The organism is Flexivirga sp. B27 (genome assembly GCF_052905685.1).
This window is the reverse complement of record NZ_JBPYUM010000002.1, coordinates 1-54657: the sequence shown is the minus strand read 5'-3', so window position 1 is coordinate 54657 and position 54657 is coordinate 1. Positions and strand designations below refer to the sequence as shown.

Sequence of the window (54657 nt, the reverse complement as noted above, 5' to 3'; positions counted from 1 at the left end):
GCCGCGCACGCCGAGCCCGGTCGCGATGCCCTGCGTCAGCGTCGTCTTGCCCGCACCGAGCCCGCCGGTCAACACCAGCAGGTCGCCGCGGCGCAACAGCGCGCCCAGTCGGGCACCCCAGCTCCGCGTCGCGTCGGCGTCGTCCAGCCGCACCTGCGCGTTCACCGGTCCGCCGCCGATCGTTCGGCCCGCTCCAGGAAGGCCAGCAGCTCGCGGCTGACCAGCTCCGGGTCCTCCATGGGCAGCACGTGTCCGGCCCGCTTGACGACCACGAGCTCCGCACCCTGCAGCAACTCGGCGAGACGCTGCCCGTGCGTGATGGGTGTCAACCGGTCACGGGTGCCGTGCAGGATCAGCGTCTCGATGCCGTCGAACGCCGCGAGGGTGCCTTCCCGTTCGTGCTCCATCAGCGTGGGCATGAACGCGCCGATCACGTGCATCCGAGTGGCAAAGATCATCTCGGCAAGCTCCCGCAGGACCGACCTGGGGACTGGTCCGCCGAACGAAAGTCGTTGCACGAGAGCGGATTCGACATTGCGTCCGACGGTCCGGGCAGTGTTGAACAGGTCCGGTCGCCGGTCGGCACGCTCGATCGCCGAGGGCCCGAGCCGGTGCACCACCGTGCCGAGCTTGCGGCCCAGTCCGAAGTTGACGTCGGACAGCCCGCCGGCGCTGGTGCTGATCAGCGCGACGCCGATGACGCGTGTGCGGACGAGGTCGGGTCGTTGCTCGGCGAGTGCCATCAGCGCCATACCGCCCATCGAGTGACCGACCAGAGCGACCGGCCCCTCCGGGGTCGTCTGCTCGATCACCGTCGCGAGGTCCCTGCCCAACTGCGCGATCGTGTATGACGCGTCGTCGCCCTCCCCTGATCGCCCGTGTCCGCGCAGATCCACGCACACCACGCGGTAGCCGGCGCTCCTGATGGCACCGCGCTGCCGGGACCACACGGCATGCGTGTGCGTGTAGCCGTGCACCAGGAGCACCGTCGTGCCGCCCCGGGTGCCGGCAACCGCGTCGTCCGGTTCGTCGATCTCGACATACAGCGGCACGCCGTCGTCGGCGACGACCACCTGGCCGTCCTGCTCCAACTGGGGATCAACGGGTGGCTCCGGCTTTCGCCGCCGGGCACGCACGATCCGGTCGGTCGCGATGCCCGCCGCGGTCGCCGCACCTGCTGCTGCGACTCCGATGCCCAGGCCGACCAGTCCACGCCGCGAACTCATCGGACTCCCCGGAGACTGCGGCCCGCCGAGCTGTTCACTGCTCGCCCCGATAAATGCGCGGCAGCCGCGAACTCGTGCGGGCCACGATCTCGTAGCTGATGGTGTCGGTGACCTCCGCCCAGTCCTGAGCGGTGGGTCCGCCATCGGCGCCGCTGCCGAAGAGCACCACTTCGTCGCCCGCCTGGACCGGCAGGTCCCCGACGTCGACGACGAACTGGTCCATGCACACTCGGCCGGCGATGGTGAACCGCTTGCCGCCGATCAGCACCGGGCCCTTGGAGGAGGCGGCACGGGGGACGCCGTCGGCATACCCGCACGGCACGTCGACCAGTGTCGTCTCCCGCGATGTGACATAGGTGTGGCAGTAGCTCACGCCCTGCCCCGGCGGAACCCGTTTGGTCACAGTGGCATTCGCGCTCATCGTCATTGCGGGGATGAGGTCGAAGCGGGACGACCCGCCGATGTCCGGGGCGGGCGAGAGCCCGTAGACCGCCAGACCGGGGCGCACCATGTCCCACGCCGCCTGTGGCGTCATGAGGGTGGCCGCGGAGTTGGACATGTGCCGCACCTCGAGGTCGAAGCCGGCGCGTTCGCAGTCGCGCACCGCGTCGGCGAAGCGCAGCTGTTGCGCCTGCACGGTCGGGTGGTGCGGCAAGTCGGCGAACGCGAAGTGGGTGAAAACCCCTGTCACCTTGAGGGTTCCGTCAGCTGTATGCCGCTGGGCGGCCTCAACCAACAGCGGCCAGTCGGGACCGAACGCGCCGTTGCGGGCGAGGCCGGTGTCCACCTTGAGCTGGACCCGCGCGGTCCGACCGGTCCGGCGAGCGGCGGCAGCGACTGCGTCGATCTCCCACACCGCCGGGACACCGATGTCGATGCCCGCCTCGATCGCCTTGCCGAAGTCGACACCCGGCGCGTGCAGCCAGCTCAGCACCGGAGCGGTGATCCCTGCGGCTCGCAGGTCCAGCGCCTCCTGGAGCTGCGCGACACCGAGCCAGTGAGCGCCACCACGCAACGCAGCACGGGCACTGGGCACCAGGCCGTGGCCGTAGGCGTCGCCCTTGACGACGGCCATCACCATCGCGTCACCGGCGTGCCGTTGCAGCACCCCGATGTTGTGCGCGATCGCATCGAGATCGATCACCAACCGCGCGGGTGCACCGCCGAGCAAGCTCTGAACTTGGTCCCTCACGGGCGCAAGTCTGGCACTTGCAGCAGGTGCGCGACCGTGCGGCCGACCTCGTGCGCGACATCCATGGCACGCACCGGCCCTCCCGGGTTCGCCCGATCCCCGGCGACGCCGTGCACCAGCGCGCCGAGCGCCCCTGCCCGCAGCGGGTCGAGCCCGGCAGCCAGCAGTGCGCCGCAGACACCGCCGAGCACGTCACCGCTGCCGGCGGTCGCCAGCCAGGCCGGGCCGTCGGCCTGGGTGTGCACCGGTAGGCCACTGGACGTCGGCGGCACCACCGCGGTCACCGCACCCTTGACGAGCACCGTGCACTGCAATCGGTCCGCAACCTGCTGTGCCACGACCGTCGGCGCCCGCTGCACGTCGGCTGCGGACACCACCCCCGCTTGCCCTTGTATGTCGAGACGGCTTGCCAGTCGGAGCAATTCGCCCAGGTGCGGTGTCAACAGGGTCGGCGCCGATCTGGGTCGCTCGAGCAGGTCCAGTCCGCCCGCGTCGAGCAGGATCGGCAGGTCCGACGCGAGCGCCTCCCGTGCAGTCGACAACTGCTGCGGCGAGGCATCGTCGACATCCAGGCCCGAGCCGATCAGCCATGCCTGCACCCTACCCGGACCGAAGAGGGCCTCCGGCACGGCCCGCCGCAGCAGGTCCGTCGGCGCCTCCGGCCCGACGTAGCGGACCATCCCGACGCCGGCCGTCACGGCGGCGGTCACCGACATCAGCGCAGCGCCGGTGTAGTGCTCGCCTCCGGTGATCACGCCGAGGACACCACGTGAGTATTTGTCGTCACCCGGCGCCGGCACCGGCCAGGCACCGGCCACGTCGAGGTGCGAATATCGTTGCACCCGAGCTGTTTCCGGCTCGGGCACGCCGATGTCGACGACGGTGAGCAACCCGACTGCCTGCTCCGTCGCGGGCATCAGGTGCACCGGCTTCGCCAGGCTGAACGTCACGGTCTCGTCGGCGTAGATCGCGTCACTGCGGACTTCGCCGGCCGGGTCGGCTCCGGACGGCAGGTCCACGGCCAGCACCATCGCATCTTCCGCGATCAGGTCCGGCAGGTCACGCAGGTGCTCCGGCAGCCCCGGGCGCCCGCCGATCCCGAGAATGCCGTCGACCACCAACTCGGCCTCAGCGAGCACCTCCCGCACGTCGGAAGACACTGTGCCCGAACGCCATTCGAGGACTTCGACTTCGGCTTCCTCCGCTGCGGCGAGTGCCGCCTCGTGAGTGCGCGAGCCGACCAGCAGCGCGGTGACCTCCGCGCCGCCCGGGTCGCCCGGGTCTCCGGTGAGCCGTGCGGCGGCATACAGCGCGTCACCGCCGTTGTCGCCACTGCCGGCGAGGACCACCACCCGGCCGCCGCCCTCCTCGTCCAGCCGCGCGGCCGCGACGTCGGCCAATCCGGCAGCGGCCCGTTGCATGAGTTCACCGTCCGGCAGGTCGGCCCGCACCGCATCCTCGGCAGCACGCACCTCCGGGACGCCATAGGCACGGATCATGGTCGACTCCTTGCTGTAGCCGGTCGGCAGGTTGCTGCTGACAGTCTGCCGGTCGACCGCGACCGACGGGGCCGGAGTCACTCATCCAGGACGATCTGCAGGCCCACTCCCGGGCCACCGTGCCGTCGTCGTCGGCCGAGCAGCATGACGAGCTCGAAGAATCGGAACTTGATGCCGTACTTCGCCCGTAGCACCCGTCGCGCCGTCGACGCCTGCGCGCCGCGCAACACCAGCGCCCGTCCGGGCACCCACTCGCCGCGAGGCGCACCGTGGAAGTCCGACGGGGCGACCTCGACCCGCGCCGTGTGCTCGATGCGGCTCGCCTTGCCGGTGCGAGCGGGAGTGTAGGCATACCAGCGACCGCCTGCCGGAGCGAGCCAGATCGGAGTCGCCACCGGCTCACCGTTCTTACGGAACGTCTTGAGCGCATAGAACTGATCTCCCCGCGGGTCAGCGTGGAATGCCAGATCCATTTCGCCACCTCCGATCACGTTGAAACGTGAGCATTTTCGCTCGACTGCAGCCGATAGAGCGCTGACCTCCGGTCATAGACGCCCGCGGCGCGGTAATGGACGTTGGTGACGACGACGAGCACCACGCAGGTGAGGCCGTAGAGCACCGAGTTGAGGGCTGGGACGAGATCGACCGGCAGCGCGTAGGCCATCACCACCCGCGCAACGGAGTCCGCCAGTGTGCCGACTCCCCACAGCACCGTCGAGATGCGCCACATCCGGCGGAAAGCGCGGCTGCGACGCCACAGGTCGTCCCAACCACCGGGCCAGCCGAGGCGCCCCTCCAGCATGGGACGGGAGATCTGGAACGCGAGCGGGCGCCGGGTCCACAGCGTGCCGAGGAACCACAGCCCGGCGAAGGCGGTCAGCCAGGCTTCCTTGGCCAGCAGGAAGCGCGGGCTGCCGGCCAGTAGCGACACCGCGACGCTGAGCAGCATCGTGCTGAGCACGAAGGCCGCGATGCCGTCGAGCCGGCGCTGGGTCGCCAGGACAACCACTGCGGTGACACCGGAGGCCAGCGCCCCGGCCAGGAGGGCGACATACATGCTGACGCCCGAAGCCCGAAGGCCGTAGAACAGCGCAAGCGGGACCACCAGGTCGAACACCATCCGCGCGGCCGCACCGCCGGACGACTGCTTCTGCACTCGCTCAGCGGCGGCTCCCGTCACGGCCGACTCCTGGTGCCGAGCTCGAACAGCGTGACCAGTTCGTGGGCATAGTGCTCGCAGTCCAGGTCCGGCGTCGACGCCAGCAGGAAGGGCAGTGCATCGATCGCACGTTGTATGGCGGTCGCCGTCACGACCGGATCGAAATCGCGGAACTCACCGGACGCCTGCCCGTCGCGCAGGATCTGCTCCAGGGGCGAGACGACGCGGCGATCCGTGTGGGCGTCGTAGTCCAAGGCGCCCGCCAGCAGAATCTCCGTCAGTGCCTTCATCTGCGGCTGGTGGGAGTCGACGAAGGCGACGACGCCTTCGATGTAGGCACGCAACTGCGCTGCCGCGCCGTGCTGCTCGCCCTGCTCAAGCTGCTGCCGCCGCTCGGCCATGAACGCCCCGACGGACGCCATCACCTCGCCGGCCACCGCGGCGATGAGCTCACCCTTGCCGGCGAAGTGGTAGGAGATCAGCCGAGTGCTGGACAGCCCCGCGTGCTCGGCGATCCGGGCGAACGACGCCTGCCCGTAACCGGATTCGGCGATGACCTCGATCGTCGAGCTGACGATCTGCGCACGTCGCGCAGTTGCCGCAGCTGACCGTTCCGCTGAAGTTACTTGCACAAGTAAGACATTACCTACGCAAGTAACCAGAAGACAAGCCCTTTGTTCCGAGTTAGCCCTCGGCGACGACGACCGCCGACGCGATGCCGCCGTCGTGGGAGATCGACAGGTGCAACGACCGCACACCGAGTTCGTCCACGCGCGCCTGCACCGAGCCGTGCAACTGCCACGACGGCTTGCCGACCGCGTCCTTGACGACGACCGCGTCGGTCCAGTGCAGTCCCACCGGCGCACCGAGCGCCTTTGCGAGTGCTTCCTTCGCGGCGAACCGGCCGGCCAGTGAATTCGGCGGGAGTTCCTGCTCGGCCGGGACGAAGAGCCGATCGGCGAGTCGCGGCGTTGCGTCCAGCTTGGCGACGAACCGCTGCACGTCGACCACGTCGATCCCGACCCCGATGATCACTGCTATTCCACCGTCACCGACTTGGCCAGGTTGCGCGGTTGGTCCACGTCCAGGCCCTTGGCGTTGGCCAGCTCCATGGCGAAGACCTGCAGCGGCACCGCAGTCAGCAACGGCTGCAGCATCGGTGACGTGCGCGGCACGCGGATCACCTCGTCGGCGAACGGCTCGACCGCCGTGTCGCCGTCCTGCGCGATGACGATGGTCCGCGCGCCACGGGCACGGATCTCCTGGATGTTCGAGACGACCTTGCCGTGCAGTCCGTGGGGCGTGTCCGGCCCGGGCACCACGATGAAGACCGGCTGGCCGGGCTCGATCAGCGCGATCGGGCCGTGCTTCAGCTCACCCGCGGCGAAGCCCTCGGCGTGGATGTAGGCGAGCTCCTTGAGCTTCAGCGCACCCTCGAGAGCGATCGGGAAGCCGACGTGCCGGCCCAGGAACAGCACCGAGCGGGTGTCCGCCATGAAGTAGGCGACCTCCCGCACGCGGTCCAGCCTGTCGAGCACCTCGGCGATCCGGTCCGGGGTCTCCTGCAGCTCGGTGAGCACGACCTTGGTGTCGTCGGCATACGACTCGCCACGCAGTTGAGCGAAGTAGAGGCCGAGCAGATAGCACGCGGTGATCTGCGCGAGGAAGCCCTTGGTCGACGCGACACCGATCTCCGGTCCCGCGTGTGTGTAGAGCACGCCGTCGGACTCGCGCGGGATCGTCGAGCCGTGTGTGTTGCAGATCGACAGCGTGAGCGCGCCCAGTTCACGGGCGTGCTTGACGGCCATCAGGGTGTCCATGGTCTCGCCGGACTGGCTGATCGACACGACCAAAGTGCGCCGGTCGGCGATCGGGTCGCAGTAGCGGAACTCGTGGGCGAGCGCCACCTCGACCGGGATGCGCGTCCAGCGCTCGATCGCGTATTTGGCCACCATCGCGGCATACGCGGATGTCCCGCACGCGACGAAGGTGATGCGATCGACGTCGCGCAACTGTTGCTCGGAGATGCGCAACTCGTCGAGCACGAGCGCACCGGTCTCGTCGGTGCGGCCCAGCAGCGTGTCGGCGACGGCTTGCGGCTGCTCGTTGATCTCCTTCTCCATGAACCACTCGAAACCGCCCTTCTCGGCGGCGGCCGCGTCCCAGTCGACGTGGAACGTCTTGCCCTGCGCCGGCTCGCCGTCGAAACCGATGACCTCGACACGATCCGGGGTGATGGTGACGATCTGGTCCTGCTCCAGCTCCATCGCCTCGCGGGAGTAGCCGATGAAGGCCGCGACGTCGGAGCCGAGGAAGTTCTCGCCCTCGCCGAGGCCGACCACCAGCGGGCTGTTGCGCCGTGCCCCGACCACCACACCCGGCCGGTCGGCGTGTATGGCGAGCAGCGTGAACGCACCCTCCAGCCGGGCGACGACGGCGCGCATCGCCGCGGTCAGGTCGCCGTCATACACCTTGGCCAGCAGGTGCGCGACGACCTCGGTGTCCGTCTCGGACCGGAACTCGACTCCATCCTCGAGCAATTCGGTGCGTAGCGCGTGGAAGTTCTCGATGATGCCGTTGTGGATCAGCGCCAGCTTGCCGTCCGGACCACCGAGGTGCGGGTGTGCGTTGGCGTCGGTCGGGCCGCCGTGCGTGGCCCAGCGGGTGTGCCCGATGGCGGTCCGCGACGGCGGCAGCGGGTGCTCGGCGATGTCGCCGACGAGGTTGGCCAGCTTGCCCGAGCGCTTCCGGCTCTCGACACCGTCCTGGGCGACCAGCGCGATCCCGGCCGAGTCGTAGCCGCGGTATTCCAGCCGCGCCAGGCCCTCCATCACGACGTCCTGGGCGTGAGCATTCACCTGCGGGCCGACATACCCGACGATTCCACACATATGAGGTATTGAACCCGATCCCCCAGGGTCGCCCCCGACCCGACCCGCCGATCTTTACGTTACGAGAACCGCTGCCGGGTGATGATGGGCTGGTCGCATGGCTCAGGTGATGTCCACGCCGCAAGGGGGAAGAGTGCGTAGAGCAATCTCGTGGATCTTCCTGACCGCATGCGGGCTGGGCGTTGTGGGTGTTGTCCTCTACTTCGCCTTCGTCTTCATCGTCGGTCCGCGCGAGGATCCAACGGGTCGCTGCGCGTTCTACGCCACGGAACACGTGAGCCCGGAACAGATCAGCTCGGACCAGGTCAGGCTGACCTGGTCCGAGAACCTGCTCACCAACACGCTGCGCTGCACCTGGGGCTCCGTCGACGGGGAGAAGTCCACGACCGTCGAACTCAGCGCCTACTGAAGCCCGGTGGCCAATGCTTGTTTCCGCGACGACCAAAGCCTTGGTCCACACTCACAGATGCCGGATGATCGTGGACAATGGCGGGCGTGTCCCGCAGCCGCATGTCCGTGCCGTCGCCATACCTGGAGTTCGACCGCGTCGCGTGGTCCGGCCTACGGGATTCCCATCCGATGAGCCTGACCGCCGACGACGTCCGTCGGCTGCGCAGCACCGGCGACCGCCTCGACCTGCCGGAGGTGGAGACGATCTACCTGCCGCTGTCCCGGCTGTTGAACATCTACACCGCTGCAACAGGTCAGCTCCATCGGGTCACCACCGACTTCCTCGGCGAGCGCCCCGCACGCACGCCGTTCGTCATCGGCATCGCCGGCTCGGTCGCGGTCGGCAAGTCGACCACGGCACGCATCCTGCGTGAGCTGCTCGCGCACTGGCCGGGCACACCCCGCGTAGATCTGGTCACGACCGACGGCTTCCTCTTCCCGAATGCCGAGCTCGAGCGCCGAAACCTGTTGGAACGCAAGGGCTTCCCCGAGTCCTACGACCGCCGAAAGCTGATCCGCTTCCTCACCGAGATCAAGTCGGGTGCACCGCACGTCACCGCGCCGGTCTACTCACACCTGAGCTACGACATCGTCCCGGACCAGCAGATCACGCTTCAGCAACCTGACGTACTGATCGTCGAGGGTCTCAACGTGTTGCAACCCTCGGCACCCACCAACGATCAGCGCGGCACTCTGGCGGTCTCGGACTTCTTCGACTTCTCGGTCTACGTCGACGCTCGCGCCGACCACATCAAGCAGTGGTATGTCGAGCGCTTCCTGCGTTGGCGGCAGACGGCGTTCGCCGACCCGAACGCCTACTTCCACCGGTATGCCGCCCTGACCGACGAGCAGGCCGTGGAGCGTGCGGGGCAGATCTGGGACACCATCAACGGCCCGAACCTCGAGCAGAACGTCGCACCCACCCGCAGCCGCGCCACGCTGGTGCTGCGCAAGGACGCGCAGCACAACGTCACGCGCGTCCGGATGCGGAAGGTCTGAGGGCTCAGCGGTCCTGCGCCGAGGGCCCGGTCGCCCGCTCGCTCTCGACGACTTCGTCGTCGACGCCGGTGTCCTGGGAGTCCGGGGAGTTTTCGCCGATCTCCGGCGCGTCATCGTCGTCGGTGAACATCATCTGCTCGACGTCGTCGACCGACATCGTGTCCTCGTCGTCGACCTCGTCGACATACTCCGGCTCCGTGCGGCGGCTGCGCACCCACAGCAGCAGCCACACACCGGCGAAGACGGCGGCCACGATGAGCGCGAGCAGAATGCCGCCGAACGCCTGATAGAGCATGTGCGACACACCGTTGGCCGGGACCGATCCCTTCTCCTTGTTGTCGAAGGTCGGTGCCTGACTGTCGCCCCACTTCGCCCCGAGCCCACCGCCGACGGCGATGAGCACGAGCGCGACGACCCAGTAGACCGCCACGAACCAGCGCTTGTGCAACAGCATGGTGCCCAAAATAGCCCGTCGGTCGAGTGCGTCCAGGTCGGCAGAGGTCGTCGGCGATTCGCCGGCGCGTGTCGTCGGCGGTGATCCAGGCACCGGCGGTGCCTGAGTCGGGTTCAGTACCAGCCGGTGGCCTGCGAGTGACCCCAGGCGCCGCACGGCGAGCCGTAGGTCGCCTTGATGTAGCCCAAGCCCCAACGGATCTGCGTCGCGGGGTTGGTGCGCCAGTCGGCCCCTGCGCTGGCCATCTTGGTGCCGGGCAGCGACTGCGGGATGCCGTAGGCACCGGAGGACGGGTTGGTGGCGTTGACCCGCCAGCCGGACTCGCGATTCCAGAGGCTGACCAGGCAGCTCATCTGCGACTGGTCCCAGCCGTAGGACGACAGCATCGAGGAGGCGTATGCCTGCGGGTTGCCACTGAACGCGGCCGGTCGGGTGCTGCTGCGCGAGGTGCTCTCCTGGCGCTTCTTCTTGGCTTCGGCCGCCTTCTTCGCGGCGGCCTTCTTGGCAGCTGCCTTCTCGGCGGCCGCCTTGCGCTGTGCCGTCTCCGCGGCAGTCTTCGCGTCGTGTGCACTGGCGGACGCGGCCTTCTCCAACTTCGCCGCTGCTGCTGCGCGCTTCGCTGCCGCGGAGCGCGACTTGGCGTCGGCCGACTTGCGGGCGCTGACAGCCTGCTCGGCTGCAGCGACCTGAGCCTGACCATCGGCTGCGACGCCCGAGTCGGCGGCCCGCAACGCGGTGGATGTCGATGCCGGAGCGCCGAGCAGCAACTGGGCCTGTGCGGTGCCGGTGACCGCCGCGTTGGCGGTTGCAGCCGTCGAGTATGCCGCTGCCGCGACCGACACGGTCGAGACTGCTGCGGTTGCTGCGACGGCCGGCCGGCGGAGTGCGCCGATCCCAGTAGTGCGACGGGCGCGGTGACGTCCCACGGGACGAGACATGAAGCGGCAGCCTTTCGGGGGGAGACATGACCTGACGCGCCCGCAAACCGGCAGAGCAATGCGACAGCACCATGGAGGTTCTGTCGCATCACACTGCCGCACTCGCGTGGCCGGTCCCAGGGGAGAAACCGAGCCAGCCCGGCCCTTTCGAGCCGTGGTCTTCGAGCACGTCCGCAGGTACGTTACGGCAAAGTATGGCGGGGCGTTACCGAAACGAGACAACCGGGTGCAAAAAAGTTTTGCGGCCCTCCCCTGGCTTCAACGCAACTTCGGTGAAAAGTCGTGCGCTGCAGCGGAATTCAGGGGTCTGTGTCAGGCATCCGAGTCAGGCACGACTCAGGCATCGGTGCCTTCCAGAAGGTCGGTCACCAGCGCTGCGATCGGGCTGCGCTCGCTGCGGTGCAGCGTGACGTGCCCGAAGAGCGGGTGCCCCTTGAGCTTCTCGATCACTGCCGCGACTCCGTCGTGCCGGCCGACCCGCAAGTTGTCCCGCTGTGCGACGTCGTGGGTGAGCACGATCCGGGAGTTCTGCCCGATCCGGGACAGCACGGTGAGCAGCACACCGCGCTCCAGCGACTGCGCCTCGTCGACGATCACGAACGCGTCGTGCAGCGACCGCCCGCGGATGTGGGTCAGTGGCAGCACCTCGAGCAACCCGCGATCGATGACTTCCTCGGTGACCTCGCGCGACACGACGGCACCGAGCGTGTCGAAGACCGCCTGGGCCCAGGGGCCCATCTTTTCGTTCTCGGTCCCGGGCAGGTAACCCAGCTCCTGGCCGCCGACGGCATACAGCGGGCGGAAGACGATCACCTTGCTGTGCTGGCGACGCTCCATGACGGCCTCGAGGCCGGCGCACAGGGCGAGCGCGGACTTGCCGGTGCCCGCACGCCCGCCGAGGCTGACGATGCCGACGTCGGGGTCGAGCAACAGGTCGAGCGCGATGCGCTGCTCGGCGGAGCGGCCGTGCAGCCCGAACGCGTCGCGGTCGCCGCGCACCAGGCGCACCGACTTGTCGGCCATCACTCGGCCGAGCGCGCTGCTGCTGCCGGCACCGAGCATCACCACGCCGGTGTTGGTCGGCAGGTCCGCGGCCTCCGGCAGCTCCGCACGCCCTTCGTCATACAGCGTGTTGAGGACGTCGGGCGGCACGTCGAGCTCGGTGGTGCCGGTCCATCCCGAGTCGGCAGCCAGCTCGGCGCGGTATTCGTCGGCGTGCAGGCCGACCGCGGACGCCTTGACCCGCATCGGCATGTCCTTGCTGACCACGGTGACGTCGTGGCCCTCGTTGGCCAGGTTTCGAGCGACCGCCAGAATGCGAGTGTCGTTGTCCCCCAAGCGAAATCCGCTCGGTAGGGCCTGCGGGTCGGTGTGGTTCAACTCCACTCGCAGGGTGCCGCCGTCGCCGATCGGCACCGGTGCGTCGAGGCGGCCGTGGGTGGCCCGCAGATCGTCGAGGGTGCGCAGGGCGCTGCGGGCGAAGTAGCCCAGCTCGGGGTGGTGGCGCTTGGCCTCCAGCTCGGTGACGACCACCACCGGCAGCACGACCTCGTGCTCGGCGAAGCGGGTCATCGCCCGTGGATCCGACAGCAGCACCGACGTGTCGAGCACGTAGGTGCGGATGCCGCGCGTCGTGGACCGCGTGGTGGACGTCGAAGGGGAGGGCTGGGAGCTGGTAGCCATGACGATCTCCTCCAGTCACGCGGCAGGTTGTGCCGCCTGACCTACTCTCGGACCAAGTGCCGGGACCGGGCCCGAAGGACCGGTGCCGGCCCTTCGTCCGGAGCAAAAGATCGCTCCATCGTCGGGCCTCCCGAACGCACCACGGGGATCGCGATGCGTCACTGCCGACACTACGGACGCACGAGTCGAATCCCATGCGACACACCGGGTGATTCGGGACTCCGGCGCGGACTGTTCACGCGCAGGACACCTCAGGACACCTCTGTCATCACACCAGTCCCACTCGTCACATGCAGCGTGGCGAGTCTCCTCATGCCGAGTGACGGCTCCCTCGCCGAGCGACGGCGTAATTTCACCGTCACTCGGTCAGGGGACCGTCACTCACCGTCGGCGGAAAACCGTTTGCGGGGCCCGCGCAACCTCCGATTGGATCGGTGTATGACGACACCGGTGCTTCCTCCCCCGCTGCGACCGGGAGACCGGATCGCCGTCCTGTCCCCGAGCTGGGCCGCGCCGGCGCACTTCCCCGCCATACACGAGCAGGCCCTGGGGCGGCTGCGCGACGAGTTCGAGCTGGAGCCGGTGGAGTTTCCCTCGACCCGCCGCGACTCGACCCCGGCGCAGCGTGCTGCCGACATCACTGCGGCGTTCGCCGACCCGGACATCAAGGGCGTCATGGCGACGATCGGCGGCGACGACCAGCTCACCGTGCTGCGGCACCTCGACGCCGACGTCATCCGCGCGAATCCGAAGCGGTTCCTCGGCTACAGCGACAACACCAACCTGCTGAATTACCTGTGGTTCCAAGGCATTGCGGCTATCCACGGCGGTTCGACCCAGGTCGGGCTCGGGCCGGTGCCGGACCAGCTGCACCTGGACTCGTTGCGTGCGGCATTCTTCGGCGGCGACTTCCGATTGGCGCCGCCCGCACGCACCCGCGACTTCGGGTTGCGGTGGGACGACCCGCGAGCGCTGACCGAGCCGGCACCCGATCAGCCGGCCGAGCCGTGGACCTGGAGCGGCCCCGCCCGTAGTGTCACCGGGCGGACCTGGGGCGGCTGCCTGGAGATCGTCGAGTGGACCCTCGCCGTGGGCCAGTGGATGAGGCCCCTGTCGTCATACGACGGGATGGTGCTGCTGCTCGAGCCACACGAGGAGTTGCCGACCCCCGAGCAGAACTACCGCCTGCTGCGCACGCTCGGCGAGCGCGGGCTGCTCGAAGCGGCATCCGCCTTGATCTGGGGCCGGCCGCCGGTGAGCGACCACACCCAGCCGACAACGCCCGAGGCGGCGTCGCAGTTGCGCTCCGAGCACCGCGACACGGTGCTGCGTGCGGTTGCCGAATACAACCCCGATCTGGTCGTGGCACTCGATGTCGATTTCGGGCACACCAACCCGCAGTTGCTGCTGCCGTATGGCGGCGACGTCACCATCGACGGCGAATCTCGAACGATCACAGCACACTTCGGGTGAGGAGGTCTCGATACGGGCTCGCCTAGCGGCTCGCCCTACTCGACCACCTTGGGCGGCTACTTGCCCAGGCGGCGGTCGCGCACGGCATACGCACGCAGCGCACGCAGGAAGTCGACCTTGCGGAAGTCGGGCCAGTAGGCCTCGCAGAAGTAGAACTCCGAGTGCGCGCTCTGCCACAGCAGGAAGCCGCCGAGTCGTTGCTCGCCCGAGGTGCGGATGACCAGATCGGGGTCCGGCTGTCCTTTGGTGTAGAGGTGCTCCGCGATGTGCTCGACGTCGAGTGTCTCGGCCAGCTCCTCCAGGGAGGTGCCGCGCGCCGCGTGCTCCTGCAGCATGGCGCGGACCGCGTCGGCGATCTCCCGCCGGCCGCCATACCCCACCGCGATATTGACGATCAGTCCGTCGACGCCTGCCGTCGTGTCAGCGGCTTCCTTGAGCACTTGCGCCGTGGAGTCGGGCAGCAGGTCGAGCGCTCCGACCGGATGCAGCCGCCAGCGGCGGTCGGCCGCCAGCCCCTCGACGGCTCCCTCGATGATGCCGAGCAGCGGCTTCAGCTCGACCGGCGAACGCCCCAGGTTGTCGGTCGACAACAGCCAGAGCGTGACGACCTCGACACCGGCTTCCTCGCACCACTCGAGCAGCGGCTTGATGTTGTCGGCACCGGCCCGGTGGCCGTCGGCGGTCTGCGCGCCACGTGCCTTGGCCCACCGGCGGTTGCCGTCGAGCATGACCCCGACGTGCCGCGGGAGGTTCTGCTCCGGCAGAGATTTGCGCACGTGCCGCTCATACGCGAGATAGAGCAGATCACTCATGCGCATCGGCCGTCCCCACTTCCTGATCGTCATCGAGCCGCTCCCAGGGTATGCCGCAACGGCGGTCCGGTGGACGGCACCGCCGAACTGCGCTCAGAAAATCCCCGTATTCTGTTACCCATGACCGAGTCCACCGCACGCACGCTCCAGCAGGACGCCATCGAGTTGGTGCGAGCCGTCAAGCCGAAGCTGCGCGGTTGGTTGCACGCCGCGATGACGCCGCTGGTCGCCGCTGCGGGGATCGTGCTCATCTGCCTGGCTCACGACGCCCGGGGCCGCATCGGCGCGGTGGTCTTCGCCGTTACCGCTGCCCTGCTCTTCGGCACGTCGGCGGTCTATCACCGCGGCAAGTGGACACCGGGTGTCGAGCGCTTCCTGAAGCGGATGGACCACTCCAACATCTTCTTGATCATCGCCGGCACCTACACGCCGTTCGCGCTGACCCTGCTGCACGGCACGCAGGCACTGAGCCTGATGATCCTGGTGTGGAGCGGCGCCGGACTCGGGGTGTTGTTCCGGATCTTCTGGGTCGGTGCGCCGCGGTGGCTCTACACGCCGATCTATGTCGCGCTCGGCTGGGTCGCGATCTTCTACTTCGGACCGTTGATGCGGTCCGGTGGCCCGGCGATCATCACGCTGATCGCCGTCGGTGGCGGCCTCTACACCCTCGGCGCCGTCGTCTACGGCACCAAGCGGCCCAACCCGTCGCCGCGGTGGTTCGGCTTCCACGAGATCTTCCACTCGTTCACGGTCGTGGCGTTCATCGTGCACTACATCGCGGCGTCGCTGGCGATCTACGGACACGCCGCCGCCTGAGACTCCCAGTCCTCGACGTCAGCCTTTGGTGCCGTCGGCCGGACCGTCCGCCGGCTTGTCGTCGGACTCCCGCTGCGCGGTGTGCTCCTCGGCCCTGGCCTTCGGTGCGCTCGGGATCCGTTGCCGCACAGGGTGATCCATCTCGTCCTGCCACTTGGTCTTGCGCAGGTGGTTGTTCATGCTGCGGAAGAGCAACCAGCACGCGATCGCCAGTCCGAAGAAGACGATGAAACCCCAGATGCCTGCGGTCACCGCCACACTCTCGTTGCCGCCGTCACCCATGGGTCGTCTCCTCGGTCACTCGCTGCTTGACATCGTCGCGGACCGGTGCACCCAGCGCGCTGGTCGCCAAGGCGTCGGCCTCGGCGACATCGGTCGGCAGGCCGGCGAAGAGGTCGTCCTCGCCCTCGACGACCGGGACGTAGGAGCGCGCGATGTCGAACTCCTCGGTCGGCCAGACCCGCCCCTGGTCGGCCGGTGACAGCGCGAAGAACGTGCCGTCCGGGTCGATCTGCGTCGCGTGCGCCAGCAGCGCCTGCTCACGCACCGGGAAGTACTTCGAGCACTCCACTCGTGTGGTCACCCGGCCTTCCGGCCGGTCCTTGCGGTGCTCGAGCCATTCGGCGTATGGCGACTCGCGCCCCTCGTCGACCAGTGCCTCGTGGAAGGCGCGCATCTTGTCCTTGGAGAAGCCCCGGTCGTAGTAGAGCTTCAGCGGCTGCCATGGCGCCCCTGCGTGCGGGAAGGCCTCCGGGTCGGCGGCGGCTTCGAAGGCCGCCAGCGTCACGTCGTGGGTCATGATGTGGTCGGGGTGGGGGTAGCCGCCGTTCTCGTCATACGTGGTGATGACGTGGGGGCGGAACTTCCGGATCTCGCGGACGAGTGCCTCGGTGGTGATCTCCAGCGGCTCCAGCGCGAAGCATCCGTCGGGCAGCGGAGGCAGCGGATCGCCTTCCGGCAGACCGGAATCCACGAATCCGAGCCAGGTCTGCTCGATCCCGAGGATCTCGCGGGCCTTGGCCATCTCGGCGCGGCGCACCTCGGGCAGGTCACGCAGGATATCGGCGTTGTCCTTCAGCCGGGGGTTGAGGATGTCGCCACGTTCACCACCTGTGCAGGTGACGACCAGCACGGGGTGTCCTTCGTCGACGTAGCGGGCCATCGTGGCCGAGCCTTTGCTCGACTCGTCGTCGGGGTGGGCATGAACTGCCATCAGGCGCAGGGCGTCTGCCACTTGCTGCACTCCTTGCTCCAAAGTTCCAGGTGCCAAAGTTCGAGCGTTCAACGATCTGTGGGAACGGCCGGTTGCGCGTCGCGCGCGGGGGCGACGATGGGCCGTCGATCTTTGCAACCTATTGTCTCACTTCATGGCCGTCCCCCGAATTCCGCCCGAGCAACGCAGGTGGTGGATCATCGGCACCATCGGAGTGCTGATCATGACCGCGGGTGCGATCTGGTGGGGAGTGTCCGCGACGCGCGGTGTGAGCTGGGACAACGGGCCGTTCACGGTGGTCAGCGATCGCGAGGTTAAGGTGACGTTCTACGTCACGAACCAGGACAACAAGCCGGTGCGCTGCCGCCTCGAGGCACAGGACATCAAGCACGGCCGGGTCGGCGTACGGACCGTCGACCTGCCCGCGAGTCACTACACCACCACCGAATACACCCGCACCATCCCGACGGTCGCCGAGGCAGTAACCGGCTTCGTCGATCACTGCGAATACCGCTGAGCCGACCGCACGCGCCGTCCGGGTGCGCGATCCGCGAGACTGCACGCTGCCGATTAACCACTGCGCCGCGCGGTGCTATGGTTGGCAGCTACACCCAAAGGTCTGGGACCAGCATCCGAGCCACACGCCGGAGCGGCCCCGGACCTCATTGTTTGACCAATGGTTTGACAGGTCCTCGACCTAAGGAGACACCCGTGAGCACTGCTGACGCATCGGCCAGCTACCTGACCCAGGAGGCCTACGACCGCCTGAAGGCGGAGCTTGACCGACTCTCCGGCGAAGGCCGCACCGACATTGCGGCCAAGATCGAGGAAGCCCGCGAGGAAGGCGACCTGAAGGAGAACGGCGGCTACCACGCGGCCAAGGAGGAGCAGGGCAAGATGGAGGCCCGCATCCGCCAGCTCGAGGACCTGCTGCGCAACGCAGTCGTCGGCCAGTCGTCCGCCAAGGAGGGCGAGGTCAGCCCCGGCATGGTGATCACCGTCGAGATGTTCGGCGACAAGGAGAAGTTCCTGCTCGGCAGCCGCGAGATCGCCGGCGACTCGGACCTGGACGTCTACAGCGAGCGGTCCCCGCTCGGCGGTGCCATCAACGGCGCCAAGGTCGGCGACACCGTCTCCTACGAGGCGCCCAACGGCAAGACCATCGAGGTCAAGGTGCTGGAGGCGACGCCATACTCCGTCTGAGTGGAGTGGGGTGAGTCGAGTCGACCCAGAACTCGACAACGCAAGACTTGCCACAAGGGCGCCGGGCGACAGATGTCGCACGGCGCCCTTCGCGCTTCCCCGAGTTGTGCGGCCGACGATCCGGCCGGTGGCGTGCCCGGCTACTTGGCCACTGCCTTCTTGTATGCCGCCGTGGTGAACGGCACGAACACCACGAGCAGCACGAGCGTCCAGCCGAGCGTGTAGAGGTCGGGGTGCTGCAACGCCCAGGTGTATGCCGTCTGCTTGTCGACCTGGGCGTGCGTCTGCCCCGGCGCCTGCATGGCGTAGAGATTGCCGAAGTTCTCGCGCGCCGACTGGGTGATGGTCGACACGGGGTTCCAGCCGGCGATGTCCTTCAGGACCGACGGCATGTTCTGCGACGGGACGAAGGTGTTGGCGATGAACGTCACCGGGAAGATGATCATGAACGACGCGTTGTTGACGACCTCCGGTGAGCGCACTCGCAGGCCGACATACGCGAACACCCAGGACAGTGCGTAGGCGAACAGCAGCATGAGCACGTAGGCCCACAGGGCGTGGATCGCGCCGCCCGAGATCCGCCAGCCGATGATCAGGCCGGTCACCGACATCACGACGAGCACCAGGACGTTGTTGACGACGTCGGTCAGGGTCCGGCCGAAGAGCACGGCACTCGGGTGCATCGGCAGGGTGCGGAAGCGATCGATCACGCCCTTCTGCATGTCCTCGGCCATCATGTAGCCGGTGATCGTCGCCCCGAAGATGATCGTCTGGGTGAAGATGCCCGCCATCATGAACTCGCGGTAGCCCGCCTGCACCGATGCTCCGGCGCCGGCCAATGAGCCGAAGACGTAGCCGAAGAGCAGCACGAACATGATCGGCTGCAGCGTGGTGAAGATCAGCAGGTCGGGCACCCGCTTGATCTTGATCATGTTGCGCTTGGCGACGGTCAGCCCGTCGCCGATCAGACTGCCTCGACGCGGTTGCCGGATCGACTCGGGAGTGATGGTCGGCGTCGTTTTCGTTGACGTGCTCATGCCGACTCCCCCACCAGCTGCTCGACGTCGTCGTCATCGGACTCGGCCTTGTGACCGGTGAGGCTGAGGAAGGCGTCGTCAAGGGTGGGCCGGCGAATCCCGATGTCCTGCACGGCGATCGACTGCTCGTCGAACGCACGGACCGCCTGCAGCAACGACTGTGTGCCGGCGTGGACGGGGACGACGAGGCGACGGGTGTGCTCGTCGTGCTCGACCGATCCCGCGCCGACGATCTCCATCACCCTGGCGGCGTCGGCGATGCGCGCGGCGTCGGCCACGGTGACCTCGAGCCGCTCTCCGCCGACCTGTGCCTTGAGCTCATCGGCAGTGCCTTCGGCGATGATCCGGCCGTGATCGATGACCACGATGTTGTCGGCCAGGCGGTCGGCCTCCTCCAGGTATTGGGTCGTCAGCAGGACGGACGTGCCGTGACCCACGAGGTCGTTGATGACGTCCCACATGTCGCCGCGGCTGCGCGGGTCGAGGCCGGTGGTCGGCTCGTCGAGGAAGATCACCGGCGGACGGGCCACCAGCGCGCCTGCGAGGTCGAGCCGGCGACGCATGCCGCCCGAGTAGGTCTTGGCCGGGCGGTTCGCGGCGTCGTCGAGCCGGAACTGTCGCAGCAGCTCCACCGCCCGTGCCTTCGCCTCCTTGGGCCGCAGGTGGTAGAGCCGCCCGATCATCTCGAGGTTCTCCCGGCCGGTGAGGTATTCGTCGACCGCGGCGTATTGCCCGGAGACCCCGATCTGCCGCCGCACGGCCTGCGGGTCGCGCAGCACGTCCGCGCCCGCCACGGTCGCCTCCCCCGCGTCCGGCCGGATGAGCGTCGTCAGCATGCGCACCGTGGTGGTCTTGCCCGCACCGTTGGGTCCGAGCACCCCCAGCACGCTCCCCTCCGGCACGCGCAGGCTGACGCCGTCGACGGCCTTGACGTCCTTGTAGTGCTTGACCAGCCCCTCGGCTGTGACCGCGTCGGTCATCTTGTCTCCCTTGTCCCGACTGCCGTTCAACGGTCTCACGGACCACTGACATCCGGCTTGTCATTTTTCGCGACATATCGCGAATTCGAGATTGACGATATATCGCGTTTGGCCCCGCGGTCAACGGCGTGACCCAAATAACCGAGAGGAGCACCGAACGACCGAGAGGAGTACGGAATCGGGCCGATTCCGTACTCCTCTCAGTCAATTGGTACGCCCCTCGGTCACGAGAGGGCGGCTCGTATGACGAGCAAAAGGACTCAGGCGTCTAGGGCCTGCTCCAAGTCGGCGATCAGGTCATCCGGGTCCTCCAGGCCGACCGACAGCCGGATCAGGTCGGCCGGCACCTCGAGCTCGGTGCCGGCGACGCTGGCGTGCGTCATACGACCGGGGTGTTCGATGAGCGACTCGACGCCGCCCAGCGACTCCCCCAGCGTCCAGATCTTGGTGCGGCTGATCGCGTCGACCGCGTGCTGCTCGCCGCCCGCGAGCTGGAAGCTGACCATCCCGCCGAACCGGCGCATCTGCTTGGCCGCGATGTCGTGTCCGGGGTGGCTGTCCATCCCCGGGTAGTAGATGTGCGTGACGTCCTTACGGCCGCGGAGGAACTCCACGACCTTCTCGGCGTTGTCGCAGTGCCGCTCCATCCGCACGGCCAGCGTCTTCAGGCCACGCAGCACCAGCCAGGAGTCGAACGGGCCGGCGATCGCGCCCATGGAGTTCTGGTGGAAGCCAATCCGCTCAGCCGCGTCGGCGAACTCGGAGACGCCGATGTGCTCCGCTACGACGACCGCGCCACCGACGACGTCACTGTGCCCGCCGGAGTATTTCGTCGTCGAGTGCACGACGATGTCGGCACCGAGGCTGATCGGCTGCTGCAGGTATGCCGACGCGAACGTGTTGTCCACGACGAGCAGTGCGCCCGCCTCGTGTGCGATCTGCGCGACCGCGGCGATGTCGGCGACGCCCAGCAACGGGTTGGTCGGCGTCTCCAGCCACACCAGTTTGGTGACGCCCGGACGGATCTCACCGCGTATGGCGTCCGCCTGCGACACCTTCGCCAGGCTGTAGTCGACGCCCCAGACCTTCTGCACCTTGTCGACCAGGCGGAACGTGCCGCCATACGCATCGGTCGGGATGACCATGTGCTGGCCCGGCCGGAGGATCGCTCGCATGATGCAGTCCTCGGCGGCCAGACCGGAGGAGAACGCGAATCCCTTTGCGCCGCCTTCCAATGCGGCGATGCACTCCTCGAGCGCCGACCGCGTGGGGTTGCCCGAGCGCGAGTATTCGTAACCCTCCCGCAGGCCGCCGACGCCGTCCTGCTTGTAGGTCGACGTCTGGTAGATCGCGGGCACGACGGCCCCGGTGCGAGGGTCGGGCTCCTGTCCGGCATGGATGGCACGTGTGGAGAAACCCTGTTGCTCATTGGTCATGATGCAACCCTACGGTCATCTCGATCTGGCATGGTGACGGCCATGAGCGACGTCGACTTCCGCGGACTCGGTGCCCACCCTCACTCCGACGGCACCCGCTTCGAGGTGTGGGCGCCGCACGCCGAGACCGTGTCCGTGGTCGGTGATTTCAATGACTGGGACGAAGCTGCCGACCAGCTCTCCCGGGACGGCGACGTGTGGAGTGGGGACGTCGCCGGCGCGCAGCCGGGGCAGGAATACAAGTTCGCGATCAGCAGCGGCGGCAACGTCTCGCAGCGGATCGACCCCTACGCACGCCAGTGCACCAACTCGGTCGGCAACGCGGTCATCTACGACGACAGCACCTTCGACTGGGGCGACGACGGTTTCATTTGTCCACCGATGAACGAGCTCGTCATCTATGAGACCCACGTCGGGTCGTTCGTCAGCGACGGCGAGGGCGTCGGCAGGCTGGATGAAGTCGCCGCCAAGCTCGACTACCTGAAATCGTTGGGCATCAACGCGATTCAGCTGATGCCGCTGATGGAGTTCGCGGGCGACTACTCGTGGGGCTACAACCCGGCACACGTCTTTGCGGTCGAGTCGGCGTATGGCGGACCCGAAGCACTCAAGCGATTGGTCAAGTCCGCCCACGAGCACGGGATCGCGGTGATCATCGACGTCGTCTACAACCACTTCGGCCCGTCCGACCTGGACATGTGGCAGTTCGACGGCTGGAGCGAGGATGGCAAGGGCGGCATCTACTTCTTCCAGGACTGGCGGTCGACGACGCCGTGGGGTGACACCCGACCGGACTACGGCCGCCAGGAGGTGCGCCAGTTCATCGCGGACAACGCACGCATGTGGCTGGCCAACTACCACGCGGACGGGTTGCGCTGGGACATGACGCCATACATGCGCAGCGTCGACGCGACGGAGGAGAACATCCCCGAGGGCCGCCTCCTGTGCCGCGAGGTCAACGATGAGATCCGCCGGGACTTCCCGGGCCGTGTGTCGATCGCCGAGGACCTGCACGGGGATCCGACGGTCACCTCGACTGCCGACGGCGGCGCCGGCTTCCACTCGCAGTGGGACAACCACTTCGTCCACCCGATCCGGGACGCGATCATCCCCGCCGACGACGCGGCGCGATCGATGGCCTCGGTCGCCGAGGCGGTCACCTGGTCGTATGGCGACGCCTTCGCGCGAGTTGTCTACACCGAGTCGCACGACGAGGTGGCCAACGGCAAGGCACGCGTGCCCCAGGAGGCCGACCCGAACGACCCCGCGAGCGTGCGGGCGCAGAAGGCGTCGACCCTGGGAGCAGCGCTCACACTGACCTCCCCGGGCATCCCGATGCTCTTCATGGGCCAGGAGTTCCTGCAGGACGAGTGGTTCCGCGACAACGTGCCCCTCGACTGGTCTGGCCTGGGCGAGTTCCACGGCATCGCGGTGCTCTATCAGGACCTGATCCGGCTGCGCCGCAACGCGGACAACATGACGCGTGGGCTCTCCGGAGGGCACGTCGAGGTGCTCGACGCCGATGAGGGCGCGAAGGTGATCGTCTATCACCGGTGGATGGACGGCGGGCCCGGTGATGACGTCACCGTCGTGGTCAATCTGAGTGGCGCCACGCACCAGAACGCCGGCGTGCGGTTCCCCTTCGCCGGGCGCTGGAAACTGGTCCTCAACACCGACGCCACGGTCTACAGCGACAGTTTCACCGGCACCTGGGTCGACGACGCCGACGCACAGGACCAGGGCGGCGTGCCGATCGCGTCCGTGACGCTGCCGCCCTACACGGCGCTGATCTTCGCGCGCACCGAGTAGCCAGGTCTCGATACACCTCCCCCGCTGCGCTCCTCCGGCACTCGACCCGCTTATAGCGCGGAGTTCAATGCCCGCCAGTCGATGCCGCGGGGTGCGCGCTCCACGATCGTCTGCACCAGGCCGAGGCGGGACGCGCGCAACTGCTCGTCGTCGGCCATCAGCATGACGTCGTCGAAGTAGGTCGTCAGCGGTGCCACGAGCGGCAACGCGTCCGGGATCCATTGCGGCAGAGCGTCGTTCGCGTGGTCAGGCAGCTCCTCGACATACGTCACGAGTGCCTTCTCGGCGTCGCCGGCCAGCAGAGCCCGGTCGTATGACGAAGAGGTCCCCTCGGGGACGATGCGGGTGATCCGCTGGACCGCCTCCACCAGGCCGGCGAAGCGATCGTCCTTGCGCGCTGACTCGATGTCGGCGAGCGCCTGCGTCGCGACACCCGGCGCGGCGGCCAGCGCTGTCACGGCGGAAACCAGTCCGACCGGCACGCCCTCGTCGCGCAACTGCTGCGCGAACCGGCCGACAATGAATTCCTTTGCCGCAGCGATGGATTCGTCCGACACCTCGATGCCCTGGGTGCGCAGGCGCGCGGCCGCCGCGGCGAGTCCCGCATCGACGGTGATCGCGCCCAGCTCGGTGTGCTCACGCAAGATCGACAGCAGGCCGAGGGCAGCGCGGCGCAGTGCAAACGGGTCCGATGAGCCGGACGGCTTGGCGCCGATGGCGAACATCGCGGTGAGCAGGTCGAAGCGATCCGCGAGCGCGAGGAGCGCGCCGGGGGTCGACTCGGGCAACGCGTCACCGGTCGTGCGAGGCAACTCCATCTCCCACAGTGCCTGCGCGACCTGGGGGGTCTCCCCCGCCTTCGTCGCATACTCGCGCGCCATGAAGCCGGCCAGCGAGGACAGCTCGATGACCATCTGGCTGGACAGGTCGAACTTCGCCAGCTCGCCAGCACGCTCCAGCGTCAGCTGCTCGTCAGCGGAAAGCGTGACCGCGGAGGCGATTTCGCGTGCCACATCATTGATCCGGTCGGCACGCTCGGCGACCGAGCCGAGGCGGTTCTCGAAGGTCAGCTTGTCGATACCGGACCGCAGGTCCGCGAGCGGGACCTTGAGGTCCGCGTCGTAGAAGAACGCGGCGTCCTCATAGCGGGCGCGCAGCACGGTCTCGTTGCCGAGCTTCACCAGCTCGTCGTCGCAGTCACCGTTGGCGACCGTGACGAAGTAGGGCATCAGAGCGCCCTGCGCATCACGCACCGGCAGGTAGCGCTGGTGCTTGCGCATGACCGTGGTGAGGATCTGCTCGGGCAGCTTGAGGTGCTTCTCGCCATACGTGCCGAGGATGGCGTGCGGCTCCTCGACCAGGTTGGTGATCTCGTCGACCAGCGCCGACTCGCCGTCGAAATCGATTGTGCCGCCGACGGATTCGGCGAGCGCACGCGCCTGGTCGATGACCTGCTGACGACGCGTCGCCGGGTCGACGACGAGTCCGTGCGTCTTCAGGACGTCGCGCAGTTGATCGGCGGTCGCGACGCGCACCAGCGGCGTGGCGTCGGTGCGGTGCACGTAGGTCGTGCGGCCCGAGGACAGTTCGGAGGCATGCACCGGCACCACCGTCTCGCCCCACAGCGCGACGATCCAGCGCACCGGCCGGCTGTAGGACAACTGCGGGTCGCACCAGCGCATGTTCTTGTCTGCACGCAGTGCGTCCACGATGTCGCCGACGATCTCGCCGGCCACTGCCAGCACGTCACGACCGGTCTCGGTCACCTTCACCGCGACGTGCTCGGCACCGTCGAACTCCGCCTTCACCAGATCGGCGACATCGACCTTCTGGCCGCGCGCGAATCCCTGTGCTGCCTTTGTGGGTTCACCGTTCTCGTCATACGCAGCGGCGACCTTCGGGCCCTTGCGCAGGCTCTCGGCGTCGGGCTCGTGCGCGGACAACGACGCGACAGTGGCGACGATGCGGCGCGGTGTGCCGACGACGTCGATCGCACCGTGGGTCAGCCGGCTCACGTCCAGCCGCTCGGTCAGCGTGTCCCGGACGAAGTCGATCGCCTGACCGACGACGTGCGGCGGCAACTCCTCGACACCGAACTCGACGGCGAGCGTCTGGTCATCGGTGGGCAGGGCCGCGACATCGACGTGCTCGGGGTCATCCGCCGGATGCCGGACGGCGTTGCCGGCCAACACCTTCGGCGCCTCGGTCTTCAGCAGCGGGAAGTCCAGCTCCTCACGTCGCTCGATCCAGAGCTTCGACACGTCGCGGGCGAGCCCGCGCATCGTCGAGAAGGCCTTCGCGCGCTCGGTCGTCGAGATCGCGCCCCGCGCGTCGAGCACGTTGAAGGCGTGCGAGGACTTCAGCACATAGTTGTATGCCGGGACGGGCAACCGCTGCTCGATCATCCGCTTGGCCTCGGCCACGTAGTGGTCGAAGAACTCCTGGTTGGCCGCGACGTCGGCGTCGTCCAGGTAGTAGCGGGACATCTCGTATTCCTGCTGGCCGAAGGCCTCGCCATACGTGATGCCGGGGGCGTATTGCATGTCCTTGAAGTGCGAGACACCCTGCTGCGCCATCATGATGCGCTCGATGCCGTAGGTCAGCTCAACGGGGATCGGGTCGAGGTTCTGCCCACCCACCTGCTGGAAGTAGGTGAACTGGGTGATCTCCATGCCGTCCAGCCAGACCTCCCAGCCGAGGCCCCATGCGCCGATCGCCGGCTGCTGCCAGTTGTCCTCGACGAAGCGGATGTCGTGCGCGTGGATGTCGATGTCCAACGCCTCGAGCGACTCGAGGTAGAGCTCCTGCGGGTTGCCCGGCTCCGGCTTGAGGATGACCTGGAACTGCGTGTGCGTCTGCAGGCGGTTGGGGTTCTCGCCATACCGGCTGTCGTCGGGGCGCACCGACGGCTCGACATACGCCACCCGCCACGGCTCCGGCCCGAGCACCCGCATCAGCGTCGCGGGGTTCATGGTCCCGGCTCCGACTTCGGTGTTGAAGGGCTGCACGGTCATGCAGCCGCGGTCGGTCCAGAACTTCTGGAGGCGGATGAGGGCGTCTTGCACTGTCAGCACCGGGACAGGCTATCGAGCGCGGGCGGGTTCGCTCACCTCGCGTCCGGCGGTCAGAACGTGTCCAACCTCCGCTCCCACTCCCGTTGTATGCCGTCGACGGTGCAACCGAGTTTCCGGTTGACCGCGAGCATCGACCCGTTGTCGTCGGCGTTCCAGGTCAGAACCTTCCGAGTGCCGGGCATTTCGTCCATCAGCGCGAGAGCCGCAGTGGCCTTCATCCGCAACCCCAGACCGTGCCCGCGCGCCTCGCGCAGCACGAGGGTGTCCTGCTGATAGCCGACCTCCGGCTCGGCGATCGGCACCGTGATGCGCGTGAACCCGACGAGCCGCGCGGTCGCGGTGTCGCGCGCGACGACCTCGAGGAGGCGCCGACCGGACTTCACCACGCGCTCGGCATCCTCGGCCACCCGCTCGGCGGTCCAGGTCTCCTCGTCCCAGCTGAGGTCGCCCTGCGGAGCATCCGTGCTCATCCGCGCGCTGAGCACGGCGCGGTCGGCCAGCCAGTCCGTCGGCAGCCGGTCCCACGCCACCTCCAGCTCGTATGGCGCCGCTCGGTCGTTCGCCGTCATCTGTTCCAGTGCCGGACGGTCCGCGGGCAGCGCCAGGTGACTGGCGAGCATCGTCTGGGCCAGCGCGAACCCGTGGCGGCGGGCGAATGTCTCGCCCACGTCGTCCCGGCCGGCGTCGCTGTCCGTCGATGCCATCAACACCGACCTGTCGTGGGCGTGCGCGATCGCTTCCGCCTCGGCCATCAGTGCGTCGCCGATGCCGCGACGGCGATGCTCCGGCCGCACGTGCAGCATCACCATCGCCTTGTCGCGATTGTCGTGCTGTGGCAGCGCGACGGCGAGCATGCCGGCGACGTCTTCGTCGACGAGCGCCGCGCGGTCGGCATACACGAAATCCGTTCGGGAACGACGCATTTCGCGTAGTTCGTCGACGGACCACGCTCCGCTGGCCCCGTCGTGCAGCGACGCCATCGACGCCGCCTGTGCCGCGACGAACCCCTCGAAGAGTCGGCGGTCGGCGGGTTCGTCGGATCGTCCGTCCACGACTGCGATGCGCATGGCCCGATCCTGCGGGATCCGGGCCGCATGTGGCCAGCGGTTTCTCTCCCCTGCCGGGCTTCTCACCTGCCCGCGCAATTTCTGTGCGTCCACTGGACGCGGCACGACGACCTCTTTACTATTCCTTTACCCGGCGAGCACGCCGTAACGCCCTTCTCGCCGAAAGACCGATCGTCATGCGTCGTCTTGCACCCACCCTTGTCGCCGTGTCCGTCGCCGTCGGTATGTCGGTGCCCCTCGCGGCACCGGCCCACGCTGCCACCACGCTGAAGTTCGCGCGCTTCTACGCCGACCAGCCGGGATCTGACACGCCATACACACAGACCAAGCTCAACCGCGAATACATCCAGGTCAAAAACGTCACCCGCAAGACGATCAGCCTGTCCGGCTACCTGATCCACGACCGCGGATCGAAGCACGTCTATCGCTTCCCGAAGACGTTCCGGCTGGGCGCGGGCAAGATCGTGACCGTGCACAGCGGCAAGGGCCGCAACACCACCGGCCACCTCTACTGGGGCATGAGCCGATCGATGGTCTGGAACAACACCCTCGACACGGCATACCTGGTGAAGGGTCGCACGACGATCACGACCTGCACCTACAAGCAGACCGCCGCGCAGAAGCGCGCGAAGACGGGTTACAAGAACTGCTGACCGCACGCTGATCGAGTGCGGTGCGGATCTTGCCGCGTATCGAGATCAAGCACGGTCCGCTGGGAAGGCTTCGACCCACATTTTCGTTGTGCGTTGCATGAGCTTCCTCTTCGGCCGCAAGACCTCGATGGTGTCCCCCGACGAAGCGTTGCCGGGTCGCCCGACACAACTGCCCGGCATACCCGAGAAGCACGAAGTGCTCGGCACGCCGCTGCAGGGGCCGTGGCCGGACGGCACGCAACTGTTGTATGTCGCCATGGGTTGCTTCTGGGGCACCGAGCGCATCTTCTGGCAGCAGCCCGGAGTTGTCGCGACGGCCGCGGGTTACATGGGCGGTTACACGCCCAACCCGACCTACGAGGAGACCTGCACCGGGCGCACCGGGCACACCGAAGCAGTGCTGGTGGCCTACGACCCGGCGAAGACGTCACCCGAGCTGCTGCTGAAGGCGTTCTGGGAGAACCACGACTCGACGACCGCCAATCAGCAGGGCAACGACATCGGCACGCAGTACCGCTCGGCGATCTACTGGACGACGCCCGAGCAGGAGCAAGCCGCGATCGCAACCCGTGATGCATTCCAGCAGGTTCTCTCCGACAACGGTTTCGGCGAGATCAGCACCGAGATCCGCCCGGCTTCCGAAGCGGGTCCGTTCTTCTACGCCGAGGACTACCACCAGCAGTACCTCCACAAAAATCCGGCGGGCTACTGCAATCACGGCCCGAACGGCCTGACCTGCCCGGTCGGCCTGGTGCGCCAGGACCAGCTGCCCAGCCAGCAGTCGGTGCGCCCGCCGCAGTGATCGCCTCGCGTCGCGGGTGAGGTCCTACTCGGTCGTAGACGCGTTACGACTTCGGCCGAGATCGGCGGCCGCGGCGCAACCGATCGGGTGCTCGGTCGTCTTCCCCAATGTCCCACCCAGGGACGCTTCACCGAAATATTGGGGGAAGACGATGCAGCACACGACACGCAACAAGTTCCTCGTCGCCGTTGCCGCGGGGGTCATCACCTGCGGCGGCGCGGTTGCCACGGCCACCGCCAGCAACGCCGACTCGGGTTCGTCCGGCAGCTCCACTTCTGCCACAGGATCCTCGACGGGCACGACCACGCCGTCGGGCGACCCGACATCCGCGACCACCAGCCCGAGCAGCACCGCGAGCTCGAGCTCGTCCTCGTCCTCGAGCGACACGTCACCGTCAGCCGCTCATGTCACCGTGGCGCCGACGCTCCAAGTCGGTGTGCACGGACTCGGAGCGCCTGGTTTCCGGATCGACGGTGTCATCTACGCCGGAGACGACCCGATCCAATTCACCTCGCATGAGATCTACCTGGACGGCAAACTGGTCAGCAGCGGCGATCGCGCCGTCGATGACCCGGCCGCCCGCTTGCGGCCGATCCACACTTCGTTCGACCCGCTGTTGCAGCATCCCGTGCCGGTTTCGCCGGGGACACACATCGTCAAGGTGCACCTGTGGTACGCGACCGGTCCTGCGGAGAACGATGTGCAGAAGGTGACGGTGTCGCGGACATTCCAGGTCGGTCCGAAGGACAATCCGTCCTCATCGCCCTCGACTCACCCGGATGAGCCGCCCATCCCTTCGCCGCAGACCACCCACCTCGGTGTCACCGGCTGACGGAGGTCGCCGGCTGATGGAGGTCGCCGGTTGCCACCCACTCCCATCAGGGGGAAGTGGGTGGCAACCACGGCTCAGACGAGCGCGATCACCAGAAGCGCGAAGGCGGCGATGAGGATGGCGACGCGGACGTAATGGAAACGGAGCCAACGATTCAGCTGCTGCTTCCAGTCGGCGGGTCGGTTCTCAGCGGTCCAGCTCTTGTTGCGGTTGTTGATCGGCACCAGCAGAAGGACCGACATGACGACGCTGAGGATCAGCAGTCCGGCAGCGATGACAACGAGACCACTGCCGTCGTTCTGCCAGCCGGCGACCGCCCACACGGCGGCCAGGATCAATGAGCCGATGTACCAGAACGGCATCACGGCGCCGAGCATTCGGCCGCCATGAGCGTGACCGAGCTGGGTGCTGTCGTCGGGAAGCGCGTTGAGGATCGGGTTCATCACGAACGCGACCGCAAACTCGACCCCCACCAGTACGCCGACAACCACGGTCGTGACGACCTCGAGCGTGTTCAACATGTTGCTCCTCCAAGAATCTAGCGCTGCTAGTTGATGTGAATGACGCTAGCAGTGCTATTGCTTGCTTGTCTAGCACTGCTAGAATTCAGTCATGTCGGTACAAGAACGAAAGCAACGCGAGCGGGCCGATCGCGAGCGGCTGATCGTGGCAACGGCCCGCGAGATCGCCGAGAAGCAGGGCTGGGATGCCGTCACCACTCGGCGGCTCGCGGAGAGCATCGAATACAGCCAGCCCGTCCTCTACAGCCATTTCCGCGGCAAGCGCGAGATCGTCGGCGCTGTCGCCCTGGAAGGCGCCACCGAGATGGCCGCGGCATTGCGCGCCGCTGCCGCCCGCACGCGAAGCACGCGGACCCGGGTCACCGCCCTGGCACGCGCGTATCTGGATTTCGCCGAACAGAATCCAGCCGTGTATGACGCCATCTTCCAACTCGACGGCGGACTGGTGTTCGCGATGGAGGACACCCCGGAGCCGCTCAAGGACGCGTTCGCCGCATTGCTCGAGAGCCTCGGGCCGGTCGCGGGAGACGGTGTCCACCCCGATCTCTTCACCGAGGTCTTCTGGGCAGCACTGCACGGTATGGCGACGCTGACCCGGGCGGGACGGCTTCCCCCGGAAGATGCCGAGGCCCGCATCAGCCTGTTGGTGGAACGGCTCGGCGTGCTCTAGGACTGTCCTTCTGCCACTGACGTTTTCGAGGCGTCGTCATACCAGCGCAGCACCCGCAGCGCACGCAGGGTGTTCCACCGACTGGGCGCTCCGTCGCCTTCCTCCAGCTCGAAGTGGATCAGGCCAGGATGGGTGTTCTCCAGCGGCCAGCGACCATCGGACCGGCGCTTGGACCGCACATGCTCGACGGCCTCGGCCAGCCGCGGATCGGGGGTGCCGACGACCGCGCGGAAGTAGTCGAGACCGCGCAACACGTCGTAGTGCCACTGCGTCGGGAAGGAGAACTGCAACCAGTCCTGGTCGGCGACTGCACCGGTGCTCGCCCGCCGAAACAGGTTGCGCTGCAACAGATAACTCTCGCCTCGCTGCCGCGCGGCCGTCACGTCGAGGGCGCCACCGGCACGCTCGTAATCGAGCAAACCTTCCAGCGCGCAGATCGTCGTGTGGAACGACGACCGCGTCGAGCCTCGCTCCGCTTCGCAGTTCCAACCGCCATCATCGAGTTGCTCACCGAGCAAACGCTGCACGATCCCGCCGACGTCCTGACCGAAATAGGCACCGACCGACACCGTGCCACCGTTGATGCACGGCTCGACCTCACCGTCGAAGAAGGGCAGGTCGTCATACTCCCAGCGACAGTGCTCCCGCACACCCTCGACAGCCGCCGCAACGCGCGGATCTGCCGGGTCCACGCCGAACTCCCGCAGCAGCCGCAGCGTCGGCAACGTCGCCGTCCACGGTTGCCCGTCGGGGTCACCAATCGGTCCGTCCGGCGGCCGCCAGTCCCGACTCGGGAAGCACGCGCCACCCGCCCAGGCGCCGTCGGCATACAGCTCGAGAATGCGCCTGCCGTGCCCCGACGTGGCAACGCGCGCCCGCTGCGCAGCCACCTCGTCGCCGGGCGCGTCCGTCAGGTCACGCATCACCTGCCATCGGACCGACGGATCCCCCTCGAGCAGCCAACTGTTCACGTCACTCATCCGCGCCACCTCTCCCCGGTGTCGAACCGTGTCAACCGTGTCGACCCGTTTCACGCTATGTCCGAGCACTGACATCCACCCGACATCGCGGGCGATCGGGTCCAAGATGGAGATATGAGCGACGACATCACAGTGCAGAACGCTCCTGACAGGAGCCGCTACGAAGCACGCATCGGCGGGGTGCTCGCGGGCTTCTCGCAGTACCAGCTCGCGGACGACCGGATCACGTTCGTGCACACCGAGGTCGACACGAAATTCGAGGGCAAGGGAGTCGGCTCGGCGATCGCCCGCCACGCGCTCGACGACGTCCGCTCGCGGGGCGACCTCACCGTCGTTCCCAGCTGCCCCTTCATCGCGGCATGGCTCGACAAACACCCCGATTACCAGTCGCTGGTCCGGCAGGACGAGGGGTCCGCCAAATCGCAATGAGGTGAGGCAAACCCAAGTGTGGCAAGGCAAACATTGCTGGTGGCGACGCCGCTCGCGACATACGCTGACGGCATGAAGATGAGCGCCGCACTCGAGAAGAAGTTCAACGCCCAGATCACCCTGGAGTTCGAATCCTCGATGGTCTATCGCCAGCTGGCCATCGAGATGGAGAGCAAGGACCTGCCCGGCATCGCCGCCTGGCTGCGCCACCAGGCCGACGAAGAGGTCGTCCACGCCAACAAGTTCATCGACCACCTGACCGATCGCGCCAATCACCCGTCCATCGGCGCGATATCGGCACCCAAGGTGTCCGTGAAGTCGGTGCTGGACGTCTTCGAAGCCGCACTCGCGCACGAGCAGAAGGTCTCGGCCTCGATCCGTGACCTCTACTCCGCGACCGACAAGGCCGGCGATCTCGACTCGCGCCCGCTGCTGATGTGGTTCATCAGCGAGCAGGTCGAGGAGGAAGCAACGGTTGACGAGATCGTCGGTCGCATCAAGCTGATCAACGACGACGGTCCCGGCCTGCTCCGTCTCGACGCAGAGCTGGGCCAGCGCCCCGCCGCGACCACCGAGAACGCCGCCGGCTGACCCACCGACGGCATCGCATGCGAGGGCTGGTCACCGCACGTCGGTGACCAGCCCTCGCAGCGTCTCCAGCCACGCCTGCGGCTGGTCCAGATGCAAGTCGTGCCCGGCATCGGCGATCGTGGTGCACTCAACATGCGCTCCTGTACGGCGCATGCGTTCCACTTCCTCGGTCGGTATGACGCTGCGCTCGGCCACCACCAGATGTGTCGGGACCGTCACGGACTCCCACGCCCGCCACCGCGGCAGCACGTGCACCGCACGCAACGCCTCGACCAGCACGTCGGCATCCCAGCACGGCACCAGGCCGCCCGCGTCGAACTGCAGGCCGTCCGCCCACGCCTCCGCGGCCGCGGGACTTCCGGTGCTCCGGAAGAAGTCGATGAAGGCGTCGCGATCGGGGAAGGACGCCGGCCAGCTGCGCAGCCACTGCTCGACCGGTGCCGTCGCAGCATCGCCGCCACCACCCACGCCGGCTTCAACCATCACCAATTGGCCTACCAATTCAGGGTTTTCGGCTGCAACGAGCATCGCGGTGTGACCACCCATCGACTGCCCGACGAGCGTGACCGGGCCACCACCGAGCTGCCGGATCAACGCCACGACGTCGGCGACGTGCGCGGCCCGGGTGACGTCCTGCGGCATACGGGTGGAGTGGCCGTGGCCGCGCTGCTCGAGGGCTACGACGCGACGCGAACCACTGAGGGCCCGCATGGTGGCCGACCACTCCTGCGCGGTGCCGGCCAGCCCGTGCAGCAACACGACCGGGTGGTCACCGGTGCCGGCCTCGGCATACGCCAACTCGACCAGACCGCGCGAGAACGAGCGCCAGGCAGCAGAACCGATCACCCGAGCGATTATGGCTTCTCGCCGAGCGCGCGGACGCACCGCCCGGCGGCTGGACACCACCTCGGGCGCAGGATCAGGGGCACTGCTCGGCCAACACGCAGAACTCGTTGTCCTCGAGGTCGGTCAGCACCACCCAGGGCTGGTCACCCTGGCCGACGTCCGCACGGCGGGCACCCAACGCGAGCAGTCGCTCGACCTCGGCCCCCTGGTCACGGTCCGTCGGGTTCAGGTCGATGTGCAGCCGGTTCTTCACGACCTTGCCCTCCGGCACCTGCGCGAAGGTGAGCGTCGGCGGCACCGGGCCGAGACGCCGCCGACCCTCGGGCACGTCCGGCGAGCCGATGGTCACGATCTCGTCGTCCTCCTCCCGCACCTCGTAGCCGAGCACCTCGCACCAGAAGCCGGCCAGCGCCCGCCGGTCCGCGCAGTCGATCGCGAGCTCGGTGAATTTGCTGGCCATCGTGTCCTCCGCAGTCGGTGTCACACCCGACGGCAACCATCGTCATCGGGGTTCACAGTGTGACGCATCCCGCGATTGACTTTCATCGAACATTTGTTCGATCATAGATCGCATGACCGCCACCACCGCGACCCGGGTCGCCGAGTTGCACGAGCTGCTGCAGCGCCACGAGCAGACTCCTGCTGCGGGCAGCGTGCCAGTGCACCCCGCCCTGGCCGGGTTGTTCCCGCGCGGGCTGCGCGCCGGTGCGGCATACACCTTGCGCGGCTCGATGAGCGCGGCGCTGGCGTTGCTCGCCGGACCCTCGATGGCGGGCTCGTGGTGCGGTGTCGTCGGTGTGCCCGATCTGGGCATCGAGGCCGCGGCCGAGTGGGGCGTCTGGCTCGAGCGACTGGCGCTGGTCCCCCATGTCCCTGCCGGCGACTGGACCTCGGTGGTGGCCGCGCTCGTCGAGGTGAGTGCGCTGGTCGTCGCGGCGCCGCCGGAGCGCATTTCGCCCGGTGAGGTGTCCCGTCTGCTCGCCAGGCTGCGGACCAGCGGCAGCACCCTGGTGGTGCTGGGCGACTGGCCGCGCGCCGCCGCCGCGCTCACCGGTCGGGTCGTGCGGTGGGAGGGGTTGTATCACGGGCACGGCCACCTGTCCGCCGGCACCCTGCGGCTCGAAGCGACCGAGCGCGCCCACACCCGGCATGTCGACCTCGAGATCCCGGTCCGGCCATGATCAGCAGCTCCCCCGTCCGCGTGATGCTGGTCTGGTGCCCTGGCTGGTCGGTGCTCGCGGCACGGCTCACCCAGGGCATCACCGCCGATCAGGCACTTGCCCTGGCCGACCGCGGGACGGTCGTCGCGTGCTCCCCCGCGGCCAAGCTGGAGGGTGTCACCGCCGGGCTGCGCATCCGACAGGCGCAGCACCGCTGTCCCGACCTGATCGTGCTGCCGCACGACCTCGTCGCCGAGGCGCGGGCCTTCGAGCCGATGCTGCACGCCGTCGAGGAGAAGATCCCCGACGTGCACGTCGTCCGCCCCGGTGTGGCTGCGGTGCGCGCGCAAGGAGCCGGCCGATTCTACGGCGGTGAACACGCTGCTGCGAGCGCCCTCTTCACCCATCTGCGCGACTTCACCGAGCACGAGCTGCGGCTGCCGGTCGACCTGCGCGTCGCCGTCGCCGACGGGCTCTTCACCGCCGAGCAGGCGGCATACACCAGCTCGAGCGTTGCGCCCATCCACATCGTTCCGGCGGGCGGCTCGGCCGACTTCCTGGCCGGCCTCCCGGTCGCGGTCGCGTGCGACAAGAAGCTGGACAATCTGTTGCAGCGCATGGGGATTCGCACTCTCGGCGACCTCATGCAGCTTCCCCGTGATCAGGTGCACGCCCGCTTCGGCGCCGCCGGGCTGCGTGCCCACCAACTCGCCGGCGGCGAGGACACCCCGATCCTGAGCCCTCGCACGGTGCCACCGGAGTTGGGCATGCGGGTGCTCTTCGATCCGGCCACCGATCTGGTGGAGCAGATCATCGCGCGCTGCGAGCCGGCCGCCGCGGATTTCACTCAGCTGCTCACCCGAGCTTCGTTGATCTGCACCGAGATCCGGGTCACCGTGCAGCTCGAGCCCGACACGCTCTTCGAGCGGCTCTGGCGGCACCCGTGGCAGTTCGGCAGCTCGGAGGTCCTCGACCGGATCCGTTGGCAGCTGGAGGATCTCGCCGCCGAGGCAACCACCGTCGACGACGACTCACTGGGTGCCTCGGTGCTGTCCGTGCAGGTCCTCCCCGAGTCGGTCGACAACGCCGAGCACCACGCGCAGGGGTTGTGGGGTGACCGCCCGGACGAGAAGGTCGAGCACGCCCTGACCACCCTGCAGCACCGGCTCGGGCATGACGCCGTCCTCACCAGCACCGTCTCCGGCGGGCGCCTGCTGCACGAGCGACGTGTCCTGCGACCGTGGGGCGACGCACTGCCGACCGTGCGCGAACGCCGCCTCGAGCAGCCCTGGCCGGGCACGGTGCCCGGCCCTTCTCCGGCCACCGTCTTCAGCAGTGCACGTCAGGTGCAGGTCTGCACCGACGTCGGTGAGCCGATCACCGTCGACGCCCGCGGCGGGGTCAGCGGAGAGCCGGCGTGGTTGCGCCTTCCCGGCAACACCGCCAGGCGGGTCGCACAGTGGGCCGGGCCGTGGCCGATCCAGCAACGCTGGTGGCGCAAGGGCAAGCGCCTCAACCGTTTCCAGCTGGTCGACAACCAGTCGTCCGCGTGGCTGTTGCTCGCCGAGGGCGACACCTGGTTCATCGAGGCGCGTTATGACTGACAACCCAAGCTGGTCGAGTAGGCGGAGCGCTAGCGGAGCCGTATCGAGACCCTTGAGCTTGCGTGGTGATCGTTAATGGGGTGGAGCAACCCCGCCATACCGTGGTCGCAGCTGGAGCAGGCGTTGTCCCGCGGCATCCGCCCGGAGGAGCGGACCGTGCGCGGCCGGCCCGCGGACGGCGGCGACGGGCCGGTCTTCTCCCGCAAGCGCAAGCCGTTCCGGCCCTCGGAGCTCGACGCGCCCACCGCGCCCGTCGTGCCGTATGCCGAGCTGCACGCGCACTCCCACTACAGCTTCCTCGACGGTGCCGCGGCGCCCGAGGATCTGGTCACCGAGGCGGCCCGGCAGCGTCTCCACGGCCTCGCCATCACCGACCACGACGGCCTCTACGGCATCGTGCGTTTCGCCGAGGCTGCCGAAAGCTATGGTTTACAAACGGTTTTCGGTGCCGAGCTGTCGCTCGGGCTGACCGCTCCGCAGAACGGCGTGCCCGACCCCGAGGGCAACCACCTGCTGGTGCTCGCGCGCGGCGCCGAGGGCTACCGCCGGCTGGCGAAGGCCATCACCGACGGCCAGCTCGCCGACGCCGCGGAGAAGGGCAAGCCGCTCTACGACCTGCTGGCGCTCGCCGAGGAGTCCGCCGGGCAGTGGGTGGTGCTGACCGGGTGCCGCAAGGGCAGCGTGCCGAGCGCCCTCGCGCGCCAGGGCCACGACGCCGCGGTCTCCGAATTGCGCTCTCTCCAGGAACTTTTCGGCAAGGACAACGTCCTCGTCGAGTTGACCGACCACGGCAATCCGGCAGACAGCGACACCTGCGACCGGCTCGCCGAGGTGGCGACGGTAGGTGGTGCACTGACCGTCGCGACCAATGCGGTGCACTACGCCGAGCCCGATCAATACCCGCTCGCCACAGCGCTTTCCGCGGTTCGCTCACGTCGCAGTCTGGAGGAGCTGGACAGCTGGCTGCCGGTGCACGGCGCGGCATACGTGCGCAGTGGTGCGGAGATGGCCCGGCGTATGCGTCGCTTCCCGGGCGCGGTCGAGCGGACCGTCGAGATCGCCGACGATCTGGCGTTCAGCCTGCGCGCGGCGTCGCCACGTCTCCCCCGTCAGGAGGTGCCTGCCGGGCACACCCCGATGAGTTGGCTGCGCGAGCTGACCATGCGAGGTGCCGCGGAGCGCTATCCACGGGACAACCACGCGGCATACGCACGCATCGAGCGCGAGCTGAACACCATTGAGAAAAAAGACTTTCCGGGCTATTTCTTGATCGTGCACGAGATCGTGCAGTTCGCCCGATCGCGCGGCATCCTGTGCCAGGGGCGTGGCTCGGCCGCGGCCTCCGCGGTCTGTTACGTCCTCGGCATCACGGTGATCGACCCGATCTTCTACGAGCTGCCGTTCGAGCGGTTCCTGTCCGAGCTGCGCGAGGAAGCACCGGACATCGACGTCGACTTCGACTCCGGCCGACGCGAGGAGGTCATCCAGCACGTCTACGAGCGCTACGGCCGGCGCAATGCTGCGCAGGTCGCCAACGTCGTGACCTATCGCCCGAAGAACGCCGTGCGCGACATGGCCAAGGCTCTCGGCGCGAGTCAGGGTCAACAGGATGCGTGGTCGCGGCAGGTCGAGCGGTGGGGTGCGGAGATCTCCAGCGCCGACCACGACATACCTGCGCCGGTAATCGAGCTGGCCAAGCAGGTTTTGACCTATCCGCGGCACCTCGGCATCCACTCCGGCGGCATGGTGCTCACTGATCGGCCGGTCAGCGAGGTGTGCCCGATCGAGCATGCGCGGATGACCGATCGCACTGTCCTGCAATGGGACAAGGACGATTGCGCGTGGATGGGGCTGGTGAAGTTCGACCTCCTCGGCCTCGGCATGCTGGCCGCACTGCAGCACACCTTCGACCTGGTCGAGCGCCATACCGGCGAGCAGTGGCGCATCGAGACGTTGCCGCGCAACGAGCCGGGCGTCTACGACATGTTGTGCCGTGCCGACTCGATCGGTGTCTTCCAGGTCGAGAGCCGCGCGCAGATGGGCACCCTGCCCCGGCTGAAGCCGCGGTCGTTCTACGACCTCGCGGTCGAGATCGGGCTGATCCGCCCCGGCCCGATCCAGGGCGGCGCGGTGCACCCCTACATCCGGCGGCGCACCGGCAAGGAGCCGGTCACCTACTCGCACCCGTTGCTGGAGCCGGTGCTCGAGCGCACACTCGGCGTGCCGCTCTTCCAGGAGCAGCTGATGCAGATGGCGATCGCCGTCGGCGACTGCACTCCCGCCGACGCGGACCTGCTGCGGCGGGCAATGGGGTCCAAGCGCGGGGTCGAGCGCATCGACTCCCTGCGCACCAAGCTGTATGACGGGATGGCCCGCAACGGCATACCGCCGGAGACTGCGGAGGAGATCTACACCAAGATCGAGGCGTTCGCCAACTTCGGTTTCGCCGAGTCGCACGCGCTGAGTTTCGCGGTGCTGGTCTATGCCAGCTCATGGCTCAAATTGCATTACCCCGCAGCGTTTTTGGCCGGTCTGCTGCGCTCCCAGCCAATGGGTTTCTACTCGCCGCAGACGCTCACCGGCGATGCGCGGCGGCACGGTGTCGAGGTGTTGTCACCGGACCTGTCGCGCTCCAGCGTGCACGCCGACCTGGAGCCGGACTCCCCCGACGCGCTCGACCATCGCGGCGGCGACGACGACTGCCTGCGCGACCACACCCAGGAGGAGATCGGTGACTTCGACACCGACGCCGCGCCCGACTGGCGGCAGCACCGGCGCGACTGGCACTTCGCGGTGCGGCTCGGGCTGGCCGACATCACCGCGCTCGGTGAGAAGGCCGCCGAGCGCATCGTGCGGACTCGTGATCTCGACGGTCCGTTCACCGATCTAGCTGATCTCGCACGGCGTGCTGACCTGAACACCGAGCAGATGGAGGCTCTTTCGCTCTCCGGGGCGCTCGACAGACTGACCGGCTCACGCCGGGATGCGTTGTGGCGCTCGGCCGAGGCGGCGTCGATCCGTGGCGACCAGTTGCCGGTGCGCGTGCCCTACCAACCGCCGCTGTTGCCGGAGCTGTCGATCGGCGAGTTGCTGATGCACGACCTGCAGGCCACCGGGATCAGCCCGGGCGACCACCCGATCCGGCACGTCCGCGCCGACCTGGATGCGCGCGGTGTGCTGCCGATCGAGCAGTTGCAAGGTTTCCAGACCGGCCGCCGAGTGCACGTCGGTGGCGTGATCACCCACCGGCAGCGACCCGCGACGGCCGGCGGCATCACCTTCGTCAATGTCGAGGACGAGACCGGCATCCTGAATGTCATTGTGTCCAAAGGGGTGTGGCACCGTTACCGGCGCATCGCGAGGTCGTCGCCCGCCATGGTGGTGCGCGGCATCCTCGAGCGGTCCGAGGACGGCGTCACCAACCTGCTCGCGGATCGCCTGGAGCACCTCACGATCCACGTGCGCAGCAAGTCCCGCGACTTCCAATGACTCACCGACGCCGTGCGAGGAAGACCCATTCCCTGCCCGGACGGTCCGGTGCATCACGCACCTCAGCGACCTCGAAGCCGTGCTGCTCCAGGTCGGCGACGATTTCGTCATACTCACGAAAACGTAGTGTCGACACCGATTTCAGCGTCTCGCCGGCAAGTTCGAGGGTCGACTCGAAGGTCACCAGTGGCAACTGGATCTCGGTCACGGTCATCGAGTCCGTCCCTCGGCGCCCGTCCGGCAGCACCACCTCGGTCGGCGGTGTCGTCCATGTCTCCCAGGCCCGCATCTCCGGCCGGCGCGTCTCGAAGACGAGCCATCCTCCGTCCCGCAGCACCTCGTGTATGGCGCCCAGGGTCGCCGCCCAGTCCGCGTCGTCCACGAAGACCTGCGCGACATTGCCGGTCATCACCGCCAGGTCGGCATCACTCACCCGGCCGGCCAGTGCGGTCGCGTCACCCTTCACCCAGGTCACTCGGTCGGCATACGGCTTGCCACGTGCGACATCGAGCGACGCGACCGCCGGATCTACGCCGGTGACCTCGAGCCCGCGCTCCGCGAGCAGCACTGCGAGACAACCGGTTCCGCAGCCGACGTCGACGATCTTGTGCACGTCCAGCTCGTCGAACATCGCCGCGTAGACATCCAGGTCACTGCGGTCGTCATCGAAGTGGTCGTAGAGGACGGCGAGTCGCGGGTCGGCAAAGCCGGCATCGGGTGGGCGCATGTCTCGAACGTATGGCGAGCAACCGGACGACCGCATCCGATTTCCGGCCGGCGCAACGCACCTCCGCACTAGTCTGAGGAGATGCTGACGGCCGTGCACACGCTGATCTACTCGTCCGACCCACCGGCGACCCGCGCCTTCTTCCGCGACGTGTTGCAGTGGCCGTTCGTCAGCGACGCCGATTCCAGCGATGCCGGGGCCGACCCCGGCGACGCCACGAGTTGGCTCATCTTCGGCACCGGACCCAGCGAACTCGGTGTCCATCCGTTGATGCCGAGCCATGGCGCCGGCGCGCCACAGCACGTGATGAGTCTGGTCTGCGACGACGTCGAGGCGACGGCGCGCGAGCTCACCGAGCGCGGGGCGCACCTGCGAGGTGTGCCGGAGGATCGCGGCTACGGGATCGCGATCGACGTCGAGGTGCCCGGCACGAACGACATCCAGGTCTACGAACCCCGCCACACGGTGGCCTACCAGCTGCCGGCCAAGTCTTAGGAGACGCGCTGCTCCGCCGCAGTCGCCGTCTGCTCCATCAGCACCGCGATGGTCATCGGCCCGACACCGCCCGGCACCGGCGTGATGTATGACGCTCGCGACGCAGCCACCGAGAACTCAACGTCTCCAACGTTCCCCGGGTTGTAGCCCGCGTCCACGACCACGATGTCTGCCTCGGCGACCTGAGCGGCCAGGTCGCCGGTGCGCGAGTGGCAGAAGGTCACCGTGGCGTCCCGCGCCAGCAGCAACAGGCCGACCGGCTTGCCGAGGATCGCGCTGCGCCCGACGACGCACACCCGCTTGCCGGCGATCGGTAGGTCGTAGGCGTCGAGCAGCCGGACGATGCCTTCCGGTGTGCACCTGGACACGCCGCGACTCCAGCCCGAGCTGGCCGGCGCGGCGTTGCTTCATCCGGACGTAGGTGTGCGACGCGGGATCGTCACCGATCAGCACCGTGGCGAGGCATGGTGATCGTCCCTGTGTCGCAGCGAAATTCGCGGCACGTTCCGCGACGTCGGCGAAGATCTTCCGGGACACGGCGGTGCGGTCCAGGGTCTGTGCAGTGGTGGCCATCGGCAGACTCCTCTTCCGATCAGGAGTCGTACCCAAGCGGGCGATACGACGAACTCACACTCCCCGGTGCTGCCCCACCTTCGCCAGTCGTGTGCGCTCAGTCCAGCGATGCGCGCAGCCGGTCAGCGAAGTCGGCACGTGCTCCGGCGTCAACGTAACGCGCCCCGCGATGCCGCACGTAGAGATCGTCCCCGTCATACCTCGGGAGGACATGCACGTGCAGGTGCCAGACATCCTGGTCGCCGGCCGGCTCATTGTGCTGGCGAGTCGAAACTCCCTGACATCCATACGTTTCCCGCATCGCAATCGCGACATCCCGGGTCAGGTCCATCAGTGCATGACCGACCTCGACGGGCAGCTCGTAGAGGTTCTCCACATGCTCGTTCGGTATGACGAGCGCCCCACCGTCGTTCTCCGGCCACCATTTCGGCGCGATCCGGGCGAAGACCAGCTCGCGGCGCACGATGAGATCCGTCGCCGCGTTGCGGTCGTCCCACTCCCCGCGCAGGAACGCGCAGAACGGGCAGCGATAGCCGGCGGGTTCGTGTCGCCACAAGGAAGTGTCCATCGACGGTGAATCTACCCACTGACGCATCTGCCATCGACTGACGCATTTGCAAATGCGTCAGTCGATGCCACATGCGTCAGTCGGCGATCAGGCCCCAGGAACCGGACCGGTGGTGTCACCCTCACGCAGCGTCACCGGCACGACGACATCCGACACGGATTCACCGGCGAGCAGCGCACGCACCGCATCACCGACAGCGCGGCCCTTGTCGATCGGGTGCTGGTCGATCGTGGTCAGCGTCCGCGGGAACCACGGCAACGAGACACCGTCATACCCGGTCACCGACAGGTCCTCCGGCACACGCAGCCCGCGATCCACCGCTGCCTGCACAGCCCCCGCGGCCAGCAGGTCGCTCTGCGCGATGATCGCGGTCGGACGCGGCGACGCGCCCAGCAACAGACCGGCGGCGGCATACCCGGAGTCGAAGTCCGGCTCCTGCGCCTCGATCAGCGGTGCCGTCCGGAAGACGTCACGCACCCCGATCGCCCGCTCGCGCGTGTCCGGGAAGCGACTGGCCCGCACCTGGGTGATCGTGCGTCGCCCCGTCGAGCCGCCCCAGGCCAGCGGCATCATCACGTGTCCGACCCGTCGATGCCCAAGATCGTGCAGCAGCTGCGCGACGCTGCGTGACGCCGCTCGCTCGTCAGCGGTCACCTGCACGTCGGCGCCCCGCGGCGCGCCCGTGCCCACGACCGGCACCCCGCGACTGGCGAATTGTGTTGCCAGCACGTTGTTCTCGTCACCGCACAGCATGAATACCGCAGCATCCGCTGCCACGCGCGACACTTGGGGTCCGCTGTCGCCATACCCCTCTGCGGTGTCGGGCAACAGGAGCAAACCGCAGCCCAGCTCGCCGACGACTTGCGACAACCCGTCGAGGACCGACACGACATACGGGTCCCGGAAGGCGTGCAGGATGCGACGCTCCACCACGGCGGCGATCACTCCGCTGCGCCCGTGCCGCAGCGACGAAGCCATCGGGTCCGGACCGCCGTAGCCGAGCTCAGCAGCCGCTGCCTGGACCCGCTCGGCCGTCTCGGCGGCCACCGGCTTGTTGCCGCTGAAGACCAGCGATGCCGTCGATGTCGCGACGCCCGCGCGCTCGGCCACGTCGCGCAACGTCACGCGCATCCTGAGCCGCTTCCGGCTTGACCTCCGACCGACATGGGAGCAGACTATCGAATCGATTCGATCGAATCGATTCGACGCCATCCCAGCTCCGGAAGAGACACCATGACGATGACCGATCGGGCAGCGGTTTCCTCGCCCGCCCGGCCGGACCCTGCCCAGATCCGCAGGGCCATCACCGCGGTCACGGTGATGTTCGCGCTGAACGGCGCCGCCTTCGCGACCTTCGCCGCCCGACTGCCGGACATCAAGTCACTGCTGCACCTCTCCGCTGCCGGCCTCGGACTCTTCCTCATCTCCGGGTCGATCGGCAGTGTCCTCGGCCTGCCGATGTCGGGGTGGATCGTCGGTCGGCTCGGCGCCCGTCGCACAGTGCGCCTGGGGTCGTTGCTGACCGCGACGGCATACATCTGCACAGCCATCGCCGTCGGCACGCACCACCACTGGACCGCGGTCGCATTCCTGATGATCGCCGGCTGGGGCATCGGTGTCTGGGACGTCGTGATGAACCTCGAGGGCGCGATCGCCGAGCGCCATCTGGGGCGCTCGATCATGCCCCGCTTCCACGCGATGTTCAGCGGCGGCACCGTGCTGGCCGCGCTCATCGGTGCCGCAGTCACTGCCGCTCGAGTCCCCGTCTGGCTCCACGTCGGCGTGATGATGTGCCTCATCGCGGGCATCGGCATGTGGGCATCCGGCAACTTCCAGACCGTGCCTCGCCTCGCCGATGACACTCCGAAAACTCCCACCCCGGAACGGGTTTCGACTCGCAATGCCTGGCTCGATCCCCGCGTGTTGCTCATCGGCGTCGTCACCCTCGTCGCCGCATTCACCGAGGGCACTGCGAACGACTGGATGTCCCTGGCATTCGTCGAGGGTCACCACGTGCCGAAGTGGGCAGGCGTGCTCGCGTTCGCCGTCTTCCTGTCCTGTATGACAGCCGGGCGTCTCGTCGGCACGAAGCTGCTCGACCGGTTCGGTCGGGTGCCGGTGCTCCGCGTCTGCTTCAGTCTCGCGATCATCGGCAGTCTCGTTGTCGTCTTCGGCCCGACTGCTGTGGCCTACGTCGGCATCGTCATCTGGGGCCTCGGCGTCTCGCTCGGGTTCCCGGTCGGGATGAGCGCCGCCGCCGACGACCCGGCACAGGCGAACGCGCGGATCTCGGTCATCAGCACCATCGCCTACACCGCGTTCCTCGCCGGCCCACCACTGCTCGGGCTGCTCGGCGAGCACGTCGGCGTGCTGCACGCAATGCTCGCCGTCGGCGCGGCTGCGATGGTGGCACTCGCACTCGTCCCCTCGGTCCGCGAGCCGGAGCGCCCGCAGGTCGCCGAGCGCCGCACGCCGGACTGCGCCGTCTCGGACCCTGCTGTCCTCCCGCCCGGCGCCTACCCCGAGTGAGCGTGTGAGCGCCGCTGACCGACCAGTGCTCGCCGAGTGACGGTCCGCCCGTCGAGTGACGGTCCCATTTCGCCGTCTCTCGGCGAGGAAGCCGTCATTGGCCGATGGGTGGGCTGGGTCTTGTCCGCGGGCTTCTGCCCTGAGCAGAAAACGGTATGCCGCGAGCGCGTCGCGGGCCTACCGTCGACGTATGGGTGACGTGCGACAGCTGCGACAGCAAACCACCGACACATCCGCGACGACCGCAATCCGACCGCCCGGACAGACGCCGGTCGAGCCGCTCTGGCGGGACGTCCTCGGCGGGCAATTGCGCCGGGTCCGGCTGCACCGCCGCCGCACCATCACCGAGACAGCACAGCGCGCCGGGATCTCCGCGCAATACCTCTCTGAGGTCGAGCGCGGTCGCAAGGATCCTTCGTCGGAGATCGTCGCGGCGATCGCAGGAGCGCTCGACTGCACGCTTGCCGAGGTCACCGACCTGACGGTCCGCGAGTTGCTGCGCATGACCGCGCTCGACCGCGCACAGCAGGTGATCGAGCTGCGCAGCGTCGGCTCGACCCGATCGGCAACGACCTCCAGTGCCACGACTTCCATGCGCGGCCCCGTCGCACTTGCTGCCTAGCCACCCCACGAAGTTCTCCGCTCGTACCTCGCTCCGATACTTCGCGGGACTCCCAACTTTCGCTCACCGGGGCACGTCGTGTGGAGCAGCTCAGGACCGGTAGTCCATCACCTCGTCGGCCAGCCCGTAGTCGACCGCTGCCTGCGGGGTGAAGATCCGGTCGCGATCGGTGTCCTTGCGCAGCACGTCGATCGGCTGGCCGGTGTGGTGCGCCAGCACTTCCTCCGCCTCCGAGCGCAACCGGATGACCTCGTCCGCAGCCAGGATGATGTCCGGTATGGCGCCCCGGCCGCTCCCGGACGGCTGGTGCAGCAGGACTCTGGAGTGCGGCAGCACGCTGCGCCGGCCCGGCGCACCTGCCGCGAGCAGGATCGCCGCCGTCGAGCACGCCTGACCGACACAAGTCGTCGCGACCGGGGATCGGACGAACCGCATGGCGTCATACACGGCGAACGTTGCGGTCAGCGATCCGCCGGGCGAGTTGATGTAGAGGTTGATCTCCTGGTCGGGGTTGGTCGACTCCAGGTGCAGGATCTGCGCGATGAGCGCGTTGGACACTCCGTCGTCGATCTCGGTGCCGAGATAGACGATGCGTTCGGAAAGCAAGTGGCTGTAAACATCCATCACCCGGTCGCCCCGCGGCGACGGCGCGATCACGTTGGGGATCGTGTAAGAACTCATTTCTCCGAACCTCCCAGTCCCACAGGTGTTTTCCGCGGTTTGACGTGGTTCATGTCAGTGATGACCTCGTCGATGAACCCATAGGCGACCGCCTGCTCAGCGGTGTACCACCGGTCGCGCAGCGAGTCCTCGAAGATGCGCGGGAGCGGCTGGCCGGTGAGTTCGGCGGTGATGCCGAGCACGGTGTCGCGTGTCTGTCGCAGGTCGTCGGCCTGCAACTCGATGTCGACTGCGGTGCCGCCGAAACCGGCACTGCCCTGGTGCATCAGGATCTTGGAGTGCGGGAGCGCGAAGCGCTTGCCCTTCTCCCCCGCCGTCAGGATGAATTGTCCTGCGCTGCAGGCCAATCCGAGCGCGAGGGTCGACACGTCGTTCGGGATCGCCCGCATGACGTCCATGATCGCGAGCATCGCCGGCACGGAGCCGCCCGGAGAGTTGATCCAGAAGCTGATGTCGGCCCGCGGGTCGGCGGCCGAGAGCAGGTAGAGCTGCGAGATGAGCCGGGTGCCGATCTCGTCGTCGAGCGCGGTGTCCAGGACGATCACCCGCTGGTCGAGCAACTGCTCCGCAACCTGCTTGCCGAGTGGATGTGGTGGTCTGACTTCTTCATCGGACATGCTGCAAGCATCCGTGAAACCCGTTGCCACCTACTAGGTTTCGCTGCTGTCAGCAGCGGCTCGCCGCGACGCCACCAGCGCCTCTACGATCGGTGCATGACCTCGACGACCGACCAAGTCCGCGCAGATCTGGCCCCGGGCGGGACACTGCGCGCGTCCATCAACCTCGGCAACGCGGTGCTCGCGAACGGCACGAGCGATGCGCCCGGCGGCATCACCGTCGACCTCTCCCGCGAGATCGCCGACCGACTGGGCGTCGAGGTGCACTTCACCTGTTTCGACGCCGCCCGCAAGTCCTTCGCCGAACTCACCGAGGGACACGCCACGCTCGCGTTCCTCGCGGACGAGCCCGCCCGCGCCGAGGCGGTCCGCTTCACGGCGCCATACGTCCTGATCGACGGGGTGTATGCCGTGCCCGATAACTCGCCACACAGCACACCCGCCGACATCGACCAGCCCGGCGTCCGGATCGGAGTGAAGGAGGGCTCGGCATACGACCTCTTCCTCACCCGCACGCTCGAGCACGCGACGATCGTCCGCGGAGTCGACGGCACAACGGTTTTCGCCGAGCAGTCGCTCGACGTGGCCGCCGGCATCCGCGAGCCGGTCACTGCGTATGTCGCCGCCCACTCCGGACTCCGCGTCATCGACGAGCCGTTCATGCAGATCAGCCAGGCGATGGCGACGCGGCCGACGGTTCATCCGGACACGATCGCCTGGCTCAACCAACTGCTCGACGAGTTGCTCTCCAGCGGCTTCGTGGCCGATGCGCTGCGCCGCTCCGGGCAGTCCGAGGGCCTGGCCGCACTCCGCCGTTGAAGGTGACAGGCTGGGCACATGGCCAACCGACTCGCGGACTCCCTCAGCCCCTACCTCCGCCAGCACGCCGACAACCCCGTCGACTGGCAGGAGTGGGGACCCGACGCACTGCGTGAGGCGATCGAGCGCGACGTGCCGATCCTGTTGTCGGTCGGGTATGCCGCCTGTCACTGGTGCCACGTGATGGCGCACGAGTCGTTCGAGGACTCGCAGGTGGCGGAAGCGATCAACACGTCCTTCGTCGCGATCAAGGTGGACCGCGAGGAGCGGCCGGACATCGACGCGGCATACATGACGGCCACGACGGCGATGACCGGCAGCGGTGGCTGGCCGATGACGTGCCTGCTGACGCCGGAGGGCGAGCCGTTCTTCGCCGGCACCTACCTGCCGAAACCACAGTTCCTGCAGCTACTTTCGGCCGCAACTCATGCCTGGCAGACCCAGCGCGACGAGGTCAGGGCTTCGGGCAGCAACGTGGCGACCCAGCTCGCTGCAGCCGCGGAGCGCAGCGCACCGGCAGCGTTCACCGCCGACCTCACCGCGGCCGCCGTCGACGCACTCGCCCACTCCTACGACCAGACCTATGGCGGCTTCGGTGGCGCACCGAAGTTCCCGCCGTCGATGGTGCTGGAGTTCCTCCTGCGGCATCACGCCCGGACCGGTCAGCAGACCGCACTACAGATGGCTGAGCACACCTGCGAGGCCATGGCCCGCGGCGGCATCTACGACCAGCTCGCCGGAGGGTTCGCCCGCTACAGCGTGGACGCCACCTGGACCGTGCCGCACTTCGAGAAGATGCTCTATGACAACGCCCAACTGCTGCGTGTCTACGCGCATCTGTGGCGAGCGTCGCGGAGTCCACTTGCTGCCCGGATCGCCGTGGAGACAGCACAATTCGTGATCCGCGATCTCGGCACCGCGGAAGGCGGTTTCGCCAGCGCACTCGATGCGGACACGGCCGGCACCGAGGGTGCGACCTACGTCTGGTCCCCCACCGAGCTGCAGGACGTGCTCGGTGCCACCGAGGGCACCCGTGCCGCCGACCTGTTGGGTGTCACTGCGGACGGCACCTTCGAGCACGGCACCTCAACCCTGCAGCTGGCGCAGGACCCCGAGGACGAGGCCTGGTGGCAGTCGACCCGCGCGACACTGCTCGCGCATCGCGCGCAGCGGCCGCAGCCGGACCGCGATGCCAAGGTCGTCACGTCCTGGAACGGCCTGGCCATCAGCGCACTCGCGGAGGCAGCGATGATCCTGCACGAGTCCGAATGGCTCGACGCGGCAACGCGAGCCGCGGACTTCATCCTGGACCGGCACCTCGTCGACGGCCGGCTGCGCCGCACCTCGCTGGACGGGCGGGTCAGTGCGGCACTGGGTGTGGCCGACGACTACGGCAACTTCGCCGAGGCCCTGCTCGTGCTCCACCAGGCGACCGGTGAGGAGCGCTTCCTGACCTCGGCGCGCGAGTTGCTGACCGACGCGCAGCGGCTCTTCGCCGACGATTCGGGTGGTTTCCGCGATGCCGCCTCGGACGGCGAGCAGCTCTTCTTCACACCGCGTGGGTCCGGCGACAACGCGGAGCCGTGCGGCACGTCGAGTCTGGCCGGAGCGCTTCTCCTACTGAGCGCGCTGACCGGGGACACAGCAGCCCGCGAACGCTCCGAGCGCGGGCTGTCGGTCATGGCTCAGATCGCCTCGCAGGCACCGCGATTCGCCGGTTGGGCACTCGCCGTCGCAGAGTCCGCGTTGGCCGGCCCCGTGCAGGTCGCGGTCGCCGGCGAGGGACGTGCGGCACGCGGGCTGGTCACGTCGGCCTGGGAAGCACCGACCGCAGGTGCCGTGATCGTGCACGGCCTCCCGGACCGACCGGGCAGCCCGCTGTTGGCGGACCGGCCGCTGGTCGACGGACGACCCGCGGCATACGTCTGTCACGGGTTCGTCTGCCAGGCACCGGTGACCGACCGCGACCAGCTCCTCGCTGAGCTGCAGAGCCACTGATCGATCTCGATACGCTCCTTCGTCGCTACTCAATCAGCATGAGCCGGGCACCGTTGTGCCACAACACATCCCGCATCCAGTCGTCGCCCAGGTCCAGCCGCGCCAGGGCGGCCAACTGGTGCGCGTAGGGATAGGGGATGTTCGGGTAGTCCGAGCCGAGCACCACACGCTCACGCAACTCGCCGAGCCGCGCGACGTAATCGCCCGGTAGCGGTGCGAAACGCTCCGTGTAGTCCGTCGCCACCATCGTCGTGTCCAGGTGCACGTGCTCGTAGCGCTCCACGAGGTCGGCGAACTCGTGATACTCCGGCATGCCCGCATGCGCGACGACGAGGGTCAACTCGGGGTGCTTGGCCAGCACGCGAGCGACACGCTCAGATCCGGTGAATTCGCCTGGCAACGGGGCAGATCCAGCATGTATGACGACAGGCACGCCCGCCGCCTCCAGCTGCTCCCAGCCGGGCTCCAGCAACTCGTCGTCCGGAGCGAAGGCACCGACCTGCACGTGCATCTTGAACAAGCGGGCACCCGACGCGAGGGCGTCCGCGACATACGAAGCGACGTCCGGCTCCGGATAGAGCGTGGCGCAGTGGATGCTGTCCGGCACGCGGCGGGCGAATTCGGTGTTCCACTCGTTCAGCCAGCGCGCCATCCCCGGCTTGTGCGGATAGGTCAGCGCCGGGATCGCCCGCACCCCGAAGCCGCGTAGCACCGCGATGCGCGTCGCCTCGTCGAAGCGGTAGGTGATCGGCCACGGTGCGCCGTAGTGCTCCTCGGCGCCGTCGAAGTAGGCCCACACCTTCCGCAGCATCGGCTCCGGCAGGAAGTGCACGTGCACGTCGGCAAGCCCGGGGATCCCCAGTGCGTGCACATAATCCGGGATGTCTGCGTCGCTCTCCGGCCCGGGCGTCGTCATCGCTGCCTGTTGCTCGCGGTCCACCATGTCGCCACCTTAACGAGACGGATCCGGCGGCTTGGAGTTCAATGGGGCCATGACTCAGCAGCGCGAGGTGCTCACCTGGGACCTGTTCGGCAGGGCGAGCCGCGAGCTCGCCCAGACGATCCACGACGACGGCTACCGGCCCGACCTGATCATCTCCATCGCACGCGGCGGTCTCATCCCGGCGGGCGCGATCAGTTACGCACTCGGCATGAAGAACGTGCACGTGCTCAACGTGGAGTTCTACACCGGCGTCGACGAGCGCCTGCCCATGCCGGTGATGCTGCCGCCCGTCCCGCAGCCGGTCGACCTGTCCGGCGCCACCGTGCTCATCCTCGACGACGTCGCGGACACCGGCGGCACGCTCAACCTGGTGCGCGAGTTCTGCGAAGGCCACGTCAAGGAGACCCGTTCAGCGGTCATCTACGAGAAGTCGCGGTCGGTCGTGAAGTGCGAATACGTCTGGAAACGCACGGATCTGTGGATCGACTTCCCCTGGTCGAGTCTGCCGGAGATCCGCTGAGGGTCAGGCCTGCGGGCGCACGAAGGGGAACGCGAGCGTGGCCTTGATGTTCTGTCCGGTCAGCATCATCACGATCCGGTCCACTCCGAGCCCCAGGCCGCCGGTCGGCGGCATACCCAGCTCCAGGCCCGCGAGGAACGCCTCGTCGACCTGCATGGCCTCCACGTCGCCGGCGGCCGCGGCCAGCGATTGCGCGGTGAAGCGCTGCCGCTGATCGATCGGATCGGTGAGTTCGCTGTAGGCCGTGCCCAATTCGGTGCCATAGGCGACCAGGTCCCACTGCTCGGTCAGCCGCGGGTCGTCGCGGTGCCGCCGAGCGAGCGGCGAGACCTCGACGGGGAAGTCACAGTAGAAGGTCGGGTATGTCGTCTGCTTCTCGACCAGTGCTTCGTAGAGCTCCATGACGAGGTGTCCGGCCGTCTGCTCGGCACGGACCGTGATGTCGTGGGCCCGGCAGACCGCTGCCACCGCGTCCCGGTCCGAGTCCGACGTCAGCGGCACACCGGCCGCTCGCGACACCGCGTCGTGCACGGTCACCTCGGGCCACGGCCTGGTCAGGTCGATCTGGTCATACCCACCGGATGTGTTGGGGCGCAACGCGATCGGCCGCCCGTGCACAGCGGTTGCGACGTCGATCAACACCTGCCGGGTCAGCTCACGCATCGAGACGTAGTCGGCATACGCCGCGTAGGCCTCCAGCGAGGTGAACTCGGGGTTGTGCGTGGCGTCCGCGCCCTCGTTGCGGAAGTTGCGGCCGATCTCGAAGATGCGCTGCATCCCGCCGACCGCCAGCCGCTTGAGATAGAGCTCCGGCGCGATCCGCAGGTAGAGGCCCATGTTGTAGGCGTTGATGTGTGTCGCGAACGGTCGCGCGGCTGCGCCGCCGTGGACCGGCTGCAGCATGGGTGTCTCGACCTCCAGGAAGCCGGCTGCCTGGAAGGAGTCCCGCAGTGCTCGTATGGCGGCCGACCGCTGGACGAGCAGTTCGCGCGCATCCCGGTCCAGCAGGAGCGCGAGCGACCGGTTGCGGACCCGCGTCTCCTCGGCCGGCAGCACCCCGGGGCCGGGGATCGGCCGCAGGCACTTGGCGGCCATCTGCCAGGAGTGCAGGAGGACCGATAGCTCTCCGTTGCGCGACGTGGCGACGGGACCGGTCACGCTGACCAGGTCCCCAAGGTCGACCGTGCTGCGCCACAGTGACCGTGCGTCGGCGGGTGACTCACTCGCGGTGACCATCACCTGCAGAGCTTCGTGGCCGTCCTCCAGCACGGCGAAGCAGACGCCGCCGAGGTCGCGCAGCGCCCGCACTCGGCCGGCGATCGACACCTCGTCGCCGGTGACCTGTCCCGCGGGCACGTCTGCGTACCGGCGCCGGATGTCGTAGACGCGGCCGGTCCGGGCGACCGCGACCGGATAGCCGCTGACGCCCGCCTCGTCCAGCACCTCGAGCTTGTCTCGGCGCACGCGCTGCTGCTCCGACAGGTGCACCGGCGGCGGAGCCGGCAACAGCAACGCGGACTCCTGCTCGCGCACCCGGTCCACGAACCACGGCTCCGGTCGCGGTGGCTGCACGTCCGACGGTCGAGGTCCGGTCAGCACGCGCGGGCCGATCATCGGGACGAAGCCCTCAGCGATGCCCATGGCCAGCCCGGCGCGCGGCACGGTCAGCGCCGGGTCGTAGCAAAGCAGTCGCGGCACCCACGTCGGCTTGTACTTGTCGTTGGAGCGATAAAGCGTCTCGAGCTGGAAGAAGCGCGAGGCGAAGGACAACGCCGCGTCGTTGAACCGGGTGATCGGGCCGGCGCCCACCTGGTCCGCGCTGCTGAACACCTCTCGGAAGACCGCGAAATTCAACGAGATCCGTCGTATGCCGTGCTCGGGCGCTGCCTCGATCAGCTCCGACACCAGGTATTCGTTCAGGCCGTTCTCGGCGTCCCGGTCGCGCCGCATCAGGTCCAGGGACGCTCCGCGCACGCCCCACGGGACGAACGACAGGAACCCACGGATCACGCCGTGTGCATCGTGGGCGGTGATGATGACGCATCGCCCGTCGGCAGGATCTCCGAGCCGGTTCAGCGCCATCGAGAAGCCGCGCTCGGTCTCCTCCCCACGCCACTCCTCGGCGAGTATGCCGATCCGGCGCAGCTCCTCTGCTGACAGCTCGCTGTGCCGTCGCACCTGGGTGGTGTAGCCCGCTCGGCGGAGCCGGGTGACCGCCTGCCGGACCGGACGCATCGACCGACCGCGCAGCGAGAATGTCTCGACGTCGATGATCGCTTCATCGCCGAGCGCGAACGCCTTCAGGCCGGCTTCGACATACTCGTGCGACCCGCGCTCGGAGCTGGACAGCACGGCGGGATAGAGCCCGTGCTCGCGACACTGGGCGAGCCATGCTTGGATCGCGGGCTGCCACGACGCCCCTCGGCCGATCGGGTCCGCGCTGGCAACGCTCACACTGCCTTCGTTGCGGTAGGTCACACAGGCCTGACCGTCGGGTGCGAACACCACGCTCTTGTCTCGCCGGGTCGCGAAGTATCCCAGCGAGTCGTTCTCGCCGTGCAGCAGCAGCAGTCGCCGTATGGCGAGCTCCTCGTCCGCGGACTGGAACTGGCTGCCCCGGCCCGATCGCACGAAGACCAGGCTCGCCAGCAGCAACGCGACGGTGGACATGATCCCGGCGAGTCCGTAGACCCAGGCGTGCCCGGCATGTCCGTGCAGTCCGGGCGTGGACTCGTCCGAGATCAGGCCGAAGGTGGAGCGGAACGCGAACCGCGCGACCTCCCCCGTGCCGCGCAGCGTGTTGTCCGCTGTCGCCGACACCGCGAAGGTGACCAGAAAGGACACCAGCAACCCCAGCACCAGCACCACCGCGGCAGCCAGTCTGCTGCCGGGTGCCAGGCGCGCAGGGAAGTTCGACCGGCTGGCCGCGACCACCACCAGCACGCCGAGGCCCACCACGAAAGAGACTGCGGTGACCGGCACGCTGGTCACGAACGAGTGATAGTCACGGTCGAAGCCCGACAGCCGCGAATCCTGCAGCCAGTCCTGATGGAACACCGAGCCCAGCAGGAGCACCAGACTGCTCAGCACGCTGAGGAACATCAGTGCCACGACGACGGTGTGCCCGAAGCGTTGTCGGCGGCGGACAGCGCCGGCGAGCACGAAGAGTAGGCAGACGATGAAGAGGCTCGGCTCGGCCGGCACATTCACCAGGCCGAGAACGTCCTCGATGATCGAGACGACGCGATTGTCGTGCAGTGCAACGCCGAGCAGCGACACCACGGCCGCGACCATGAAGGTCCGCCCGATCCATCGCGCGACATGCTCCCGCCACGGCACCGCCGACCCGGAGCGTTGCACGGGCCCGCCGTACGGATTGAAGGAGCCGCGCAGAACCTTCGGCAATCTCACGGCGTCCACGCACACTCCCTCGCCGGCATTCAATTCGGCCGCGGCGGGCCATGGCATCGGCATACTACGACACCACAAAGAAAAGTGGCCCCGCCTGACACAGGCGGGGCCACTTTCAATGATTGTTCGGCGGTGTCCTACTCTCCCACACCCTACCGAGTGCAGT

At 68.0% G+C, this 54657-nt stretch carries 55 protein-coding genes, 1 pseudogene and 1 riboswitch (1 of these 57 only partly in view); of the genes and pseudogenes, 22 read left to right on the top strand and 34 right to left on the bottom strand.

Annotated elements, in window-relative coordinates; all coding sequences use genetic code 11:
- The 9 genes in view from tsaE to glmS are tightly spaced (at most 52 nt apart) and all read right to left on the bottom strand, a layout consistent with a single transcriptional unit that may run on beyond the window.
- Nucleotides 1-165, bottom strand: partial view of a tRNA (adenosine(37)-N6)-threonylcarbamoyltransferase complex ATPase subunit type 1 TsaE gene (gene tsaE, locus ACSZL9_RS09135; protein WP_446665179.1) — the 5' end (the start) only. The gene continues 303 nt to the left of window position 1, outside the view; the window shows 165 of its 468 coding nt (coding positions 1-165); its start codon is at nt 163-165; its stop codon lies off the left edge, out of view.
- The gene (locus tag ACSZL9_RS09130; protein ID WP_446665178.1) at nt 162-1226 is read right to left on the bottom strand and encodes an alpha/beta fold hydrolase; all 1065 of its coding nucleotides are present in this window, start codon (nt 1224-1226) and stop codon (nt 162-164) included. The genes tsaE and ACSZL9_RS09130 overlap by 4 nt, the downstream gene beginning before the upstream one ends.
- Nucleotides 1227-1260: 34 nt before the next feature.
- Nucleotides 1261-2418 (bottom strand): alanine racemase, encoded by a 1158-nt coding sequence (gene alr, locus ACSZL9_RS09125; protein ID WP_446665177.1) that lies wholly within the window; start codon nt 2416-2418, stop codon nt 1261-1263.
- Nucleotides 2415-3998: a bifunctional ADP-dependent NAD(P)H-hydrate dehydratase/NAD(P)H-hydrate epimerase gene (locus ACSZL9_RS09120; RefSeq protein WP_446665176.1), complete on the bottom strand. Its 1584-nt coding sequence runs from the start codon at nt 3996-3998 to the stop codon at nt 2415-2417. The genes alr and ACSZL9_RS09120 overlap by 4 nt, the downstream gene beginning before the upstream one ends.
- Entirely contained in the window at nt 3995-4390 is a 396-nt protein-coding gene (locus ACSZL9_RS09115) for a PPOX class F420-dependent oxidoreductase (protein WP_446665175.1), read from the bottom strand. The genes ACSZL9_RS09120 and ACSZL9_RS09115 overlap by 4 nt, the downstream gene beginning before the upstream one ends.
- A 14-nt stretch (nt 4391-4404) precedes the next feature.
- Complete coding sequence (locus ACSZL9_RS09110; RefSeq protein WP_446665174.1) at nt 4405-5097, bottom strand: VC0807 family protein; 693 nt, start codon at nt 5095-5097, stop codon at nt 4405-4407.
- Nucleotides 5094-5708 carry a TetR/AcrR family transcriptional regulator gene (locus ACSZL9_RS09105; protein ID WP_446665173.1) on the bottom strand — a complete coding sequence of 205 codons (615 nt, stop codon included), beginning with the start codon at nt 5706-5708 and terminating at the stop codon, nt 5094-5096. Before ACSZL9_RS09105 ends, ACSZL9_RS09110 begins: the two co-directional genes overlap by 4 nt.
- A 52-nt stretch (nt 5709-5760) precedes the next feature.
- Nucleotides 5761-6111, bottom strand: coding sequence for a holo-ACP synthase (locus ACSZL9_RS09100; protein WP_446665172.1), 351 nt, complete (start codon nt 6109-6111; stop codon nt 5761-5763).
- Between the two features lie 2 nt (nt 6112-6113).
- Entirely contained in the window at nt 6114-7967 is a 1854-nt protein-coding gene (gene glmS, locus ACSZL9_RS09095) for a glutamine--fructose-6-phosphate transaminase (isomerizing) (RefSeq protein WP_446665171.1), read from the bottom strand.
- Nucleotides 7968-8100: 133 nt separating this feature from the next.
- On the opposite strand from glmS, the gene ACSZL9_RS09090 reads away from it, so the two are divergent.
- Nucleotides 8101-8376 (top strand): hypothetical protein, encoded by a 276-nt coding sequence (locus ACSZL9_RS09090; RefSeq protein ID WP_446665170.1) that lies wholly within the window; start codon nt 8101-8103, stop codon nt 8374-8376.
- Between the two features lie 101 nt (nt 8377-8477).
- Nucleotides 8478-9416, top strand: a complete 939-nt coding sequence (coaA, locus tag ACSZL9_RS09085; RefSeq protein ID WP_446665784.1) for a type I pantothenate kinase — start codon at nt 8478-8480, stop codon at nt 9414-9416.
- A gap of 4 nt (nt 9417-9420) precedes the next feature.
- Here the strand turns inward: coaA and ACSZL9_RS09080 are convergent, their stop codons facing one another.
- From ACSZL9_RS09080 to ACSZL9_RS09070, 3 genes are all read right to left on the bottom strand, one after another.
- Nucleotides 9421-9870, bottom strand: a complete 450-nt coding sequence (locus ACSZL9_RS09080) for a hypothetical protein (RefSeq protein ID WP_446665169.1) — start codon at nt 9868-9870, stop codon at nt 9421-9423.
- 113 nt (nt 9871-9983) lie between these two features.
- Nucleotides 9984-10808: an aggregation-promoting factor C-terminal-like domain-containing protein gene (locus tag ACSZL9_RS09075; protein WP_446665168.1), complete on the bottom strand. Its 825-nt coding sequence runs from the start codon at nt 10806-10808 to the stop codon at nt 9984-9986.
- A gap of 336 nt (nt 10809-11144) precedes the next feature.
- On the bottom strand, nt 11145-12491 hold the full coding sequence (locus ACSZL9_RS09070) for a PhoH family protein (RefSeq protein WP_446665167.1): 1347 nt from the start codon (nt 12489-12491) through the stop codon (nt 11145-11147).
- Nucleotides 12492-12929: 438 nt separating this feature from the next.
- Between ACSZL9_RS09070 and ACSZL9_RS09065 the strand changes: the two genes are divergently transcribed.
- Complete coding sequence (locus tag ACSZL9_RS09065; protein ID WP_446665166.1) at nt 12930-13964, top strand: S66 peptidase family protein; 1035 nt, start codon at nt 12930-12932, stop codon at nt 13962-13964.
- 56 nt (nt 13965-14020) lie between these two features.
- Here the strand turns inward: ACSZL9_RS09065 and ACSZL9_RS09060 are convergent, their stop codons facing one another.
- Entirely contained in the window at nt 14021-14782 is a 762-nt protein-coding gene (locus tag ACSZL9_RS09060) for an isoprenyl transferase (RefSeq protein WP_446665783.1), read from the bottom strand.
- 114 nt (nt 14783-14896) lie between these two features.
- On the opposite strand from ACSZL9_RS09060, the gene trhA reads away from it, so the two are divergent.
- Nucleotides 14897-15592 carry a PAQR family membrane homeostasis protein TrhA gene (trhA, locus tag ACSZL9_RS09055; RefSeq protein ID WP_446665165.1) on the top strand — a complete coding sequence of 232 codons (696 nt, stop codon included), beginning with the start codon at nt 14897-14899 and terminating at the stop codon, nt 15590-15592.
- 18 nt (nt 15593-15610) lie between these two features.
- Here trhA and ACSZL9_RS09050 read toward each other — a convergent pair whose 3' ends face one another.
- Complete coding sequence (locus ACSZL9_RS09050; protein ID WP_446665164.1) at nt 15611-15874, bottom strand: hypothetical protein; 264 nt, start codon at nt 15872-15874, stop codon at nt 15611-15613.
- Entirely contained in the window at nt 15867-16826 is a 960-nt protein-coding gene (mca, locus tag ACSZL9_RS09045; protein WP_446665163.1) for a mycothiol conjugate amidase Mca, read from the bottom strand. Before mca ends, ACSZL9_RS09050 begins: the two co-directional genes overlap by 8 nt.
- A gap of 133 nt (nt 16827-16959) precedes the next feature.
- Here mca and ACSZL9_RS09040 point away from each other — a divergent pair, with 133 nt between their 5' ends.
- A complete protein-coding gene (locus tag ACSZL9_RS09040) occupies nt 16960-17322 on the top strand; it encodes a DUF4307 domain-containing protein (protein WP_446665162.1) in 363 nt (120 codons plus the stop codon).
- Between the two features lie 194 nt (nt 17323-17516).
- Nucleotides 17517-18008, top strand: coding sequence for a transcription elongation factor GreA (gene greA, locus ACSZL9_RS09035; RefSeq protein ID WP_446665161.1), 492 nt, complete (start codon nt 17517-17519; stop codon nt 18006-18008).
- Nucleotides 18009-18148: 140 nt separating this feature from the next.
- On the opposite strand, the gene ACSZL9_RS09030 is transcribed toward greA, so the two are convergent.
- From ACSZL9_RS09030 to ACSZL9_RS09020, 3 genes are all read right to left on the bottom strand, one after another.
- Nucleotides 18149-19045 (bottom strand): ABC transporter permease, encoded by an 897-nt coding sequence (locus ACSZL9_RS09030; protein ID WP_446665160.1) that lies wholly within the window; start codon nt 19043-19045, stop codon nt 18149-18151.
- Nucleotides 19042-20025, bottom strand: coding sequence for an ATP-binding cassette domain-containing protein (locus tag ACSZL9_RS09025; protein WP_446665159.1), 984 nt, complete (start codon nt 20023-20025; stop codon nt 19042-19044). The genes ACSZL9_RS09030 and ACSZL9_RS09025 overlap by 4 nt, the downstream gene beginning before the upstream one ends.
- A 260-nt stretch (nt 20026-20285) precedes the next feature.
- On the bottom strand, nt 20286-21461 hold the full coding sequence (locus ACSZL9_RS09020) for a cystathionine gamma-synthase (protein ID WP_446665158.1): 1176 nt from the start codon (nt 21459-21461) through the stop codon (nt 20286-20288).
- A 42-nt stretch (nt 21462-21503) separates the two neighbouring features.
- Between ACSZL9_RS09020 and ACSZL9_RS09015 the strand changes: the two genes are divergently transcribed.
- Nucleotides 21504-23270, top strand: a complete 1767-nt coding sequence (locus ACSZL9_RS09015) for an alpha-amylase family glycosyl hydrolase (protein WP_446665157.1) — start codon at nt 21504-21506, stop codon at nt 23268-23270.
- A gap of 50 nt (nt 23271-23320) precedes the next feature.
- On the opposite strand, the gene ACSZL9_RS09010 is transcribed toward ACSZL9_RS09015, so the two are convergent.
- Both ACSZL9_RS09010 and ACSZL9_RS09005 read right to left on the bottom strand, forming a co-directional pair.
- Nucleotides 23321-26344: a glycine--tRNA ligase gene (locus ACSZL9_RS09010; protein ID WP_446665156.1), complete on the bottom strand. Its 3024-nt coding sequence runs from the start codon at nt 26342-26344 to the stop codon at nt 23321-23323.
- Between the two features lie 50 nt (nt 26345-26394).
- A complete protein-coding gene (locus ACSZL9_RS09005; RefSeq protein WP_446665155.1) occupies nt 26395-27411 on the bottom strand; it encodes a GNAT family N-acetyltransferase in 1017 nt (338 codons plus the stop codon).
- A gap of 176 nt (nt 27412-27587) precedes the next feature.
- Here ACSZL9_RS09005 and ACSZL9_RS09000 point away from each other — a divergent pair, with 176 nt between their 5' ends.
- Together ACSZL9_RS09000 and msrA are read left to right on the top strand one after the other, a co-directional pair.
- The gene (locus ACSZL9_RS09000; protein ID WP_446665154.1) at nt 27588-28064 is read left to right on the top strand and encodes a lamin tail domain-containing protein; all 477 of its coding nucleotides are present in this window, start codon (nt 27588-27590) and stop codon (nt 28062-28064) included.
- 97 nt (nt 28065-28161) lie between these two features.
- A complete protein-coding gene (gene msrA / locus ACSZL9_RS08995) occupies nt 28162-28866 on the top strand; it encodes a peptide-methionine (S)-S-oxide reductase MsrA (protein ID WP_446665782.1) in 705 nt (234 codons plus the stop codon).
- 24 nt (nt 28867-28890) lie between these two features.
- Here msrA and ACSZL9_RS08990 read toward each other — a convergent pair whose 3' ends face one another.
- Nucleotides 28891-29253 carry a hypothetical protein gene (locus ACSZL9_RS08990; RefSeq protein WP_446665153.1) on the bottom strand — a complete coding sequence of 121 codons (363 nt, stop codon included), beginning with the start codon at nt 29251-29253 and terminating at the stop codon, nt 28891-28893.
- Nucleotides 29254-29302: 49 nt separating this feature from the next.
- On the opposite strand from ACSZL9_RS08990, the gene ACSZL9_RS08985 reads away from it, so the two are divergent.
- Nucleotides 29303-29698 carry a hypothetical protein gene (locus ACSZL9_RS08985; protein WP_446665152.1) on the top strand — a complete coding sequence of 132 codons (396 nt, stop codon included), beginning with the start codon at nt 29303-29305 and terminating at the stop codon, nt 29696-29698.
- Nucleotides 29699-29772: 74 nt separating this feature from the next.
- Here ACSZL9_RS08985 and ACSZL9_RS08980 read toward each other — a convergent pair whose 3' ends face one another.
- Nucleotides 29773-30219 carry an anthrone oxygenase family protein gene (locus ACSZL9_RS08980; protein WP_446665151.1) on the bottom strand — a complete coding sequence of 149 codons (447 nt, stop codon included), beginning with the start codon at nt 30217-30219 and terminating at the stop codon, nt 29773-29775.
- Between the two features lie 91 nt (nt 30220-30310).
- On the opposite strand from ACSZL9_RS08980, the gene ACSZL9_RS08975 reads away from it, so the two are divergent.
- Nucleotides 30311-30889 carry a TetR/AcrR family transcriptional regulator gene (locus ACSZL9_RS08975; protein WP_446665150.1) on the top strand — a complete coding sequence of 193 codons (579 nt, stop codon included), beginning with the start codon at nt 30311-30313 and terminating at the stop codon, nt 30887-30889.
- On the opposite strand, the gene ACSZL9_RS08970 is transcribed toward ACSZL9_RS08975, so the two are convergent.
- Nucleotides 30886-31869: a hypothetical protein gene (locus tag ACSZL9_RS08970; RefSeq protein ID WP_446665149.1), complete on the bottom strand. Its 984-nt coding sequence runs from the start codon at nt 31867-31869 to the stop codon at nt 30886-30888. The genes ACSZL9_RS08975 and ACSZL9_RS08970 overlap by 4 nt on opposite strands.
- A gap of 114 nt (nt 31870-31983) precedes the next feature.
- Here ACSZL9_RS08970 and ACSZL9_RS08965 point away from each other — a divergent pair, with 114 nt between their 5' ends.
- Together ACSZL9_RS08965 and ACSZL9_RS08960 are read left to right on the top strand one after the other, a co-directional pair.
- Nucleotides 31984-32298, top strand: a complete 315-nt coding sequence (locus tag ACSZL9_RS08965; RefSeq protein WP_446665148.1) for a GNAT family N-acetyltransferase — start codon at nt 31984-31986, stop codon at nt 32296-32298.
- A gap of 72 nt (nt 32299-32370) precedes the next feature.
- Nucleotides 32371-32889, top strand: a complete 519-nt coding sequence (locus ACSZL9_RS08960; protein WP_446665147.1) for a ferritin — start codon at nt 32371-32373, stop codon at nt 32887-32889.
- Nucleotides 32890-32919: 30 nt separating this feature from the next.
- Here ACSZL9_RS08960 and ACSZL9_RS08955 read toward each other — a convergent pair whose 3' ends face one another.
- Together ACSZL9_RS08955 and ACSZL9_RS08950 are read right to left on the bottom strand one after the other, a co-directional pair.
- Complete coding sequence (locus ACSZL9_RS08955; RefSeq protein ID WP_446665146.1) at nt 32920-33735, bottom strand: alpha/beta fold hydrolase; 816 nt, start codon at nt 33733-33735, stop codon at nt 32920-32922.
- A gap of 73 nt (nt 33736-33808) precedes the next feature.
- The gene (locus ACSZL9_RS08950) at nt 33809-34195 is read right to left on the bottom strand and encodes a VOC family protein (protein WP_446665145.1); all 387 of its coding nucleotides are present in this window, start codon (nt 34193-34195) and stop codon (nt 33809-33811) included.
- A gap of 112 nt (nt 34196-34307) precedes the next feature.
- On the opposite strand from ACSZL9_RS08950, the gene ACSZL9_RS08945 reads away from it, so the two are divergent.
- The 3 genes from ACSZL9_RS08945 (at nt 34308) to ACSZL9_RS08935 (ending at nt 39988) form a co-directional block, all read left to right on the top strand.
- Nucleotides 34308-34916, top strand: coding sequence for a hypothetical protein (locus ACSZL9_RS08945; RefSeq protein WP_446665144.1), 609 nt, complete (start codon nt 34308-34310; stop codon nt 34914-34916).
- Nucleotides 34913-36499, top strand: coding sequence for a DNA polymerase Y family protein (locus tag ACSZL9_RS08940; protein WP_446665143.1), 1587 nt, complete (start codon nt 34913-34915; stop codon nt 36497-36499). Before ACSZL9_RS08945 ends, ACSZL9_RS08940 begins: the two co-directional genes overlap by 4 nt.
- 75 nt (nt 36500-36574) lie before the next feature.
- Nucleotides 36575-39988, top strand: coding sequence for an error-prone DNA polymerase (locus ACSZL9_RS08935; protein WP_446665142.1), 3414 nt, complete (start codon nt 36575-36577; stop codon nt 39986-39988).
- A gap of 1 nt (nt 39989) precedes the next feature.
- Here the strand turns inward: ACSZL9_RS08935 and ACSZL9_RS08930 are convergent, their stop codons facing one another.
- Nucleotides 39990-40715, bottom strand: coding sequence for a class I SAM-dependent methyltransferase (locus tag ACSZL9_RS08930; protein WP_446665141.1), 726 nt, complete (start codon nt 40713-40715; stop codon nt 39990-39992).
- Nucleotides 40716-40796: 81 nt separating this feature from the next.
- Here ACSZL9_RS08930 and ACSZL9_RS08925 point away from each other — a divergent pair, with 81 nt between their 5' ends.
- Nucleotides 40797-41210 (top strand): VOC family protein, encoded by a 414-nt coding sequence (locus ACSZL9_RS08925; RefSeq protein ID WP_446665140.1) that lies wholly within the window; start codon nt 40797-40799, stop codon nt 41208-41210.
- Here ACSZL9_RS08925 and ACSZL9_RS08920 read toward each other — a convergent pair.
- The 4 genes and pseudogenes from ACSZL9_RS08920 to ACSZL9_RS08905 form a co-directional block, all read right to left on the bottom strand.
- The gene (locus tag ACSZL9_RS08920; RefSeq protein WP_446665139.1) at nt 41207-41578 is read right to left on the bottom strand and encodes a hypothetical protein; all 372 of its coding nucleotides are present in this window, start codon (nt 41576-41578) and stop codon (nt 41207-41209) included. The genes ACSZL9_RS08925 and ACSZL9_RS08920 overlap by 4 nt on opposite strands.
- 46 nt (nt 41579-41624) lie before the next feature.
- Nucleotides 41625-41783: pseudogene (locus ACSZL9_RS08915) on the bottom strand (tetrahydrofolate dehydrogenase/cyclohydrolase catalytic domain-containing protein); the annotation flags it as partial.
- Between the two features lie 23 nt (nt 41784-41806).
- Nucleotides 41807-41884: riboswitch (ZMP/ZTP riboswitch) on the bottom strand.
- Nucleotides 41881-42351: an HIT family protein gene (locus ACSZL9_RS08910; protein ID WP_446665138.1), complete on the bottom strand. Its 471-nt coding sequence runs from the start codon at nt 42349-42351 to the stop codon at nt 41881-41883. Its footprint overlaps the riboswitch before it by 4 nt.
- A gap of 87 nt (nt 42352-42438) precedes the next feature.
- Nucleotides 42439-43482: a LacI family DNA-binding transcriptional regulator gene (locus ACSZL9_RS08905; RefSeq protein WP_446665137.1), complete on the bottom strand. Its 1044-nt coding sequence runs from the start codon at nt 43480-43482 to the stop codon at nt 42439-42441.
- A gap of 102 nt (nt 43483-43584) precedes the next feature.
- Between ACSZL9_RS08905 and ACSZL9_RS08900 the strand changes: the two genes are divergently transcribed.
- Both ACSZL9_RS08900 and ACSZL9_RS08895 read left to right on the top strand, forming a co-directional pair.
- Complete coding sequence (locus ACSZL9_RS08900) at nt 43585-44880, top strand: MFS transporter (protein ID WP_446665136.1); 1296 nt, start codon at nt 43585-43587, stop codon at nt 44878-44880.
- 190 nt (nt 44881-45070) lie between these two features.
- Nucleotides 45071-45502, top strand: coding sequence for a helix-turn-helix domain-containing protein (locus ACSZL9_RS08895; RefSeq protein WP_446665135.1), 432 nt, complete (start codon nt 45071-45073; stop codon nt 45500-45502).
- 90 nt (nt 45503-45592) lie between these two features.
- Here the strand turns inward: ACSZL9_RS08895 and ACSZL9_RS08890 are convergent, their stop codons facing one another.
- A complete protein-coding gene (locus ACSZL9_RS08890; RefSeq protein WP_446665134.1) occupies nt 45593-46183 on the bottom strand; it encodes a ClpP family protease in 591 nt (196 codons plus the stop codon).
- Nucleotides 46180-46800, bottom strand: a complete 621-nt coding sequence (locus ACSZL9_RS08885) for a ClpP family protease (RefSeq protein WP_446665133.1) — start codon at nt 46798-46800, stop codon at nt 46180-46182. Before ACSZL9_RS08885 ends, ACSZL9_RS08890 begins: the two co-directional genes overlap by 4 nt.
- A gap of 96 nt (nt 46801-46896) precedes the next feature.
- On the opposite strand from ACSZL9_RS08885, the gene ACSZL9_RS08880 reads away from it, so the two are divergent.
- Complete coding sequence (locus ACSZL9_RS08880; RefSeq protein ID WP_446665132.1) at nt 46897-47619, top strand: transporter substrate-binding domain-containing protein; 723 nt, start codon at nt 46897-46899, stop codon at nt 47617-47619.
- Between the two features lie 18 nt (nt 47620-47637).
- Entirely contained in the window at nt 47638-49617 is a 1980-nt protein-coding gene (locus tag ACSZL9_RS08875) for a thioredoxin domain-containing protein (protein ID WP_446665131.1), read from the top strand.
- Between the two features lie 25 nt (nt 49618-49642).
- Here the strand turns inward: ACSZL9_RS08875 and ACSZL9_RS08870 are convergent, their stop codons facing one another.
- Nucleotides 49643-50560 carry an amidohydrolase family protein gene (locus tag ACSZL9_RS08870; protein ID WP_446665130.1) on the bottom strand — a complete coding sequence of 306 codons (918 nt, stop codon included), beginning with the start codon at nt 50558-50560 and terminating at the stop codon, nt 49643-49645.
- A 49-nt stretch (nt 50561-50609) separates the two neighbouring features.
- Here ACSZL9_RS08870 and ACSZL9_RS08865 point away from each other — a divergent pair, with 49 nt between their 5' ends.
- Complete coding sequence (locus ACSZL9_RS08865) at nt 50610-51080, top strand: phosphoribosyltransferase (RefSeq protein WP_446665129.1); 471 nt, start codon at nt 50610-50612, stop codon at nt 51078-51080.
- A 3-nt stretch (nt 51081-51083) separates the two neighbouring features.
- Here the strand turns inward: ACSZL9_RS08865 and lysX are convergent, their stop codons facing one another.
- The gene (gene lysX / locus ACSZL9_RS08860) at nt 51084-54500 is read right to left on the bottom strand and encodes a bifunctional lysylphosphatidylglycerol synthetase/lysine--tRNA ligase LysX (RefSeq protein ID WP_446665128.1); all 3417 of its coding nucleotides are present in this window, start codon (nt 54498-54500) and stop codon (nt 51084-51086) included.
- Nucleotides 54501-54657 lie beyond the last annotated feature (157 nt).

What these genes read in the sequence shown, in the direction of transcription:
- ACSZL9_RS08870 (WP_446665130.1), bottom strand. Translation starts at nt 50,560, where the DNA reads ATGGTGGACCGCGAGCAACAGGCAGCGATGACGACGCCCGGGCCGGAG.
- ACSZL9_RS09030 (WP_446665160.1), bottom strand. Translation starts at nt 19,045, where the DNA reads ATGAGCACGTCAACGAAAACGACGCCGACCATCACTCCCGAGTCGATC.
- ACSZL9_RS08950 (WP_446665145.1), bottom strand. Translation starts at nt 34,195, where the DNA reads ATGGCCAGCAAATTCACCGAGCTCGCGATCGACTGCGCGGACCGGCGG.
- ACSZL9_RS09015 (WP_446665157.1), top strand. Translation starts at nt 21,504, where the DNA reads ATGAGCGACGTCGACTTCCGCGGACTCGGTGCCCACCCTCACTCCGAC.
- ACSZL9_RS08880 (WP_446665132.1), top strand. Translation starts at nt 46,897, where the DNA reads ATGACCTCGACGACCGACCAAGTCCGCGCAGATCTGGCCCCGGGCGGG.
- ACSZL9_RS09060 (WP_446665783.1), bottom strand. Translation starts at nt 14,782, where the DNA reads ATGCGCATGAGTGATCTGCTCTATCTCGCGTATGAGCGGCACGTGCGC.
- ACSZL9_RS08895 (WP_446665135.1), top strand. Translation starts at nt 45,071, where the DNA reads ATGGGTGACGTGCGACAGCTGCGACAGCAAACCACCGACACATCCGCG.
- ACSZL9_RS09005 (WP_446665155.1), bottom strand. Translation starts at nt 27,411, where the DNA reads ATGCGCATCGCAGTCGTGGACGGACGATCCGACGAACCCGCCGACCGC.
- ACSZL9_RS08865 (WP_446665129.1), top strand. Translation starts at nt 50,610, where the DNA reads ATGACTCAGCAGCGCGAGGTGCTCACCTGGGACCTGTTCGGCAGGGCG.
- ACSZL9_RS08925 (WP_446665140.1), top strand. Translation starts at nt 40,797, where the DNA reads ATGCTGACGGCCGTGCACACGCTGATCTACTCGTCCGACCCACCGGCG.
- ACSZL9_RS08885 (WP_446665133.1), bottom strand. Translation starts at nt 46,800, where the DNA reads ATGTCCGATGAAGAAGTCAGACCACCACATCCACTCGGCAAGCAGGTT.
- coaA (WP_446665784.1), top strand. Translation starts at nt 8,478, where the DNA reads ATGTCCGTGCCGTCGCCATACCTGGAGTTCGACCGCGTCGCGTGGTCC.
- ACSZL9_RS08975 (WP_446665150.1), top strand. Translation starts at nt 30,311, where the DNA reads ATGTCGGTACAAGAACGAAAGCAACGCGAGCGGGCCGATCGCGAGCGG.
- ACSZL9_RS09080 (WP_446665169.1), bottom strand. Translation starts at nt 9,870, where the DNA reads ATGCTGTTGCACAAGCGCTGGTTCGTGGCGGTCTACTGGGTCGTCGCG.
- ACSZL9_RS08875 (WP_446665131.1), top strand. Translation starts at nt 47,638, where the DNA reads ATGGCCAACCGACTCGCGGACTCCCTCAGCCCCTACCTCCGCCAGCAC.
- ACSZL9_RS09020 (WP_446665158.1), bottom strand. Translation starts at nt 21,461, where the DNA reads ATGACCAATGAGCAACAGGGTTTCTCCACACGTGCCATCCATGCCGGA.
- ACSZL9_RS08960 (WP_446665147.1), top strand. Translation starts at nt 32,371, where the DNA reads ATGAAGATGAGCGCCGCACTCGAGAAGAAGTTCAACGCCCAGATCACC.
- ACSZL9_RS08945 (WP_446665144.1), top strand. Translation starts at nt 34,308, where the DNA reads ATGACCGCCACCACCGCGACCCGGGTCGCCGAGTTGCACGAGCTGCTG.
- ACSZL9_RS09070 (WP_446665167.1), bottom strand. Translation starts at nt 12,491, where the DNA reads ATGGCTACCAGCTCCCAGCCCTCCCCTTCGACGTCCACCACGCGGTCC.
- glmS (WP_446665171.1), bottom strand. Translation starts at nt 7,967, where the DNA reads ATGTGTGGAATCGTCGGGTATGTCGGCCCGCAGGTGAATGCTCACGCC.
- ACSZL9_RS08965 (WP_446665148.1), top strand. Translation starts at nt 31,984, where the DNA reads ATGAGCGACGACATCACAGTGCAGAACGCTCCTGACAGGAGCCGCTAC.
- ACSZL9_RS08940 (WP_446665143.1), top strand. Translation starts at nt 34,913, where the DNA reads ATGATCAGCAGCTCCCCCGTCCGCGTGATGCTGGTCTGGTGCCCTGGC.
- ACSZL9_RS08890 (WP_446665134.1), bottom strand. Translation starts at nt 46,183, where the DNA reads ATGAGTTCTTACACGATCCCCAACGTGATCGCGCCGTCGCCGCGGGGC.
- ACSZL9_RS09115 (WP_446665175.1), bottom strand. Translation starts at nt 4,390, where the DNA reads ATGGATCTGGCATTCCACGCTGACCCGCGGGGAGATCAGTTCTATGCG.
- msrA (WP_446665782.1), top strand. Translation starts at nt 28,162, where the DNA reads ATGAGCTTCCTCTTCGGCCGCAAGACCTCGATGGTGTCCCCCGACGAA.
- ACSZL9_RS09000 (WP_446665154.1), top strand. Translation starts at nt 27,588, where the DNA reads ATGCGTCGTCTTGCACCCACCCTTGTCGCCGTGTCCGTCGCCGTCGGT.
- ACSZL9_RS09075 (WP_446665168.1), bottom strand. Translation starts at nt 10,808, where the DNA reads ATGTCTCGTCCCGTGGGACGTCACCGCGCCCGTCGCACTACTGGGATC.
- ACSZL9_RS08935 (WP_446665142.1), top strand. Translation starts at nt 36,575, where the DNA reads ATGGGGTGGAGCAACCCCGCCATACCGTGGTCGCAGCTGGAGCAGGCG.
- ACSZL9_RS09025 (WP_446665159.1), bottom strand. Translation starts at nt 20,025, where the DNA reads ATGACCGACGCGGTCACAGCCGAGGGGCTGGTCAAGCACTACAAGGAC.
- ACSZL9_RS08980 (WP_446665151.1), bottom strand. Translation starts at nt 30,219, where the DNA reads ATGTTGAACACGCTCGAGGTCGTCACGACCGTGGTTGTCGGCGTACTG.
- trhA (WP_446665165.1), top strand. Translation starts at nt 14,897, where the DNA reads ATGACCGAGTCCACCGCACGCACGCTCCAGCAGGACGCCATCGAGTTG.
- ACSZL9_RS08910 (WP_446665138.1), bottom strand. Translation starts at nt 42,351, where the DNA reads ATGGACACTTCCTTGTGGCGACACGAACCCGCCGGCTATCGCTGCCCG.
- ACSZL9_RS09040 (WP_446665162.1), top strand. Translation starts at nt 16,960, where the DNA reads ATGGCCGTCCCCCGAATTCCGCCCGAGCAACGCAGGTGGTGGATCATC.
- ACSZL9_RS09065 (WP_446665166.1), top strand. Translation starts at nt 12,930, where the DNA reads ATGACGACACCGGTGCTTCCTCCCCCGCTGCGACCGGGAGACCGGATC.
- ACSZL9_RS08900 (WP_446665136.1), top strand. Translation starts at nt 43,585, where the DNA reads ATGACGATGACCGATCGGGCAGCGGTTTCCTCGCCCGCCCGGCCGGAC.
- ACSZL9_RS08930 (WP_446665141.1), bottom strand. Translation starts at nt 40,715, where the DNA reads ATGCGCCCACCCGATGCCGGCTTTGCCGACCCGCGACTCGCCGTCCTC.
- ACSZL9_RS09050 (WP_446665164.1), bottom strand. Translation starts at nt 15,874, where the DNA reads ATGGGTGACGGCGGCAACGAGAGTGTGGCGGTGACCGCAGGCATCTGG.
- ACSZL9_RS08905 (WP_446665137.1), bottom strand. Translation starts at nt 43,482, where the DNA reads ATGCGCGTGACGTTGCGCGACGTGGCCGAGCGCGCGGGCGTCGCGACA.
- ACSZL9_RS08970 (WP_446665149.1), bottom strand. Translation starts at nt 31,869, where the DNA reads ATGAGTGACGTGAACAGTTGGCTGCTCGAGGGGGATCCGTCGGTCCGA.
- ACSZL9_RS09130 (WP_446665178.1), bottom strand. Translation starts at nt 1,226, where the DNA reads ATGAGTTCGCGGCGTGGACTGGTCGGCCTGGGCATCGGAGTCGCAGCA.